This is a genomic window from Nostoc sp. KVJ20 (assembly GCF_001712795.1).
Classification (GTDB): Bacteria; Cyanobacteriota; Cyanobacteriia; order Cyanobacteriales; family Nostocaceae; genus Nostoc.
Window position 1 is genome coordinate 1 of record NZ_KV757675.1, and the last position, 57671, is coordinate 57671.

Sequence of the window (57671 nt, forward strand, 5' to 3'; positions counted from 1 at the left end):
GCAGAAGATGAAATTGGTTGATTTTTGCAGAATTTGGAGAACCAGACCAATAAAAACTCTTAAAAGTTTCTAGAAAGAAGTATAAATTAGTTCCCAGTCCCCAATCCCCAATCCCCAATCCCCAATCCCCAATCCCCAGTCCCCAGTCCCCAATCCCCAATCCCCAATTCAACTTTGTATTTTCAGAATTTCCTGTAACTTATTCTCATAAAAAAATTCCTTTTCTCCCATAGCTGGAACTAAATCAGTTAACCAGGTTGCTTTCTCGTCATAACGTGCAAAGAAAGGACGTTTACACCAATTGGGATCGCGTCCTTGCAAAAAAGAAAGTACAAATACTTTCTCGCCATAAATCTCAGTTACGCCATCCACTGCAACTTTACCCGGTAGTGCTGACATGACTGGGCCACGAGCGGTACGAGCTAACCCAGACACTTTTTGTATTGCTGTTTGATAAATTTCCCAAGCTCGAATAATTGGTACTTCAAAGCAATGTTTTGCTCCAGTATCTCGTTCCATAAACATATAGTAAGGAATGCAACCAAGACGAACTTGTTCTTTCCACATCTTTATCCATACTTGCGGAGAATCATTAATTCCCCGCATGAGTGGCCCTTGGGTGCGAATCTGTGCGCCTGTACTACGAATGCGTTGGAGCGCTGCTTGAGCAATTTCAGTTTTGATTTCTGTCGGATGATCGTAGTGCGCCATAATAGAAAGATGTTTGCCTGAGCTAGTTACTTTCTCAAACAAACGTAAGATATCATCAGCATCTTCATCTGTAACAAAGCGATAAGGCCAGTAAGCGATCGATTTAGTACCAATCCGAATTGTTTGAATATGTTCAAAACCAGAATTTAGCAGTGGTTCAATATATAAAGCCAGATGTCTAGCTTTCATTGTCATTGGATCTCCGCCAGTAATTAAAACATCTGTGACTTCTTGATGTTGGCGGAGATACTCTTGGAAAAGTCCTGATTCACGGGTAGCAAATTTCATTCCGTCCATTTTCACAAACTGCGGCCAACGGAAGCAAAATGTGCAATATGCATGACAAGTTTGGCCTGCTGTCGGAAAAATTAAGACTGTTTCGGGATATTTATGTTGAATTCCTGGTACTTGTTTTCCGTCTAAAGTGGGAATATTATGTACCTGTCCGGCTGGATGGGGGTTAAGTTGCGATCGCATCGTATTTACTACTTGACGCAGGTCTTCTGGTGTAGAATTTTGCAGATGCCAAATAACCTTGTCTAGAGATTCAGGAGTCAACATTTCTTTTTGAGGAAAGGTAAGGCGAAAGATGGGATCATTGGGAATATTCTCCCAGTCAATCAGTTCCTCTACTACGTAATTATTGACACGGAACGGCAATACTTGGGCAACTGCTTTCATTGCCAAGCGGTCTGCTGTTGAAATTTTTTGCAGTTGAGGCAGCCGATCTATATCTTTAATTTCATATAACTCAATCTTTTTAGGTTTAAGTTGTGACATTTAATTATTATTTTTAATTTATATAAAATACAAAAATTATCTGGAAACTATAATAAAAACAAGTTTGTTTTGGTAAATCATCCAACCGATATAATTTGGCACAATGGCAATCCTCACAAAAAAATAATGAGATTTAACAAAAAGAAACTAATACGCATTTAAAATATAGGAATCCGCTTTGATTTCTGAACTAATTTGCGTAGACAGGCAACAGGAAAGAAGGCTTCTTAGTTGTACTGAGTTTTTTCAGAAATCAAATATGAGTCCTATAGTGCAATTAAATAACATTATGATTAGTTAACCAATTAATCTTCAATAGCACCCAATTCTTTAAGTGTATTTTTTTGTTCTTCCCCTAGACCGGAAATACCCTTGATATTCATTCCTTCATAAGGTCTTTTTGACATGAGTGTTTTGATACACTCTCCAGTTTTGACATTCCATTGCTTAATAGCTCCATCCTGGGAACCACTATACAAAGTTCCATCAGAACTAAAGGCAACAGAACGAACCCAATTACTATGTCCTTGCAAAATAATCAGACGTTTACCTGTGTCAACATCCCAAATTTCTATAGTGTGATTAACACAAGCACAGCCAATAATCTTACCATCAGGACTAAAAGCAACAGAACGTATCCAATCATTATTGACTAAAATTTTGGAACATTCGCCAGTCTGAACATCCCATAGCCGTACTGTTTTGTCATCACCGCCACTAGCTAATAGCCCTCCAAATTGTCCTTGAAAAGCAACAGACCATATTCGCATAGTATGTCCTTCCAAAACCCGAATACATTCCCCTGTATGAACATTCCATAGCCGCAGTGTTTGATCATCACTTCCACTTGCGAGAATTTCACCATCAGGGCTAAAACTGATAGACTGCACCCAATTTGTATGTCCGTGTAATGTTTCAAAGCATTGGCCAGTCCTAATATTCCATAGCTTAATGTTGCAGTCAATACTGCTACTAGCTAGAATTTGACCATCATAACTAAAAGCAATAGAGCGGATGCGATCGCTATTTTGCAAAACTTTCACGCACTGTCCACTCAGAGTATCCCAAAAGCGGATAGTTTGATCATCACCACCGCTAGCTAATAGTCCCCCAGGAAGCGGGCTAAAAGCAACAGACCAAAGTCGGCCAGCGTGTCCTTCCAAAGTGCTGATACATTGGTTAGTCTGAACATCCCACAGCCTGACGGTTTTATCATCATTACTACTAGCAATTATCTTCCCATCTGGACTGAGGGCTAAATCGTGTACCCAATTAGTGTATCCCTGCAAGATTTGGATGCATTGATAAGTCTCGATGTCCCAGAACCGAACGGTTTTGTCATAGCCACCACTAGCGAGTGTTTTTCCATCGGGACTAAATGCAACAGAGAGAATAGAATTACTGTGCGCTTCTAAAGTTTTTAATAATTTCCCTGTTTGAATATCCCAGAGTTTCACAGTTTTGTCGTCGCTACAACTGGCAATAATCCCTCCTCCTTCTGAAGAAGAGATGGGACTCAAGGCTATAGAATGGATTAAATTGGTGTGTCCTGACAAAGTGTTTAATAACTTCCCCGTTTTAACATCCCAGAGTTTCACAGTTTTGTCGTCGCTACAACTGGCAAGTATTTCCCCATCAGAACTAAAAACTACAGACTGGACTAATTTGGTATGTCCCTTAAGAGTTTTCAAACATTTACCTGTTTTTACATCCCAAAGCCTAATAGTTTGGTCAGCACTACCACTAGCGAGTATTTTTCCATCAGGACTAAAGGCAACAGAACGAACAAAATCATTATGATCTTCTAAAATTTCCCAGCATTTTTGGCTATCTAGATCCCAAAGTCTAATGGTTTTATCACTACTAGCGCTGGCGACAATTTTGCCATCATGACTGAAGGCAACAGACCTGACCCAGCTATTATGTCCATCAAGTTTCATCAGTTGTTTTTGGCTATCAACATCCCAAATTTTCACAGTATGATCATCACTACAACTGACTAAAGTTTTACCATCGGGACTAAAAGCAACAGTTCTTACCCAGTTATCATGTGCCTTCCAATGAAATAGTTGCTCACCATAAGTAGCTTGCCAAAAGCTAATTCGACCATCAGCGTCACCTGTAGCAACAATTTCTCCATTTACAGGGTTAAATGCCACTGATAAAATACTATCGAATATTCCTGTAAATACAGATTTAGATAAGTCAGAGTTAGCAAAGTTGACATTATGCAAGTTTACACTTACTAGGTATGCTTGCCATATCTTAAAATTGGAAAAATCACACCCATTTAAATCAATTCCTTGATGACAAAGAAGGTTAATAATATTCCCCCCAGCATAGCCTGATGTCAAAGGAGTATTTACTTGCAAGAATTTTATTATTTTTAAGAGATGTTCTTTAATTCGGTCTTTATTACCAAATCTATTAATTAACTTTTCAACAACTGGTACTAAAATCAAACGAATTTGGGCATTTCTGACCTTTCCTTCTGTCTGCGCTTTGAGTAAGGCGTGGCTTTTTAACAAGGAAATATTTTCTAAATTAATCTCAGAAACAATTTCTTCACAAACCTGGTTAACAAATTGGCTAATGATATATTCCATCACTACAGCTTGAAGCATGAATTTCGCCAAACCCTTCTCGTTAAAAATTAGTGATCGCCGCCGCAGAGATTCTAAAGCTTCTATTAATTGTGGTTGTGATGTAGTTGAAATAATATCTGCTTGTAATTCGCCAAAAGACGTAGGCTTGCAATTAATTCCTAGCCAGTATAAAATTTCCTTTTCTAAATTCGATAGCCGATTAAACTGCTGTTCTAGAAGGTTGCGAATATCTCCAAATAATACGGAAATATCACAACTAATGAACTCTGATATATTGCTACCAAAAACTTCTTGAATTGTATTGCAAACGATTTTTAAAGCTAAAGGATTACCTGCATATTGATTAATTAACTTGTTCCAGTCTTTCTCTGAACCCAGAAAATCACCTTTGCCTACAAATATGCTTTTTGCAGCGATCTTTTCTAGCCCACTTAGCTGCAATGATCGAACTTTAAGATTATTCCCTTCTAAGGTGACGATTTCTTTCGGACTTTCACGACTAGTTAAAATCAAACAGCTTTGATGAGGCATTTCCCCAACTTGCCGGAAAAATTCTCCATATTCTTCATATCCTTCTCGATATTGTCCGACATAATCACCTCCAAGTAGGACTGACTCAACATTATCCAGTACCAATAAACAGCGATGTTTCCGCAAAAAGGCAATCAATTGCGAAATTCCTACTTCTTTAGGCTCATTCTTTTTAGAGAAAAACTCAATCAGGTCTGCAAAAATCTCCTTAACAGAGGGTGCATGACGTAGCGATCGCCAGATAACATACTCAAACTGTCCCTGAATTTTCTGTGCCAGCTTAATAGATAAGGCTGTTTTACCAATTCCCCCCATCCCGAATATTCCCACCAGTCGGGAACGATCTTTATTTACCCATTCCTCTAAAACCTCTAACTCCGACTCACGCCCAAAGAAAACCGGGACATCAGGCGCTTCGCCAAAATCATAACAGGATGAGGCATTAACTACTGTTGATAACTGATATCTTTCCTGGAAGATACTCCTGATTACCTCTAATTTCCCAGGAGTACTCCCAGCAATGTCAAACTTTTGGTAAACCGAACCAAGTCGCTTTCGCACTGCGGCTGCACTAATTTCGAGAGTGGTTGCAATAGATTCTGCCGTTTGGCCAGCTAAAGCTAGAAGTAAGGCACTTACCTCAGCCTCAGATACGTTGTGTTCGGCTGTAACCGCTCTCAAGAAACTTTCAGGAATTTCCGTCATGAAGTAAATTTCTCCAGCCAAAACTATTTATATATATATGTGAGGTAGATGTGAGATATATCTCTACTTATTTATCAAGAAAGGCTGTTTTCCTCCTGCCTCCTGCCTTCTGCCTCCTTCAACGGGTTTCCCATTCCCTAGTCCCGTGCCTTGGCGTAGCCCGTCGTAGACATCGCCTAGCATTTATACACAAAAGCGTATTGACAAGCCACTACTAACTATACTCTAAATTATCAATTGTTATCAACTTGTTAATTCTACTTATCAACCTGATTGACAAGATTAATCAAGTAAATGTAGAATCTATAACAATAAATGTAAAATCGATAACAAATTAGGTGTGAATCGCGAGGATAGCTGAAGTAACTAGCACTGAGGTACCCCACATTATGCCAACACCTGAAACTTCAAATTCTGCTCAGGAATTATTTGAGTTGCTTGAGAAAGATATTCTTGCCTGTCACACTTGCAAGGATGGAATAATTGAAGTGACTATCCGCAAGATCGGAACCGAAGAGTTTGAAGTGCGTGTCATCTCCTTCCGAGGTTCTTTTCGTTGCGTTCATGCGGATCTAAATAGGTATTTAGAGGAGTTACCGACAGATACCCAAAGTCAGATATCTATCTATCGCGATCGCTTTCGAGTGGGATTGAGGGGATTGTTAAAGAAGGGGTTTGGATTACTCAGCCTAGACTTTTCTAAATGCAAGAAGGGAAATACCGCGCCGATATTTGGCTTGATGGTATCTGAATTGTTGGATATTGACTGATTTTAGTTGTTTTTGTTGATTGCTCTAAGTAAGTAGGTGAGAATAAACCAAATTATGTTACGAAATGTAAATAGGCTTAAAACCCTTATCAATGACTAATGACAAAAGACAAATGACAGCCCCCACCAGTTAGTTTTAATTGCACCGACTTACTTAGCTAATTACCAGCTAGTTATTTCATCTCAAGTTTTAGAGAAACAGTAGAAAATTGTTTTCGTTCTTGAGGTGAACAAGTGAATAATTTTCCAGCCCAAGAGAGTCTAGGAAAAGACTACAACAGGGTTGATATGGTACTAAAAAGTGCCACGTCAACCCTGTTATTTTGTATTTATTTATCAGGAGGAAAACATGGATACGAATCGTCACAGCTTTTTATTTCGTTTGACTTCCCAGTTCATTAAATATTTTGCATTGGGATTATTTGGTCTAGCGATCGCTTACGTTTTGTCAGCTATTTTCGGAAGCTCACATATTGCGATGAATTTACTACCCTTTGTTTTCTATTGGGTTATTTTCCGGTGCGGACTTATTCTTCTTTGCTTAATATTGACGACAGTAATTTTAGAATCTGTTCGTTAAAATATCACAAAGAATATTCGACTTTCACATCTTCAATCACTCTCAACGAATATCCTCATCCACTCAACATGAACAATATTGCTGCTAGTGTGAAAGGGTGAAAGTCTGAATTCCTTTGCAAAGCTTTTTATAGCTGTGAAAAATTTCGTTTAAGGTTGTTTTCTGGCTACTTTTAGTTTATGTTCTACTAACTAATTTTTGTAGCAATGGTGGGAGTGGATGATTCTCAAACTGGGAATACTGGGAATCAATTCGGTGAGCTTTTTGAACCATCCGTTTAAAAAACAGATTGACTAATTTTAATTCCCGAAAAATCTTTTGCGGATCTTCAAGATGGGTTGTGGGTAGTTGCTGTCCCATTTTTTTGAGGACTAGACCCATAGGAATTTTAATTTCATCCTGGAGTTCAAGAAAACGGGTAAATATGGGTGCAAAAGCGGAAAATAAAGAACCAGCACCCCCTCTAGCTTGTCCCCAACCGATGTAGTAAATTCCTTTGTAATCTTCAAGAAATGACCCTCCATAACATTTCACTGTTGCTCCTTCCACCCGTTGCAGTTCTGGAGGTAAAAATGGATAGGCTACATGAAAACCAGTTGCACAAACAATTAAATCAAAGGTTTCTCGACTACCATCCGCAAATTCAACTTCCCCACCATCTAAATGTCTTACCTCTGGCTTATAGGAAATGCGACCGTGTTTAATATAGTAAGGCACCTCATTATTTAAGGTCGGGTGCTTATCAAAAATTCGATATTTGGGTTCGGGTAGACCATAATCTTTGTGCTTACCGAAGGTTAATAGAATAATTACATAAGACATAAACCTCTGAAACCATTCTGGCATCCACCATTTAGTTAAATCGGAAACTGGAACACCTACAAAGGTTTTGGGAATAAACCACACAGATTCACGCATACTCAACACAGATTTAGCTCCCACCCTAGCTGCTTCTGCGGCTATATCACAAGCTGAATTCCCTCCACCAATCACCAGAACTCTCTTACCATATAGTTGCTGGGGATTTTTATAATCTTTGGAGTGAATTATTTCCCCATCAAATTCTCCTGAGAATTTAGGAAAACGTTTGCACCAATGATGACCATTACAAATGATAATCCCTTTGTAAATTTGCTGTTCCCCATTATCAAAGGTAACTTCCCAGAGACTATTTTCAACAGGTCGCACGTAGCTAACTTGACGATTCAGTTCAATATTTTTACGTAACTCAAAATGGTCAGCAAAGGAGTTTAAGTAATCCCGTATATTTTTAGCGCTGGGAAAGTCCGGATAACTATCCGGCATGGGGAAATGGGTAAATTGGGTAATCTTCCGTGATGAAATAATGTGTGCAGTTTCATAGACACCATGATACCAATTTCCACCAATGTCATCGCTGGCATCAACTTGGTCGTAAGGAATATTCGCACTCTTGAGCGCTTCAGCCATACCCAATCCCACAAAACCAGCCCCAAGAATTAAATGCTTGTGAGTAGTGTCCAACATCATTCTTAATTTTACTTGACTATTTTCTAAACTCTTGAAACATACCGAGCTAACTCACTCAAAAAGAGAGAATATCTCGTGAGGATATGAAAATCTTGGGCTATAACATCAGAGAATATGTGCAATTTCTTGGCAACAATACCTCTACTTGTTGCTCTCATTACCTGTGTTCGGTCTGTTGTCATATCTTCCGTAAAACCCTGGCTTCTCTTGGCTAGAGTTCCATATCGTTCTGATTGCAGAATTGGAGTGCGACTAAAAAATTGAGAAACATCGGGAAGCTTGACGTTATATTCCTTAACTTCATTATTGTGTTTATTTCTGCCGACTTATTATTAGCTTCAAATGTTAGGTTAACTGACGATGCCTAACTGTAGCAGTGAATACGGTATTTTAGTTAAAAAAATGCTTAAAATATCTCTAGAAAATATCAATTAATCCAATGCAAAACTAATTCATGTCATTCGTGGCACCAATTATATATGAGGCTGCGCTTGATTTATGTAGAGGTAATACCCTGCGTTAATCTGCTTTGCATCTACATGAATTTACCCTACAGCGGAGTTTTTGCTAAGTCCTCTATGCACATATTCAAAAAGAAATAGCATGAGAAATAAAATCGTTTAAAAGTTTAGAAAACTGTACTTTTAATTTCGGGTTTTTTCACATTTAAATTGAATTATTATAGAACTCCTATTTGATTTTTTAAAAAACTAAATACACATCTATTCCCTTCTTTCTGTACCCTGTTCCCTCCCTACACAAGTAAGTTCATAAATCCAATCTAATTCCTATATATTCCTCTTTCGTAAAAAAAATGGGTAAAATCTTAATTCTTCTTTGTCCATAAGAAATAACGTCGAATTCTGTATTGGAAATATAAACAAATATTCGACTGTTAATGAACATAACTCTACAGAAGTAATACTTTTGAAATTATCTATCCAAAGTAGTAAAGTAGATAAATATTTTGTTAAAAAGTTTCTAAGCAAAGTAGTAAAATATTGATTTATTAACGGCAGTTATGATGCAAGCACTCTGGACTGGTCAAAGTTGCGTTATCAGCATACTGCTGCGGTTAGGTCAGTGCTGATGGAAAAATACAGCCCTGCGATCGCTAATCAAATCGGCGTTGCATAATAGAGTGATAAATTGAGGTTATCTACTGTGCAATGTCCATACTGTGGATATACGGAAATCCAGAAGAATGGAAAGCGAAGAGGTAAGCAAAATCACATAAAATCAAAAACCCGGTCATTAAGACCGGGTTTTGAGTGGAAACAATGGGGCTATATTCCCCGAAGGTTAGTTATAGAAGTTCAGTATAATATCGATGCTCTTGATATGTACTACCACCCCATTGGTATCGATTCCGGAAAATTAACTAAGAATTTTTGAGTAGCCTTCCTTCGTCTCCCAAGATACAGCAACTAACTGGTAGCGTCAGCGTGTAGGATAGAGAAATATTAATTTTCCTACTTTTGCTGATGAACAATGGATTTGGTAGCTGGCAAGAATGGCTAACAGTATTCGCCTATCTAGGTTTCACTGTCTTTATTATCTGGCGGGTGTTTACCGCCGAGAAGAATTAAAAAAGCTGCATACCATCTCACCAGGGGCTTTTTGCTCAAAGGGCAAAACAGTCCCGCTCTCTTGAACCTTTACTCGTTCACGACAATTGTAAACCTCGGTGGGTCTTTTTACTCCATCTACGCTAACGGTTGCCCTGTATTCTCAATAATTTTTGGCACTTCGGCTAATACTGAGAATGCAAATCTGGTGGCGTAAACCGTCGTAGACATCGTAATTGCGGCATACAGATGCAAAAGCCGGATTTACCACGGAGAAAGGCAGTATTAATAGGAACATACATATTATGTATTTAATTCTGTTCATAAAAAATTATTTGGAATTATTTGGCAATATTATTAAATTTTTAAACCCTTTTAGTTGAGTCAATTACTTTTCCCAGTTTGATAGACCAGAGATTTTAACTCCCTAGCATACAAAGCATCAGAACCGCAGCAAAAAAAGCTCACATGTTTTATGTACTATTTTCGGCTAAAGTTTACTAAGCTAAATTGAACCATCCCCAAACACCTCCTCTACTTTGAGGATAAACATCTAGTGCGTCTGTTCATGTACCATACCCTAATACCAATTCCTAATATCCTGCGGGAAGCAACACTTTTTACGTCTACGTAATTGAGAAAGTCAGATTACATCTGGCTGAGTTTCCGCCATTTGTATCTGTATGTAGTCTTATTTTGGAGAGTTTAAATAACCTAATGTGCAAAAAAAGTCAGTCGTAAGGACGATAAAATTGCAACCAAAAACAAATTTTGAGCAACCTTGGATTACACGCTGTTTTGCAGCAGTATTGCTTTTCGGTCAGGTGTGGCTACATTTACTCCAAGGAAAAACTTACTATCGCAAGATTCTGCAACATCTGGTGACTGCTGGCCCAGGTTCTATCTCTCCAGTTCTACTTGTCAGCGGTTTTGCCGGTATGATTTTTACTATTCAGACAGCGAGAGAATTAGTCCGATTTGGGGCTGTCAATGCTGTGGGAGGTGCTTTCGCCTTAGCTTTTTGCAGAGAATTGGCTCCAATTTTGACCGCTAGTATTATGGCTGGACAAGTTGGTTCTGCTTTTGCAGCAGAAATAGGTGCAATGCGAGTCACCGAGCAAATTGATGCACTTTATATGCTCAAAACTGATCCTATTGATTATCTAGTACTTCCTAGAGTAATTGCTTGTTGTTTGATGGTGCCTTTGATGACGGTTTTGGCTTTAGTTACGGGCATCATCGGCGGAGTTTTTGCTGCATCACAGTTTTACAAAATTATTCCCGAAACATTTTTAGAATCAGTTAGAAATTTTTTACAACCGTCAGATTTGTTTATTATTTTGCTAAAAGGGTTTATTTTTGGAGTGCTGGTTGCTGTCATTGGCTGTAGTTGGGGTTTAACTACTAGAGGGGGAGCAAAGGAAGTAGGAGAATCGGCAACAAAAGCAGTTGTTACTAGTTGGGTGTCAATTTTTATTATGGATTTTTTCCTCTCTCTAATGCTATTTGAACAGCCTGCATTTTGAACTTAAGTATTGAAAAACAAGAGAAGAAAAATATTCCCGACTTGTTTAAGGAGTTGGGAATCTGAGCTAAACAGTAAGTTATGGGTAATGTAATAGTGATTCTGAAGCGTTGGCGCAGCCCAACCCAGGCATTGCTAGCTTTTTCGGTTATATTTGATCACGTTAGCGGAATTTGGGAATATATTAACTTGTAGATTAGCGCACCCAAAGCTAAACCTCCCAATGAAAAAATAGATGCAGTGTAAAAGGCTAGTCCTTCCCTAAGACCCGCTCTTTGAAAATCTATCCTGACTAATATAGTCGCTGAAATGATGAGTAAGGTATCAAGAAATACTCGAAACCAGGCAATCATGATAAAAAATAAGAAAGCTGCTAAGACGGCAACGCCGAAAGACCTGGTATTTGATTGAAGCAAAATACTGTAGTAATATGTCATCTTCGGCCAAGGAGCAGTCAACGTTACTAGTAAAAGCAAGATAGCAACTACAGTTGCCACCCACACAAACAGAGGGGCACGTGTTTCAGATATTACCCAGCCCAAAGTACTGTAACTCAGCAGTACTAGCGCCAGCGACACCCAAGGAACTCTTTTCAAAATTGACATGGGTTTATATTTCTAGTACAGGGTCAAGATCCCATAACTAAGTCTAGTAACTCAAGACTTTATTTTGCTTGAGGGCTTGCTCAGTTGATGATGGTTGTTCTCCCTCAAAGATATCCCAGTATAAAAGGAGTTTTTCACGATGTGGCTATCAATGAGACGAGAAACTAGAAGTTATTGGAGATGAAATTATGTAGATTTTGACTATATGGCTTAGACTAGTAAGTTTAACATCATATTTCTTATAGCTTCAATCAATAGGCTGTTATGCTGTTCCCAAGAAAGCCAAACAAGTTTGTCGAGAATTGCGGTACAAAGTAGTTAAATATGTTGTTAAACATTTGTAAACTGTTAGCAGCCGAGTAGCCGCGTGTCACATCTTGTTAAGGAATTATCATGAGACAACTTGTTATTGCTGAACGCGTATGCCTCATTGGTCATATCGTGTCAAAAGCCTTTGGACTGGTAGGGATGCTACTGGTAGTACCTAATGCCGAAATAATTTTCAACTTATCGCAGGTTGGAGAAACTGCCATACAGTTAAGTATGGCTGGTGGCGGTGTTGTTGATATTATCTTGGGGACGGTAGCTGTTTCTATTTATGCCTACCGAACCTTGGGATTAGGAAATTGGCTAGCATTTATGCTGCCTGCTGTGTTTATATCTTTGGGGAGTGAACTTCTGGGAACTAGCACAGGGTTTCCATTTGGTGATTATAGCTACTTAAGTGGCTTGGGTTATAAGATTGGCGGGCTAGTTCCTTTCACTATTCCTTTATCTTGGTTTTATGTTGGGCTGTCGTCTTACTTAATTGCTAGAACTGGCTTGAAAGTAGCTCAAAAACCCAGTTGGGGACGCCATATTGCTGCTATTGCCGTTGGTGCTTTGCTCTTTACTTGCTGGGACTTTGCTCTTGAGCCAGCTATGAGTCAATCTTCTTTGCCTTTCTGGTATTGGGAACAACCAGGAGCTTTCTTTGGGACACCATACCAGAATTATGCAGGTTGGTTTGGTACTAGTACACTGTTCATGAGTGTGGCAGGATTATTGTGGAGAAACGCTTCGATTAAATTAGAGCGATCGCAACTCAATCTGCCCTTAGTCGTTTATTTAACTAACTTTGCCTTCGCCGCCGGACTCAGCTTGGCAGCTGGATTCTCTATACCTGTATTGCTCGGTTTATTGCTAGGTGTAACTCCGGCTGTGGCGCTGTGGTTAAGGAGTTCAACCACACCCGCTCAAGTTACTGTTGAACCAGTAAGCAAAGAAGTATCAGTAGCAAAAGTTGAAGTTGCCTTGAAATAAGACGATAAATTAAGGAGTGGGGAGTGGGGGAGATGAGGGAGATGGGGAAGACAAGGGTAATAGTCAATGCCCCATGCCCCATGCCCTATGCCCCATTTCTAATGACCAATGACCAATGACCAATGACCAATGACCAATGACAACGCTTTGATAGTAGAAAGCGCTATCTCCCTTTTATTGCTACTTATCCAGTTACCAGCAACGGCAATTCTATTTTCGCGCCTGTTAAAGGGGCCAAGACGCCATCCTCCAATAGAACCCCAACAGCCGACACCGGAGCTTTTGGGTAAAGTTAGCGTCGTCGTTCCCACACTAAATGAGGCGCTTCGCATTAGCCCTCTGTTGGCTGGTTTAAGTCAGCAAAGCTATGAAGTTCGAGAAATTATGGTTGTAGATAGCAAGTCTAGTGATGGTACTCCCGACTTGGTAAAAGCCTCACAGCAGAAAGATCCGCGCTTTCGCATCATGACAGATGATCCCTTACCCGATGGTTGGGTAGGGCGTCCTTGGGCGTTGCATAACGGTTTTCTATATAGCTCAGAGGCTAGTCAGTGGTTTCTGGGGCTAGATGCTGATATCCAACCACATCCTGGTTTAGTGGCTGGTTTGGTGAAGACGGCTGAAGCACAAGGCTATGACTTGGTTTCCCTTTCACCCCAGTTCATTCTCAAATATCCAGGAGAATGCTGGCTACAACCCGCTTTGTTGATGACTCTGCTTTACCGATTTGACCCAGCGGGGATTAATGCAGAGCAGCCAGAACGGGTTATGGCTAATGGGCAGTGCTTTTTGTGTCGTCGCTCCGTTCTTGCTGCTGTGGGTGGTTATAGCAGTGCGAGGAGTTCTTTTTGTGATGATGTCACGTTAGCACGGAATATTGCTATCCAAGGGTATAAAGTGGGCTTTTTAGATGGCGCAAAGGTGTTGAAAGTACGGATGTATGAAGGGGCGATGGAGACGTGGAAGGAATGGGGGCGCAGTCTCGATCTCAAAGATGCAACTTCTCGTTCTCAGTTGTGGGGAGATTTATGGCTACTTACATCTGTTCAAGGTCTACCTCTTTTAATTGTCCTCACTTACCTGTTGATTTCTTCCCTACTCTCACACTTGCTACAGACGGGATTAATCGCGTCTCTACCCATCCCTACACTTCTCCTGCTGGGACTGAATTTATTCCTGCTGGTGATTCGCTTTGCTATGCTGATAGCGATCGCACCTTCTTATGATCGCACAAACGCTAAAGGCGGCTGGTTATTCTGGCTTTCCCCTTTAGCCGATCCCTTAGCTGTGCTACGAATCTTCTTATCTGCGTTCCGCACCCCCCGCGAGTGGCGAGGACGCAAGTATAGTGGTTAGTGATGAGTGCTGAGTGAGGACTTAGAAATAAAATTCCCCATTCCCCACTCCCCACTCCCCATTCCCTTAATCCTCTTCACCTCCTACTTGATCCCCACGTTCCAATTCCCAAAGAATTTGATTTCCTTCACGACGTACCCGTGACACTATCCAGTTTCGCCAACGCCATTGATCTCCACGACTAGTGACAGCGCTAGCGTGGACATCCATCAAGTCTGCTAACTCAGAACTGGTGATTAAGTAGCCTTTTTCAGAAATTTCATCAGCAATACGCAGAGTTTCGACCAAGCTGCGGAGTTGCGAAACCCTCATTTCTGGCGGTTTTTCATCTGTTGCGGCCGTAGTTGGGCCAGTTGATGGTTCCATAACGGTTATTTCTGGTGCAGAAGTACTGATTTCTTGCGGACTTTGGTTAGTTATTCTAGAGTTTTTTTCATAATCAGCTACTTTTGCTACATTTAGTTCATTTTGGGAAGGTAAAGATTTGTAAATATTTTTGGAAGATAATTGTTGCAGAGAAGGGGTTTTGCCGCTGGCGTATGTGCGAGCGATCACATCACAACGTTCGTTACCTATGTTACCAGAATGTCCTCGGACGTGTTGCCATTTTACCTGTTGGGTATTGAGTTCATCCAAAATTTCTAAAAGGTCTTGGTTTTGGACTGGTTTACCATCTGATTTTTTCCAGCCTTTCATTTTCCAGCCTTTCACCCACTTGGTAACGCAGTTAATCAGGTATTCGCTATCGGTATGCAGGGTGATGGGTTGGGCTTGTTCAGATGTTTGCAAAAATTGGAGGGCTGCGATCGCAGCTTGCATCTCCATTTTATTATTAGTGGTATGAGGGGATGCATCGCCCATTTCGTGGATTGAACCATCGCTGAAGTAGACAACAACACCCCAGCCGCCAGGGCCAGGATTGCCGGTGCAAGCACCATCGGTGTATATGCTTTGAATTGTGGGTTGGGTGGACATGGTTAGGGTATCAAACCGCGAAGGACGCTAAGGCAAGAGTTATTAGCGGCGAATTTTTTTAACAGTATATTTTACTTGATGGCAAAGTTAGACGGGTCTTGATCTCGTCGATGCTTAGTGGGAATGGGGGCTGGCTGCCCATCACCCGCAAGGGCTGCGGTTTTCTCCAAAGATTCCCTCAATCGCTTGGCTGCGTAGATAGACATGTCTCGTGGTACATTAATGCGATCGCGCAAATATCGGAGAGCGACATCAGATCCCGATGGAGGTACACAGTCTTCACCTGTCATCATGTGTGTTAAAGCACAACGTAGCGCTTGATCAAACAATTTATCATCTAAGGGGTTGACTCGGATAATATTGATGCGGTGTTCGATAGTTCGTTGAAGAGCTTCCATACGAGAATTTTCGGGTTCTGGATAAGCAACATCTGGTAGCCCAAACCAGGGGCCGTTATCCACCCGCGCTTTATTGATAAGCATCTGGGGTTCGCTGTTTTCCCAACAGCCCCCCATCTGAGGCGGCAAATCATGTACGTGGGTGTGAAAGTCGCTTTGGGTACCGCAGTAGGTAGGTCGGCTTTCCATTGCGGCAAACCATGCGCTCAAGCGAGGGTTTTCCTCTCGTAGGGAGTAGCCCTTGTAGTAGTAAAGGCTCGCATTCATCCGTTCGACATAAGGTGTAAAAATGACATCGACGATGCCGAAGCTATCTAGAAAGTAAGGGCTTGGGGTGCGACCCAGAGCCTCCTCGACCTGAGCCACCACTCCGATAAATTGTTCTCGGTTGCGTTGTTCTTGTTGAGAGGAACCGACTCTAGAACACAGCCAAGTGCACCAGGCTCTAAATAAAAGTCGTTCTAATTGACGTAGAGGAAGCACCATGCGGTCTTCCATCCCTTGGTTCAATGGATCAAATACCTTTTCCAAAGCGATCAAAATGTCATCGCTTTCCTTAATAATCCGTCCATCTAGCTCGATCGCGGGGAGCATTCCTGATGGTACTTTACGTTTGTACCAACTTTCTTTCTCCCCATAGCAAAACATTGTCACTTTTTCGATCCGATAGGGGATTTGTTTTTCCTCTAGCCATAACCAAACTTTTTGACAGTAAGGACACCAAGCGTGGTTATCGCGATACAGCGTTACCCGCACATCAGATTCGGACTGACCAAACAAGCGCAACCTGGCTTTAGCGTTGGTGAGACCATTAACCGTATCTATTTGATAGTCCGTGAGGGTTTCTAGTTCTTCCCAGCTTAAGGGTGCGGTAGTCATAGGGTGAGTTGCGTAGGGCAATACTTAGGACAATTCTGTACTCTACAATATTTTCAATTACAACAAGGCTTAATTTAACCGATAGGTTCGCCCATCACTGAAAATATTTTCACCATCCATAATTACCTTTATTCCCAATACTTGTCGGTTAAGGGGAAAAGGGGAAGGGGAAAGGGGAAAGAAAAAACCTTTAACCTTTACCCTTTAACCTTTTCCCTAAACCAAATTCCGAGTTAAAAATCCTTAACCGAGCAGTATTGCCTTTATTCCTTCTTCCCAGTCCCCAATCCCCAGTCCCTTACCTCTACGAGTGATTCAGAAATCAAAGACGCTCGTTCGCGTAGCGTGTCGTAGACAAGACTCGCTACCGCTTCGCTATCGGATTGCTGTAGAACGTTGAAACACTACTGAAAGATTATTTGCTGGCATTTGGTAAATCTGTTTCAAGGTGAGATTTTGTGCGCTAGCTACTGCTACAACATCATCCAAGTTACGTACACCCCACTCTGGGTTTTCGGCACGTAAATATTCGTCAAAAGCTGTATTACTTGCTGCTTCTAGTTTTCCACTTTGTTTGAAGGGGCCATACAAATAGAGGATACCTCCTGTTTTTAAGATACGACCGGCTCCTGCCATTAACCCCAAACAGGCTGACCAAGGTGAAATGTGAATCATATTGATGTTGACGATCGCAACAATTGGCTTCTTAGAGAGCCAATCAAATGAACTATTCTCCACTACCCAAACTGGTTCTCTGACATCAAGATGTTGCGGTGGATAAACGTTATCACATACATTGTGTTCAGTCCATGCAATAATGCTAGCTCTTGATTGTGGATTTGCATCTGTTGGCAGCCACAAACAATCCCTGAGCCTGGAAGCAAAAAAGACTGCGTGTTCACCAGTTCCACTTGCTATCTCTAAAATAGTGCCACTCTCCGGCAACACTTGTAAAAGTACTTCTAAAATTGGTTCGCGGTTACGCTCGGTTGCTGGTGCGTATTGTCGTGCGTCTTGCGGTATCATCTTTAGATTAATTTGTGAATTATCTGATCGAATTAAGCTTCTACTTGAGCCAGGAAAGTGCTATGGGGAACCTGTAGCGATCGCGATCCAAAAAAACTCGGAACAATAAAGTTCATCAGTAGTAACAACAAGGTTAGTGAACTACCCACACTGACCTGACGGTACAGTGTGGGCTTCCTGTCCAGCAGAAAGCGCAGTAGTAGATTTCTTGCGTCCTCTATTACTCCGACTTACATCTGGGCGACAGGCTTTATCCCCCATTCCAGAGCTAAAATTAAGAAATTCCCACTTTTGATGATGCCTCTTACTCATTACTCCGAACGATAGGCAACGCGGAGACTTTGGACTAAAATCACCAGAGATGCGATCGCCATCAACCCGCCCCAAAACCAGTAAGGTAAAAGCAAATACCTCTGCATTTGCGCTGTATCAGAGAGTCCAAGGGAACCAGCAGAACTACTAAATAGATAATTAAGTTGATGGAAGGTACTCACACAAGCTTGTACACCCAAAAATTGAATAGCAAATCCTTGTGCCCAACGAGGTGCTTTCAGGGCGATACCCAAGATTATTAAACCCAACAAAGGAATTGCTACCAATCCAAACCAGGAACGTACCCAAATTAAGGTGGAAAATAGCAAAAAACCGCCTAAAATTTTCAAACTCAAAGAAGCTGCTCTAAAACTGCGGGAAGCCAGAATCAAAGCTGCACCGGCAAGAGGCGGCCCCATTGGCCCTGCGGCTGCGATCAATGCCAGACCAATTGGCCCCAATGACGATCGGATGCTATAAGTTGCAACACCGGAACCATTGCTAAAAATCTCTAATTGCCGGAACTGTCCCCCTAATAGGAGTGCCATTAAGCCGTGACCCATTTCATGAAACCAAGTTGCCAGAATTGTAAACGGGTATAAGATATAATCTCCTCCTGGTACTTGCCACAGTAAAGCAGTTGCGATCGCTGCTGCAATTAGCCAGGTTAGCCCCATACGTTCAACAACTGGCGGGGCTTCTTTGGTGAGCAAGGTTTCAAAATTTTTACTTGGTTCCCTCATAGGTCACTCAATTTTGGATTTTGGATTTTGGATTTTAGATTTTCTGAAAAATTCACAATCTAAAATTGGCAGTGTATTTTCATCCATCCTAGTGTAATTATTAAGGTAATGGAGTTGCTGGGCAATGCAACAATTCGCACCTCGAAGCGACGGCTGTGAACTATGGCGCTATCAAAAACAACATAGTTATCCGTCGCTTGTCCGATGCGGTTTATTTGTAGATCCTCCCAAAGGGATACCGGAGGGTGGGCAGAAAATGCTTAGACTGATGTCACAATTGATCAAGAATCAGTTAAGCAAGTTGAAAGAGGAATGTCATTAAGTCTCCTTTACCCAAGCTGATGCGATCGCCTGGTCGCAAGCGATGACGGTTTCCTGGTAAAAGTGGCAAATTATTAATGTAAGTACCATTAGAACTTCCCACATCCTCTACATAATGAGCATCTCCCTCAACGCGAATATCTGCATGAATCCGCGAGACAATTTCTGAATTGGGAAATCCTGAAACATCTATATCTGGGGGAATCCGGTCATTGGACTTGCCAATATGAATTACAGAGAGATTTTGCGGCAATTCAATTAGCAAATCGCTTTGAACGTGGATTAACTTCGCTGTAACCTGCTGCAATTGCGTTCTGGCAGCAGTTACAGTTGGTGCTGGTGCTGCTGGCGCGGGTACTTCGGCTTCAGGGGCAGGCGCTGGTTCTAAGGGTGGTGGAGTAGGAATACTTTGTATAGAGACTACAGGTTGAGCTGCAACGGTTTGTGCCAGTTCTGGAGGGCTACTGTTTGAAACAGATACCTGTGGCGCTGGTTCTGGGGGAACTGCCACCTCTGTTGGTGGTAAAGATGAGCTAGGAGGATGGGAGTTAGTAGAACCGCTTATTCCCAAGGAATCTGGTTGCAAAAGTTCTAACAGTGGATCTGGTGGAACTAACGCTGGCACTTCCACAGGAACATCGGGAGTAACTGTTGTAGCTACTGTTGCGGGATGAACGTGTGGAACTCCTGCTGAATGAAGGTTATAGCCACACTGACCACAGAATGCGGCATCTGCTTGCACAGTTGCCCCACAACTGGGACAGTTAGTAGTTGCGGGTAACGGTGTATAGCAAGCTTCACACTGGACAGCGCCATCAGGGTTGGGATGATTGCAATTAGGGCAGACGATCATCGATATTTAGCCTTTGTTCAAGATCATCATAGATATAAGTAGTAATCTGTCAAGTTTAAATTGATGGGTAAGCAAGTTCGTAGTAAGGACTTTAGTCCTTATTTTCTAAGCACAAAGTGTGCTTACTACAAACCCTCAAAATTAGCTTGACAAAGTAGTAGGACTGGCAAGCAGAAGGCGGCCCTAGTTTTAGATTCTAGCAATTACTGCTGATAGAACGATGAATTGGATACGGGAAGCAGGGAAGCAAAGGAGTAGGGGAGCAGGGGAGTAGGGGAGTAGGGGGAAGTTGCAGTAAGTTTTTCCCCTCTGCCCCTCTGCCCCTCTGCCTCTTTCCCATGCCCCATGCCCCATGCCCAATTCCCCATTATTCAATGTTGGAGTTCCAAACCTGCTGCCGCATCTAGCAGCCACCAAAGTTCACCTTGGGGCTGAATTAAGCGGGATGGGTAAGTGAAGTCATCGGCTACAGGTGCAAAGACTTGCGCTAAAGCTGGTCGTTTATTAGCACCAGCAACCAGAAAAATCACGCTACGAGCAGAGTTGATGAAGGGGTATGTGAAACTTATTCTGGGGTTTCCGTCTTTGTTACCCACAGTCACGAGGCGATCGCGTACTTTAAGAGCCTCTGTATGGGGAAACAAAGATGCAGTATGTGCATCATCACCCATTCCTAGTAATACTACATCCAACGCGGGGAACTCAACCCCAGAAGAATTGAAAAATTCTTTGAGATGTTTTTCATACTTACCAGCAGCCAGTTCTGGATTGGCTTCTAAAGTTGGTACGGGGTGAATGTTAGCCGCTGGGATATCAACACGATCTAGCCACGCACGACGCGTCATTAGCTCATTGCTATCGGGATGATCTGGTGGTACATAACGCTCATCCCCCCAGAATATATGAATTTTATCCCAAGGTAGTTTTTGAGTAGCGATCGCTTCGTATAACGGTTTAGGTGTACTACCACCAGACAAGGCAATGGTAAATCGCCCACGCTCCTCAATGGCAGTTTCTAATTTGGAAAGAATTAATTTTAGCGCTCGTGCAACCAGCGCTGGCTGATCCGGTAGAACTTCAACGGTTTTGTTCATGGCTTCATCATCATATTGCTGGCTTCTGGCAATACAATACCGAACTTATTACAATCCTCCTTTTTAACTTTTGAAACATTTAACATCACAGATTAGGTAGGCTGGAAAAATCTAGACACTCCTTATCACCTTCAATGACAAGTTGTCAGTAGTCAGTCGCACTAACTACTAACTATTCTCATGATTATTTTTATTTACATCCAGTTACTTGATACTTTGTTGATTAACACGATCAAGGATGCATTTATTAATTTTTATTAAAAATTAATAAAACTAATTAATCACAAACAATGCTTCCGAGTTAGCGATCGCTTCACGTTGGGCAATTAACAATTCCTGAATTCCTTTTTGGGCGACATCTAGCAATTGATCCAACTGAGTGCGGCTAAAGCTTCCTTCTTCGGCTGTTCCTTGGACTTCAATTATTCCCAAATGTTGATTCATCACCACATTAAAATCTACGGTTGCAGCCACATCTTCGATATAATTCATATCCAAAAATGGCTCTCCCTCCAGTAATCCTACGGAAACTGCTGCTACCTGTCCACATAAAGGCGATCGCTCCAACACGCCCTCTTGCAATAATTTAGAAACTGCATGAGCCAATGCCACAAATGAGCCTGTAATGGCTGTTGTCCGGGTTCCAGCGTCGGCTTGCAACACATCGGCATCCACAGTCAACGTGTGTTCTCCCAGTGCATCAAAATCCACTGCTGCACGTAAGCTGCGTCCAATTAGACGTTGAATTTCTTGTGTCCGTCCAGATAACTTCAATAGTTCCCTTTCTTGGCGTTTTTGGGTAGCAGATGGTAGCATTCGGTACTCAGCAGTTAACCAGCCTTTACCAGTTCCTTCGAGAAACTTCGGAACTCCCTTATTAACGCTAACGGTACAAAGTACCTGAGTATCACCACATCTTGCGAGGACAGAACCGGGGGCAAAGCGGGTGAAATTAGGGTAAAAGCTGATCGGACGTAGTTCGTAGGGAAGACGGCCATCAGGACGCTGCCAAGCCATTGGATTTGCCTCAAGTTTTACAATACTGCCTTAAGATTACCTTAGTGTTGTAAGTGGGCATTGGGCATTGGGCATGGGGCATTGGGCATTGGGAAGAATTTTTCCTAACTCCTAACTCCTAACTCTCAACTCCCCCACTCAGCACTCTTCAAGGAATTGAAAGTAGAGTCAAAATATTTTGCTGCACCATCTCTGGTGATTGGTCGCCGTTGATGGTCAACAAGCAGCGACGACGATCGTAATATTCTAGGATGGGAATGGTGCGATCGTAGAATAATTCTACACGGCGCTGCACGATTTCTGGTTGGTCATCTGGTAGCGATCGCCCCAAAGATCGACTAACCATTACTGCTTCTGGAACTTGGAGATAAATTGCCCAGTCTAGCTTTTGCCCTAAATCATCTAATAAAAAATCTAATTCTTCAGCTTGGAAGGCAGTACGGGGATAGCCTTCTAACACCCAATCGCAGTGAATATCTGGTTGTCTGAGGCGAATTCTGATCAATTCAATGATCATTTCGTCTGGAACTAACTCCCCTTTTTGCATATAGGGGCGTGCGTGATATCCTAGTTCACTCAGGCTAGCGTAAACCGAAAGAGAAGTCCGGGGATCGGCTTCCAACCATCGAAATTCTGGCAGGGGTTGATCGCCAGATATTGCTTCCCGTAAAATCTCACCTGTAGAAATCAGAGGAATCTCAAAGTATCTGCAAAGCCTTTGTGCTTGAGTGCTTTTCCCCGATCCTGAACCTCCCAGAATCACCAATCTCACAACAATTTACTCCTCATCCTGTCAAATTCACTACTTGCTAAGTCTGTTTTGCCCAAACAACCAGGAAATCTAACATTTAGCGCTTTTCAGACTTATGCCCAGCTTTTTGAAATAATTGGAACTGTAACTCTTATGTTTTCATTTTTACAAGTACTTTCAGAGGAAAGACAAAAATTTACATCAAAACAACTCTTGACTTCAACACAAACGTAGTGATTGACTAAGAATGCAATTTGCCAAATCCACCATGCCTCTGAAAAACAAATTGATTATACAGATAGATTTGCAATAATTCGCGTCAGCAATAACTCTTAACATATTGTATTTTTTTAAACTTAACCTTATGGTTGCCCAACTAGAAACTCAAAGTATCAATTCAACCTTGACCCTACCATATCCAGTTGAAGGGCTAGTGCAAGTTTTTACTAGCTCCCATCGCAATTTTTTTACGAGCGTCATGGCTCAATCACTGAGAATAGCTGGACAAGGAACGCCAGTGTTAATAGTGCAGTTCCTCAAAGGAGGTATTCGCCAAGGACAGGAAAGACCCATACAATTAGGACAAAATTTAGATTGGATTCGGTGTGATTTGCCTCGTTGTATCGATACACCACATCTTGATGATACGGAAAACAAAGCCTTACAAAAGCTGTGGCAGTATACACAACAAGTAGTGTGTGAGAGTAAGTATTCTCTCGTAGTGTTAGATGAGTTAAGTTTAGCGATTAACTTTGGTTTAATTCCTGAAACGGAGGTTTTAGCGTTTCTGGCAAAACGCCCTCCCCACGTCGATATCATTCTCACAGGGCCAGAGATGCCAAAATCTCTCTTAGATGTGGCAGATCAAATTACAGAAATCCGCCGGAGTTATCGACCTTGAAACATAAATACTCAGTTCGTGCTAACATATCAAGTCTGTTTAAATTAATGTTAGTAGCGAACTTGTGATTAAGAACGATATCTGGATTACTGAAATGGCTCAACAGGGTTTGATTTCACCCTTTGAGCCAAGTTTAATACGTCACCTTGAGAATTTACCTGTGATTTCATTTGGTCTTAGCAGCTTTGGCTATGACATCAGGCTATCACCAGATGATTTTCGCATTTTTAGGCATATTCCAGGCACTGTAGTAGATCCTAAGAATTTTAATCCTGAAAACTTAGAGCGAACAGAACTCCATACAGATATTAATGGCAAATACTTCATTCTGCCTGCCCACTCTTATGGACTTGGGGTTGCCCTTGAAAGGCTGGAAATACCAGATAATATTACAGTAATTTGTATAGGTAAAAGTACTTATGCTCGTTGTGGAATAATTGCAAATGTAACTCCAGCGGAAGCTGCTTGGCGTGGTTACTTGACACTAGAGTTATCCAACGCTTCTAGTGCTGACTGCCGCATTTACGCCAGTGAAGGAATAGTACAGTTGATGTTTTTGGAAGGAGAACCATGTGCTGTAAATTATGAAGCACGCCAGGGTAAGTATCAAGACCAGCTAAAGGGTGTAACTCTAGCTAAGGTTTAAACGTCAAAAGAATTATTTAATTTTCTCTCTGCTTTCTTTAGGAAGTGTCTGTATTTCCTGTTTACCTAAAGGCTGTACAATTTGAACTATTGTTAAAACTATAGTTGCAACAGTTAAGATAATGGTAAAGTAGGTCTGATTTGTCTCAATAAAATCTCTAACTCTACTTAATAAATCCTTTCTAGAGTTTCCGGCAATTTTTTTAGCGTCTTTTGTATAAGGAATAACTCCTTCCCTGACATCAAGTACATAGAGCGTACAAAAATCTTGTCCTTTCTTAAGCTGAACTGTTCTTTTGCCTAAATTGAAAACTGTGATAGAAAGTTTTCCTTCATATCCAGGGTCTATCTTTGATGAGGTGTTAGATAACCCATCTTGCAGAAGAGATACTTTTGGAACTACATGGCCAAATCTAGATTTGGGAAATTGAACTGATTCAACTGTCTCAATAATGACGGCAGAACCTGGTTGAAGAGATATTGTGCCATTCTCCAACAGATCAGTTTTACCGGAGTCTCTATGATCTCTGTATTCATCACCAACTCTTAAATCATAGCTGGCATTGCTAGACTTCGTATTATGAATTTGTTTGATATTGAGATTCTGTATAAAAATTACATCTCCTTCAAGACCACCAGCTCTCTCGTACTCTTCCCTGGTCTCTACTACTGTTCTATTACTACCATCCAATATAAATGGGATAACACTCATTGTTTTGCTACTTGTGAAATAGTGTAATTTATTATACTCTATTCCATTTCATAGATACTCAATTATTTAAGGTGCTAATTTTACCTTACCTAGATGCTGCTTTTCATACCATTGCGCGATCGCTCTAAATCATACCCAAAAATCGGAGTGCGATCGCTTACTTTATCCCACTGCAAATTCTGTCAGCTTTCGCATATAAGGAGGTTGATAAGCCAGCACGATATCCTGCTTTGGAATACCATACTCCACTAATTCATTAGCCACGCCAATCTCAGTCCCATCATACTGAATCCAAATCTTATGATCTCGAATATCTAGATGAATTAAACAGCCATAAACCCGATGCCGATTTTCCCAACCCGTATTCACAACTTGATAATGATCCTGTTGTAAATCAAAAATAGTTTGTCGTTCGATTTCACCATAGGCAGGTTTAATCTGAGCATGACTTGTCAAAACTTGCTGGATGATTTGTCTATACTCCGCTAGTTTATCCATTGTACAATTACCTCATTTTCCGGGTCAAATACTAGCAGTTTCAATTGATATTCGTGGATACTCATCTGTGGCAATTGCCGTGAGAAAAAATCTTCATAAGTTGCTAGCGGAATTGCTAAATAGAGAACTCGCTCTGGCTCTTTTAGTTTTAGCGCTACTCGATAATTTAAACATTGTCCTAAAGCTGTATGAAACTCAGAAATCGCAGAGGGAGCAACAAAACTCTTGATTTCTACAGCAATTCGTTCGTCTTGCTTTTGGGCAGCAATTAACCGTTCTGCACCCAGATCAATTTGTAATTGTCCATCTGCTAAATCAATAGATAGTGGATCGTGTGTAATTGTCCAGCCATCTTTTTGCAAAGCCAGTCTAACTAAATTATGGAAAATATCTCTTGCAGACATTCCTTAAAATTTAAAGTGTAATAACTCGAAAATTTTGCTGATATAGTAAGCCCTTGTCTGACGTAACGAACACAGGAGTGCTACTCATAATATCTGGGTCAGAGGAAATAATTCGGCGATCGCATAGAACTTTTTGAATATCCATCGTCTTGCAAATGTCTATATGAGATAGTCTAAACTTTCATCGCGTTTCTAGCCAAACCTGTAAATCGGCCAAGCTAGTAAAATCTAACAGTGCTTCACTCAAATCTTCTAGAACAGCTAAAGGTAAACCAGAAATTGAGGAGCGTATTTCTTGAGAAAGTTCCCCAAATCGCTTTGTCAATTGCCGGAGAATAAGATTAGCTGTTGCTTCTTCCCGTCCTTCCTCCCGTCCTTCTTCCTTGATTTCTCGGTAAACTCGCGTTTCCTTAAGTGTGATTCCTAACATAGACTCTACCTCCGCTTGAGTTAATTGTTCAAATCGGTACACCATGATCGTCGTTATTAATTCAATTATGGCGCGACTCGATGGTGATACCACTTCTTGAGTAGTTCTTGTTAATAAATACCTTGCTTCTTCTGGTGCTTGTTCTTCATCCACTGTAGTTAATACCATCAGCGCCACCCATATAGGTAACTGACGAATATCCCCTAATTCATCTAAATACACCCGATGTATTTGTTCGCCGTTCAGCAATGAGCGATGAGGATGAATATTGCTTTGCTCAATACTGCGTGACGGGTAAATTATCACTGCTTGCCAGTCGCTAAATCTGGCATAGTTGCGGTAGAAATATAACGAAGATTCAGCCCATACTCTTTCATAAAGTTGTTCATCTTTCTGGAACTGCACCTCACAAAAATATACAACTCCAGCACCATCGGTTTCCGGTGGTAGAAATACTCCATCAATTTCAAATTTCGGCTCTTTGACGGCGACTGAATCAAAACGATAACTATCTGCATTATTTGGAGGATTGCTCAATAGCTCAAATAGCAGAGTTGGAGACTGTTGAAACAGTTTGTAAAATATTGAGTCTCGACGCATGAAAGCATTTTACAAATTTTTTATAAGAAGAATTCAGAACTCAAAAGTCAGAATTGAGAATTCAGTATGAATTGCCCCAAAATATGATTATGGTGCTAATCTCGCTTTACCTAGACGCTGCTTTTCATACCATTGTGCGATCGCAGGTGCCCAATCTTCAAAATGAGGCCACATCATTTCACACAACTTTTGAATTTCCAGTTGAGCATCTTTCTTATTTCTCAGATCACAAAAATGCAAGAAAGACCTTAAATTAAAACTAACTACAAAATGCTGGCGATAATCAAAAGGCACTTTACCTCTTGCGTGTTCTTCAGACATTCCAGCCTCAAAATCAGCTTTATATCGTTTAGCTGCTTCTAGACACCACTCCAAGTCTGCTGCTCGTTGCTCTGGCGAATAATAGTATTTTTTACCTTGTCTATCAGTGTAATAACCAACGGGACGTAGGTAAAAAACATCTTCTATGTCTTTCTTGCCTTCTACTACATCAATAAATTGGTTGCCTGTATATCTAAAAGATTGGACATCGAATGATACGCCTACACGATGAGTACGAGCTTGCTGCATCACATTATGGGGAAAGTAACCACAGTTGAAAACAATCTGGGGATGCTCTAAAGGCCCGTAGTGTCCCCTCTCACCCGCTAAAAGTCGCTTAACAATAACTTCGCCGCTTTGTGACTCCGAGGGCCAGGAGTCGCGCTCATCAAACACGAACCCATCAGTATAGTCCTGGTGCATCGCGGCATAAATCACCTGCTGCGGGTTTGGTGTTTTGGCAATAACCTCTACTCGAAATCGATGCATTAGCTTATCGGGAACGGATTTGTGAATGAAAGTGCTTACGCAGAAGGAGCGGAGCCTGTTCGTTAGACATGGCTTTGAACTCGATCCACTATCATATCTCTGGCTTGGATTTCTACTTGAGCAGATTCAGATACTTTACAAATATTAATAAGTTTGTTACAGTTATTTACATAAGAGAAAAACAAAGGAAAATAAAATGCGTACAAACACTGCTATAATTGACGACCAAGGCAAACTGAACAACTTTGCGATCGAGCCAAGAGTTTATGTAGATGAGCAAGGCGATCGCACTGGCTTCACTCCTTATGCAGAAATGCTCAACGGTCGTTTAGCAATGATTGGTTTTGTTTCTCTAATAGCATTAGAAGTATTTACCGGACACGGTATCATCGGTGTTTTGGCAAGCCTGTAAAAACTAATTTTTATAATTTAATTCTCAACAAATGTAAGAGACGGTAAATTTACCGTCTCTTAATTTTATGTAAAACTTAGTGGTAGAGTGAAAATATACTGATAGCCAAAGCAGTTATCAGCGTAAAAATATTGGGTGAAATATGGCTTTAACTGCTTCAACGATGTTGCCATTAGGCACGAAAGCGCCAGATTTTAATCTACCGGAAGTAGTATCTGGAAAGGCAACTTCACTTTCTACCTTTGCAGATAAAAAAGCACTGTTGGTAATGTTTATTTGTCGGCATTGCCCATTTGTAAAGCACATTCAAAAAGAATTAGTGCAGTTAGGAAAAGATTATTTTACAGGTGATTTAGCGATCGTTGCCATTAGTGCTAACGATGCACACAATTATCCAGATGATGCGCCAGAGTCGTTGCAAGCATTTTCCACAGAACAAGGGTTTAATTTTACCTTATGCTACGACGAGAGCCAGGAAACGGCAAAAGCTTACACAGCAGCTTGCACACCAGATTTTTTTGTATTTGATAGCGATCGCCAACTAGTTTATCGGGGACAATTGGATGATAGCCGTCCCAGTAATGATAAACCCGTAACTGGCGCAGATTTACGCGCAGCCATTGAAGCAGTGCTGGCAGATAAACCTGTTACAAACGAGCAAAAGCCGAGTGTTGGTTGCAATATTAAATGGAAACCTGGAAACCAACCCAGTTATTTTGGTTAAAAGGGATTGGGTATTGAGATTAGGGGAGAGGTGACAGGTGACAGGAAATAATCTATAGCCTGTAACCTGTAACCTTTACCCTGTTCTCTTCTTCACTCCCCACTCCCATCAATGTTTAATTTCCAAATTAAGTATGTAGCATCCTAATTGGACTTTTTCTGCCCACAATTCATATTCCAGACGCAAATGTTCTGGTAAGGGATGTCCATTGAGAGTTAGGCTACTAGTAAAATTTCGCAAACGAATAGGATCGTTAGGTTGCAATGACTCAGTTGGCAACCAATAGCGACTAATGCCATAAACGCCTTGTTCCCAAAAGTGACGGTAACTCACTTGGCCGTTACCTTGCATAGTCATAATGACGCGATAAGGGGAAATCTCCAGCCACAAAATTCTGGGACTGTTAGGGGCGTAAGCTTTGCTCTTAGTTTGGGGAAGTCTGTCCTGTGGACTTACTACACTCTCTACTTCGCAGCTAATTAGGGGCGGCGCGGTCAGTAACAAATGGAATCTATCAGTATCTTTTTGATACAATGTTGCGGCAGCTTCGACAACAGACCAGATTGGTAGGTCAGTGGAAATCAGTGATAAGCACACGGGCTTGCGGTGATGGGTCAGCATGGGAGCGATAAGGGCTAAAAGCTATTGAACAAAATGAAATGAACACTCTAGCTGTCTAATAGGTCAACGGTAAGAAACTAAATACTAAAGCAGCCTTAATATTGATGAATCCGCTGATTTGTTAATAAGCTACACAAATCTGGATAGAAATAGGATGAATATCAGCTTAGACAGCAAAAACAGTACTTTCTCTAAAGAGAGCTAATTCGTAAGTAAAGCTTGTAAATATTCTAAGCCTATAGCCTCAAAACAGTGGGGTCGTTTTAAATGCTAAGAAACCTTTTTGAGGGAGACTTACCGTAGATTAGAGCAAGTTTCATACAGTCAAAAGCAATAAAATACCAGCAAGGAAGTCACCAGCAGCGACAAACTAAGTCTCTGATGAATTTCAGGTGTATTCAAAAGCCAGTCTATCCTAATGTCGGCTTCTGTTATATCCGTAGAAACTCACGAAAACCTTTCTTATCAAAACAGTGCTGTACATGGATAGCGGAGCGTTGAGCTAGTACTGAGTAACAAGTGCTGAGTGAAAAAGCATCAAATTTGTCTCTTCCTTGTGCGTCTCGTAGAGAAGAAAAAGCAAAGATTTCCATTTAAGCTAAAAGCCTCTTCAAATCTCGTTTTTAGCCTCTGGCTGGAAATGCTGCGAGCCGCCAGGAAGGTAAGCGACAGCCCCAACGACGGGATTCCCAGTCGGAGACTGGAAATAAGGCAATCTAAAAGCTAGTTATAGACTTGCTTTGACGTTAAGTTGACACCAATGTGTTGGGTTACGCTCCGCTCCACCCAACCTACGTCTTAAGTTTGTCAAGCTTTTAATACCCAATCAAGTCGATTTCAATAAGCAAAATGCCTGATTGCTTTCTCATTTCAGTGGATTTAGCAAGCAAAAAGGCATATTGCTTTCTCAAAATACTTAATTGCTTTCTCATTTCGGTATATCGCGCATTCATTTCGGTAGATTCAGCAAGCAAAAAGGCATATTGCTTTCTCAAAATGCTTGATTGCTTTCTCATTTCGGTAAATTTAGCAAGCAAAAAGACATATTGCTTTCTCAAAAGCTTGATTGCTTTCTCATTTCGGTATATCGCGCATTCATCACAACGATCGCTATGTAACAAAACCATTGTAGAATTGCCGGAGTTTTCTCAAGCTGATCGATACGGAAGTTTTTTAAAGTAAAGAATATTAACCGTATTAGATTAAAAGCTTCATATCATGGCTCGGAGAAAAAGAACCTCTCAGGTGTTAGAAAAAGCAGCGCGTCGTGCTGCTAGCATGAACTCAATTGATCCGAATTTAAGTGTAGGCAATGGACTCACCCTACCGGTCTTCTCAACCTTAATTGAGACGATGCGAACTAGAGAGAATTTATACAACACTGCTCTTTCCAACTTGGATAAGTTGTACCATGAAATGCTCCAAACAGAGCGCGAGTTGGCAGATATGGCAGAACACATGCTCTTAGGAGTTGCTACTCAATATGGTAAAAGTAGTGTGGAGTACGGTATGGCGGGGGGTGTTCCTAAAAACCAGCGCCGAAAGGGACTGCGAGGCGAGTCAACAGTTTCTAGTTTACAGGAACCGTCATTTATTGCCAGTGTGAATGGTAACGGCAGCAAAAATGGCAACCAGAATGGAAACAAAGCAGCAACGACAAGTTAGCTTGCATTAAAAAGCTCACGAATTCATCCGTGGGCTTTAATAATTAGCTTGAGCATTTTTCTTTCGAGAATCGCTATAGATTAAGGCTTCATAAAAATCATTCTGATTTATTTTTATTCACTAACGATGCCATTGCACTTGTAAACAGGTCATGAGTGTTACAGGTTGGTACTGATTTGGGAATGATAACAAAGGGATTATAAGCGTCATATGCCATCCAAGATAGGTGCATAAGCATGAAAAATTTACCGGATATATTGCTGCGCTTATTTTTTGGTGCTGCTTTGGCTGGAATTGGTATAGGTATTTTTCGGTATGGCTCAGGGGGTTTAATTATTAGCTGCAAAGCTACTCAGTCGAAAACAGCATCTTGCACAATAACTGAACGTTTAGCATTTAGTCAACAAATAATTGAAGAGAAAACTATTGATAATATTACACAGGTAAAGGTTGCGATAATTAATGCTACACGATTTACAGAGGATTCTACTGAAGATATACAGTTTTTTCGGGTGTTAGGAGTAACAAGAAAGGGTATTAGTTACCAAATTGGTCAAGATGGAAAAGATCCCACGGAAGCGCAAGCGATCGCAGGACAGATTAATTTTTTAATCCAGAATCCCAATGCTTCACCAATTCAATTAAATTATTCTTCCAATATGATTAATTGGTTAGGTTGGGGAGCAATTGGTTTGGGAATAACTGTGTCTCTTTTTATGCGTACTGAAAAATAATTAGATTTCGGGTGAAATGAGCAGTAATTCCGAAATTTACCCTAAGAACTGCATACTCAAAAGATGAAATTAATTAAACTAATTTTTCATTAAATCCGATTTTTGCCTGCTAGCAAATTAGCGATCGCAGTACTAATCGGCTGACCTGTAAACTGTTGGTAGTAAGTAAACCCAGGTGAAGGATTAACCTCGAAGCAATACCAATCACCTCCAGGTGTGCGGCGCAAATCGATGCCGCAAAGAGGTAGATTTATTGCTTTTGCCAAGACTCTACACTGCTGTTCTACTTCTTTAGGAAGATGACAAGCACGGATTTCTGTGGATTCATCATTCTCTGCGGCATAGCGGTAATCATCAGCTTGAGAAATTACCTCGCTGGCAAAAATCTCTGTCCCGACAACATGAACACGATAATCTCTACCGGGTATATATTGCTGAAACTGAGTCGGACAAAAAGATACATTATCAAGGCGTTCTAGATGCTCAACTCCCACACGCGAGACTTTGCTCCGAATACCACTGATTGATTTATAAATAATATCGCCGTGGAGTTCCCAAAAAGATCGCACAGCTTCGGGGTCTGTTGTAACAAGGGTTTCGGGAACTTTAAAGCCGAGTGAGCGAATTTGCTCTAACTGATAAGGTTTAGAGCCATTAGCAGCCATTGCAGACGGACGGTTAACGACAAAGGCGGGTGTAATTTCCGACCAAGACATTAAGGTATCATCAACTGCGATCGCATGTTGCCAAGCTGGACTGTTTACACCCGCTTGGGCAATTTGAGGAAGACGGCGGGAGTCATAGGGGCGTAAGTAAGCAGCAGTGATTTCAGTTAAATCAATTTTTTGATACCAAGTACGAATTTGTCCTTGGACTGGTAAATCTAAAACATCGCCTACAGAAAGTTCAATTTCAGTATCTAAAATATCTCGTTGGTCTAGGAATACTGACGGTATGCCTAGACTAGTTAGTTCTGAGTGAACTGCTGCTAAAGGAGCTTCTTCGGTAATACCCCACAACAAAATCAGCATTTGGCATTACCTCCATTCAAATACTCAAGGATGGCATCGCCTACATCTGGTGCAGAAATATCAGTCCACAAGTCAGCGCCCAAAAACTCTGCTGGAGATTCACTGCTGCTAAAATGAACTGTCAACAAGTCAACTTCAGCAGCATCAGCGATACGTCTGGCGTATGAAGCTAGGGTTTTTTCAACTTCACCCAAACAGCGATCGCCCACCACCGTCACCTTGACCGAAGATTTTTCGAGAACCTGGGAACATACATTTGCCGACATCGAACTTTGCCGTCGCACTGGACGTACTGGAATACCAAGTTGAGCCGCTGCATAAACCCATTGTTCAGGTCGCCAAGCAGGCCCTAATAAATATGTTGGCGTTGGTCTGTTCAAGACTGGACATTTTAAGCTAGATAACCAAGCAATTAAAAAGGCATTCATTTCCGTAGCGACGTATGCTCGGTCTTCAGGGACAATGTGTAGAAGTTCCTGTTCAAAAATAGAAGGTAGGCGACTTAGAACGCCAGTGATTTGATCGAGAGCGATCGCGCAACCCGTCGGAGACATCGCAACCCCACCTACCACTGCTGAGGAGGATAAGGGGGAATTGATTTCCCCATCAATAGAACTCAAGTAATGTCGCCATCCAACCACTGACAAATCTTCAAGCGTCAGTAGGCTGACACCATGACCATGAGCCGCCCAATTAGCAACCAGCGCCTTAGCGGCTTTGTCATGACGACTGGCGACAATAACCAACACGCTTGCTTAATTCCTTGGTTGATTAACTACTTGTTGACCGACATTTGGGCGTTCTTGGGGCTGGATGAAAGCTTGCCCATTTGCCTGTTCTATTTGATCAAGACGTTGAGCCATCAGACCGATTAGCCGCTGTAGGTCATTTGAACCATCTGCTGAAGTCAGATTTTCAACTTGACTTGTCTCAGGGAGTTTTTCAGCCTGAATTTTCTCGAAGTCTTTATCTTTCTGAACTTTCTCAAATTCTTTAACTTCTATCTTCAGTTCCTTGCTCTGTTTAGACACTGGGGCTGTAAGGGTAAACAGGCTTCCACCAACAGATGTAGGTAAAGAATAAGCTAATTGATCGAAGTCTAAAGCAGAACGAGATACTAATAAGTTCTGAGGCAGGAATGTACCTCTATGTTCAGGCGTCAATAACAGGTTAACTGGAGTTGTTCCTGAAGAAGAGATTAAAGAGATTTCCACATATCCACGAATCTCTAATTTCGCTGCTTTGATGATATCTAGCTTGGTGACATCAGGCAGTAAAGTAACCAAAGCCGTATCGTGGGCAGGAATTTTCAGAGAGTAAGTGAATTTTCTGGGATCGCCTGTAGGAGTTAGGTCTTGAAATTGATTGTCTACACTGACATCCTGAATAACCACTGTATCAGCTAATATATCGGGCTTGGAATCACCTAGTTTTAGCGGTGTAGTTAGAGCAAATTGCAGCCTTACTGCAATATTTGAACTGCTAGTATTTGCAATCGTCAAAAAGTAACCTTGGACAACAGTACGGGCAACAGCCTCAGTACCAGGAGCCGCAACAGGTGTAATTGGCTTTACTAAAAGTTCCAAGGTTGAGACTAGAGTTGATTTTGGTCTAATAATTCCAATTCCGTTTGATATGTCTGTCATCTGTTTGTTTACATCGAAACTACATATCAAACTTAACTGCCTAGACTTATTGACGGATAGTACCCCATAGGGTAGTATTCGGGACAAAAAAAAGTGGTTCTGTAATCAACAGAACCACCAAAGCTTTCGCAAACCTGTTATAACTTAACGAACTGACCCTTGAGCAGAAACAGTATCAATTGGTTTCATCAGGTACAGCCGCAATAACTGCCAGCCATTGGAAATGTAAAGTGGCAGTTTTTGGAAGATTTGCAGGAATTTGGGAGTGCTGGAATTAGCGATCGCACCCAACTTCTCATTATTGCTTATACAAATATCCAGCCGCTCATAAAACTCTGGATTCTCTACATCCAGCATCAGTGGGAACACCCGACCTGCGTTTTCGTTAGTCTTCTGAATTACATGGATGTCGTATTCTCGCGCATCCAACCCAAGGGTGGCATAAAAGTCCTTGCGTTGGATGTCATTGAGATACATGGTCGCAAACACCGACAACAGGAAGAACCGACTCCACAGCCGTGCTTTCCAATCATTCAACATTTGCGGCTGAGATTTCATGATGGCATCGAAGAAATCACCATGACGGTTTTCATCTTGACACCAGTTTTCAAAGAACCGGAAGATTGGATAAACCCGGTCTTCGGGATGTGCTTCTAAATGGCGATAAATAGTGATATAGCGCCAATAACCGATCTTCTCAGAAAGATAAGTAGCGTAGAAGATGAATTTCGGTTTAAAGAAGGTATAACTGCGGCTCTTAGTCAAAAACCCTAAATCTAGGGACAGATTAAAGTCCGACAAAGCTTTGTTCAAAAAGCCAGCGTGACGTGCTTCATCCCGTGACATCAGGTTAAAGCACTCTGCCAAGACGGGGCTTTTTCCTTTCAAGCGACGACCAAGTTCTTTATACAGCAAAAAGCCGGAAAACTCTGCTGTACAAGAACGTTCTAGAAATTCAACAAACAATTTGCGAGTTTCCCCGTCAATATGATCCCAGGATTGGTCAAACTCGGCATCCCGAACAAAGTGATGGCGGTTGTAGTCGGTGCGGAACTCTTCGAGAATGGCTTGCAACTCGTCTTCATTGACGGAGATATCCATCCGCGCCATTTCATCAAAATCGGTAGTATAAAACCGAGGTGTTAACAGGGTTTCTTTTGCCGGGACTTTAATCCCTGGCCGGATTTCTTCAAAGCCTGGTTTTTTGAGGGAATCTACCATGTCTTGATTGCTCTTTCGTCTTTATTATCTTAAGTAGACCCTTCGGGTTTGGCACTTCCTCATCGGGAAAACACCCTCTGAGCGACTGCTTCACCAGAAAGCCAAGGGTAATGTTCTGTTAAAACGTAACAGCCCACAATAATCCAATTGTATAAAGTTCAGTCTACCAAGGTGCGGGTGAGAAATTTGTAAGCAAAAGATTAAGAGTTGCAACAATCATTCAATGTTTGCGGAACCAAGAATCGCGGATTAGTAGTCAAATAAACTTAGTTCAGTGATAATCACTATTTCGATCAAGGGTAGTATTACGCGCTTTTTGTATCTCAAAGCACAAATACCTCAGTAATTTTCTTTAGTTGTTACTACAACATGGAAAACCCATCTTAGACAACAAGAGCAAATCCAAAGGGTTGAAAACAAGATGAATCTTGAAAACAATCAGCAGAAAGACCGACTTCTTGTCTCTTACATTTTGTGTGCAGTCGGATTTATCGGGGTGGGAGGATTGCACCGTTTCTACAATGGCAAGATCGGGACTGGTTTGTTGTGGCTGTTGACTGGTGGCGTGTTTGGTATAGGGCAGGTCGTGGATTTGTTATTTATCCCCGGCATGGTTGATGAATACGAACGCAATTTGAGATTAAAAGCAGGTGTATCTCCCTTGGGTGTGCCGTTGAATCAAGCAGTGGTTGCTTCTCAAGTCCACCGCCCAACAGGCAACCAGCTCATGATTAAACTAATTGAAGCGGCGGAAAGTAAGGGTGGTTTTTTAACTGTCACTCAAGGGGTAAAGTTCACGGGAGCTAGTTTTGCTGAAGTGGAAGCTACTCTCAATGAAATGTACAAATCAGGTTATGTAAAAATTGATAACGACCCCAATACTGGAGCCGTTACCTACCATTTCCATGAACTTTAATTTGTCATTTGTCATTTGTCATTTGTAAAAAAACAATGACCAATGACTAATAACTAATGACTCATGACTAATTTCTACCTAACCACTTTTGACCATCTAGGCGCTGAACTAAGCCAAATACCAACAAATCGAGGGTAATTTTGCGCTCATCGATTAAGAATGACTCAAGAGTGCTAGGTTTTTTGCCTTCATTACAGGAAAATCCCTTTTTCCCTTGAATATCTTCTTCGGGGAAATACAGATTAAACTGACGCAGACCTATTTCTTTCCAACTACCGATAATTTGCCAGCATTCTTGGGCAGATTCAAAGCCAGTGATTGGCACTTTCTGCTTGGCAAAAGACACCTGTAAATCTTGCACACCTTGTTGAGCGATCGCTTTTTGTAAAGCTGGCAAATAGTCTTGCTCGATGAACTCTACAAAAGGCTTGTCTTCAACAGATGGAGCTTTTTCCTTTTTGGCGGCTTTAGCTGCGGCGGCGGGTTTTTCTCCTGTTGCTGCGGCGGCTGGTTTTTCGTCTACTGCGGCTGCGGGTTTTTCTCGCTTAGGTGGTACAGCAACCGGTTTAGCAGCATTGGGATTATCTTCAGGGTTTGCGGCTTTAGGATCTGGCGTGTTGGCAGTAGGAATATCTGTGGCTTCGGGTGAGTCTGTACTAGGAACCTGCTTATCAGTAGTGGTGGGAGCTACTTCTCCCGCTTGATTTTGATTGGTTTGGTCTGCCATTGCTCAGGTCAATCCTTTAATCTTGCTTTGGGAGCGATCGCTCACCTTGATGTATCGGGTATTTTTATTTTGACATACTAGTACCGCTGCGCGAAATTCATAATTTGTAATTCAGATAGCGCAAGGATTTCATTGCTTTACCCTTAATCAACCCCTCCGGAAATTAAAATCTAAAATTTATACAGAGCAATTTGGTAGCTCAAAAAATATTTTTAATAGGTGTGGGCATGACTAATGAATATAGTGAAATTGATGAACTTGAAATGGCAGCAGCTAATTCTGAGCTTAGGCTGTTTCCTACTGATCATTGCCTGTAATAAGTATTATCCAACTCCAAATCCAGATGCTCAACCTCTCAAAGTGGCGACAGATCCCACCTTTATCCCCTTTGAAATCCAAAAGGCTAGCAGTCACAGTCACTTAGAAGGTTTTGATATTGATTTGATGAATGCGATCGCTAAAGTAGCAGGTTTTGCAGTCCAGTTTGAAACTCTGCCTTTTGATGGCATGATCTCGACCTTGCAAGCCAAAAGAGTCGATGCAGCCATTAGTGGGATTACAATTACCGCTGAACGCCTGAAAACAATTGCTTTTTCCAGACCCTATTTTAAAGCTGGACTAGCGATCGCTGTACGCGAAGACAACCAAAATATTAAAGACTTCAACAGTCTCAAAGGTAAAAAAATTGCTGTACAAATTGGTTCCACTGGGGCAGATTTTGCCAAAACCATCCCCAATGCCAAAATTAGTACGTTTAATTCTGGGCCAGAATTTTTCCAGGACTTACTCAATGGCAATGTTGATGCTGTAGTTAGCGATGCTTTCGCTACTTTATATGCAATTAAAAATGACAAACTCAAAGGCATCAGAGTTGTTGCCGATCTACTCACTGAAGAATACTACGGAATTGCCACGCCCAAAGATTCCCCTCATCTGGATGCAATTAACAAAGGTATAGCGATTTTGTTATCGAATGGCACTTACAAGCAAATTTATCAAAAATGGTTTAACGCTGAACCTCCAGAATTGCCAGACTCTTGGCAATAGGGCATTGGGCACTGGGCATTGGGCATTGGGAATTGGGAATTGGACATTGAAAAAAGGCAGAGGAGAAAACTCTTCCCTATTCCCTATTCCCCATTCCCCAATCCCCATTTATAAGCAATTGACTGCCAATATATGAAATATTTATCTAATATGCGTCACAATTAATACTGCCACCAAAATTCATTGATGAACTACAATCTCTTGTAGGTCTACTGTAGTCAGGGACAGCCAATTGTGGCACCTTGGATCTTAGTGGCTAGAAGCACCTTGGAACGGGAATAAAGGAACTTCCACTATGCTGATTTGCCCTCAGTGTAAATTTGAAAACCCCAATAGCAACAAATTCTGTCAAAACTGTGGCGCGTCCCTGACTCACAAGGTCTGTCCTAAATGCAGTACCGATGATGTACCTGTGAATGCACTACGTTGTCATAACTGTGACACGGAATGTGGAACAGTGTTTTGGGCAATTATTGCTAAAGAAACGACTGGGGAAGCTTTGAGAATAGACGAGGATGAGGGAGAGAAGGGAGATGTGGGAGTAGACGGAGATGAGGAAGCAATACCCTCCTCATCTCCTGTATCCCCTAGTTTTCAGATTGCATTAGGCTCCTATTTAGACTCCCAAGAGCGCTATCAATTGTTAGATACGCTACCTATCCAAACGGAAACTACCTCCATTACTGATGTAGGTGTGAGAGTTCTAGACTGCCAACCGTATCAAATATCACCGATTGGGGCAATGCTAGCAAGTCAGCAATCAGATTTGCTAACGCCATCGGTAGAAACAAGTGAAATTCCTCACCTTGCTAGACTTTATATTGCCTTACAATCCCAAGGTGAGCGGGGAATACCGCCAATTCACGATGCATGGCAGCAGGGTGATATACAGGTAGTAATAATCGAAGACCGCTCAAATTGGCAGCATTTACTTGATCGCTGGCAAGAAGAAACAACGAGTTCGTTAAAAATTTTACACTGGTGTTATCAAATGGCCCAACTTTGGGCAGTATTGGAACCAGTAAATTGTCGTCAAAGCCTTTTAGATTTGTCGAATTTGCGATTGGATGAAGACCAAACGCTGGCGCTACAAAGATTGTATGTAGAATCATCGAATTCTCTTCTTGTCGGCGAGTCGCCAGAAGATGTCCAAGCCCAAACATCCGATATTCCAGAGAAGCCATTAACTATCCAAGCTTTGGGGCGGGTTTGGCAATCGTTATTTAGGCAATCTCAACGTACTCAATTTGGCTCTGTAGTCCAGATGTTGGGAGATTTAGATGCAGGCAAGATTCAGACGATCGCACAATTGCGATCGCGTTTGGAGGAAATCTCTATTGAAATAGAAGCACTAGGAACCCCAACTTTGCCCCCAATAAAGGAGAAAAACACGGCTGTGCCCACTATCCCGCAATCAGATGAGCCAGAAGATATCATTAGCAAAACTGATGATATGCCAACTGTTGTGTTGGCAATGCAGTTAAGTAGCTTAGAAGATGCAGGACGCACAGATGTGGGACGTCAACGTCATCATAACGAAGACTACTTTGGTATTGAAACCAAAATCCATAAACTGGAGTTGCCCAAAAGTCGAGTCCTGGAAGGGCATGGTTTGTATATTCTCTGTGATGGTATGGGTGGACACGCTGGCGGCGAGATAGCCAGTGAGTTAGCAGTCAACACCCTACGGCAATACTTTCAAGAACACTGGATTGCCAACCAACTGCCAACAGAAGAGAGCATTCGTGAGGCAGTGTATTTAGCTAATGAGGCGATTTTCAAGCTCAATCAACAAGATGCCCGTTCTGGAGTTGGGCGTATGGGTACAACTTTGGTAATGCTCTTAATTCAAGATACTGAAGCAGCAGTTGCTCATGTGGGAGATAGCCGTCTCTATCGTCTGACGCGCAAGCGGGGACTAGAACAAGTCACAGTAGATCATGAAGTTGGGCAACGGGAAATTACTCGCGGAGTGGAAGCAAGCATCGCTTATGCCCGCCCGGATGCGTACCAACTCACTCAAGCCTTGGGGCCTCGTGACGAAAGCTCCATTGATCCTGATGTTGGCTTTTTCGATCTTAATGAAGATACTCTTCTGCTGTTGGCATCGGATGGTCTATCAGATAATGATTTACTAGAAACCCATTGGCAGACTCACTTAGAACCCTTACTTAGTTCTGGCGCTAACTTAGAACGGGGTGTTACAGACTTAATTGATTTGGCAAACCAACACAATGGTCATGACAACATTACTGGTATACTAATTCGGGCAAAAGTACGCCCAAATTTGGAAAGTTGAAATAAATGGGCATAGGGCATGGGGCATGGGTAATAAGCAGAGGAGCAGGGAGCAAGAGAGAAGAGTTTTCCCCCTGCCCCCCGCACCCCGCCCCTCTACCTCTTTTCAATGCCCAATGCCCAATGCCCCATGCCCAATTCCTAATCCATTTACCTTGTAGGTTGTATTGTGGTTAGTCTGACCCTGTTAGAACCGCAACAGAAAACGCCCCTCCAGCAGTGGTGCTTTGAGAACTCCTCCATAATTCGGATTGGTCGAGCGGCAGATAATCACGTTGTTTTAACTGATAGTTTAGTTTCGCGGCATCATCTAGAACTTAGACAAGTCGATTCTCCCGGCAATGACGGTGGTTGGCGGCTGATTAGTCAAGGTACAAATGGGACTTTCCTCAACGGTATCCTTGTAATTCAGAGTCCGTTACCAGATAATTCCCTTTTGCAACTTGCACAGGGAGGCCCAATACTGCAATTCCAACTTCAGGATGTAACAGTACTGGAAACTGGTTTGCGATCGCCACAACAGATGCAAGGCACAGAAGAAAACGCCGCTGCAACGCTCTACTCAGCCCAAGGTATAGCAAATTCATCCTACATTTGCACCCACGAAGGCAACTCCCCAAACAATCTGTTTTGCATCCACTGCGGTCAACCTCTCTTGGTGCAACAGAGGATTCGCCATTATCAGGTGTTGCAAACTCTTGGGCAAGGAGGTATGGGTACTACTTATCTCGCTTGGGATGCGGCTGGTCTGATTGCGGGTATGCCACAACTTCTGGTGTTGAAGCAAATGAATGCTGATATGCTAAGAATTGCCAAAGCTCAAGAATTATTTGAGCGAGAGGCCTACACTCTCAAATCCCTTAACCATCCTGGAATTCCCAAGTATTACGATTTCTTTGTAGAAGGCGGAAAAAAATACTTGGCAATGGAACTAATCCACGGACAAGATTTAGAGAAACGTGTCTATACTACTGGCCCAGTGACACCAAACCAAGCGATCGCTTGGATGATCCAAACCTGCGATATCTTAGACTATCTTCATAGCCAAGAGCCTCCACTGATTCACCGCGATATTAAACCCGCCAACTTAATGGTGCGAAGTGCAGTAAATCGCATAGTGGTGCTGGATTTTGGCGCAGTTAAGGAAATTGGCACAGCGCCCGGAACTCGAATTGGTGCAGAAGGTTACTGCGCTCCTGAGCAGGAACGAGGACAACCTTTGACTCAATCTGATTTATATGCAATTGGGCCAACGCTGATTTTTCTGCTCACAGGGGAAAACCCTTTCAAGTATTATCGCCAAAGAGGGCGAAACTTCAGGTTTGATGTGGCAAAAGTTCCCACAATTAGTTCCCAATTAAGAGATGTGATTGATCGCGCTACAGAACCATTGCCACGCGATCGCTATCAAACTGCAAAAGAATTAGCTGCGGCTTTAGCTGCCTGCAAAGTTTAGAGAGTGGGGAACAAGGGAGTGGTGAATATTAAAAATTCCTATTCCCTATTCCCTATTCCCTATTCCCTACTCCTCATCCCAAGTTTCTACAGCTAGCAATTCACTAACTGGGTCTTGCATACTAAAGCCAAAGTCAAGCAGTTCCTGTTTCCAGTGCTGCCATTCATTACCATAGAGCAAAGCGATTTTCCAGATGCTATCGCTTGGCTTAATAATGTTCGATTCTATGAGTGATTGCACGTTGCGCTGCAATTTCACCATTGGGTGAATCACTTGCTGAGTCATAACCTCGATTGAATTCAGATTTTGTTGGTAAATGCTTAATTAAAACTGCTTTCCATTCTGCAATTGTTGCCGGCCCGTAGAGTGGTGTAATTTGGTAAAGCTAGTCTTAACTTTCTAACTATACCATAACAAACTCTACTAAGTTACTGGTAAATTCGGTTTTGTACGGTAATTACCACCACAAAAGTCCAATTCCACCAAGTAGTCCTTAAACTTTTTGCAGAAACTAGGCATAGGTTGAGAGGAAAGGGTTAAGGGATGAAGGGTTAAGGGATGTTTCTGTTTCCCCTTTTCCCTTTAATCTTTCCCTATCTTCTTTTTCCTCTTTACCTTTAGCCTTTTTCCACAAGATTACAACACTACCTTTTGTAAGAGATATATTCTGGACACTGAGCAGAATCATTATTCGTCTGTGAAGTTTCACTAAGTAGTGTGACTAAGGACGACTAGGAAAATTCTATTTGTTTTAATCACAAAAAATGTGTGTGCTTGTTGAACAACCTATATGACAAGGGCTGGTTTGAAAGTTTTTGACTTACGGGCAAGTTTGCAATTGAGTAGAAATGTCTACTGTTTTTGTTTATTTAAACGTTATTCAGAATATCGCAAACATCTGTCATTAGGTAGAATCATCGTAAATCTTTATATAATTTTAATGTTTTGCTCAGAGAAGAAGACTTGTAGGGTTGGTTCTGTCTAGGTGCGGGAGAGGATTTTGCTTTGAAGTATGGGAGCGATGCCTACGGCGGTAAACTACGCATGGCAAAATTGTCAGTGCAGCATGGGTTTAGCATAAAGTCCCCTTGTCTTCAGAGTCAGCATTTGAAGTTTGTGTAAAAAATTTCTAGCGAGGATGTTAGTTTCTGTTGAGCAGATGGGTATCCTCAGTACAGGAGGCTTGCTAATACCTAAGTATTTACTACAGCAAGTATGTCAGGCATGGCTGGTTCTGATGAAGAATACGTAATTATCCGTAAAAAGCAAATACAGCAGCGACAAAAAATTGTCACGATAGTTTCGTTGGTGTCGTTTATCGGCTCTACGGTATTTGCAGTGATTCCGGCAATCCAACAGGCTAGTCAATCTAAGTCAGCAATTGCGTCTCCTTCTGCTGAGTCAGTATTACAGCAACAGGCGCAGGGCTACGAGTTGGTTTTACAACGGGAACCAGAAAACCAAACAGCGCTGGAGGGATTGGTAAATGTGCGGCTAAAGTTGAAAGATACTCAGAGTGCTATTGCACCTTTAGAAAAGTTAGTGAAGTTACGCCCTGACAGGTCAAATTACAAAGTTCTTTTAGAGCAGATTAAGAAACAACAAACTAAGAGCAATTAGTAGACCGAATTTGTTGACAATAATTTGAATTATATATTATGGCATTATTTCTACCCAGCTTAAAAAAAAGTGGTCATTTAGAGCAAATTCATATAACAGTAGCTGTGGTCGGCTCTCGAAAGATAGCAACACAGGATGACTATGGGAGTCAAGGTTGGCAAATATTTGCACCTAATCTTACTATCTATGGCTTTGATGCCGATGCAGAGGCTTGTGAAAAGGCGAATACTGAACTTAAAAATAGACAAATCAATTGGAATGAAAGGCATATCCCCCTGGCTCTTTGGAAGTGTGAGGGTAAATCTACACTTTATGTAACCCAAGAGCCTGCCTGTAGTTCATTATATCCCCCCAGTGAATATTATATAGAACACTTTGTTGGCAACTCAAAACTAATAGAATTAGCTGATACTCAGGAAATTAAAACAACAACTTTAGATATTTTCTGCCAGTCAGAAAATATTACTGAAATAGATTTTATTCAACTTGATATTCAAGGTGCAGAGCTTCAAGCATTAGAAGGAGCTGATTGGATTTTAAAGAGCGGAACTTTAGGAATTGTTAGCGAAGTTGAATTTACAGAACTGTACACAGGACAGCCTTTATTTAGTGATCTAGACCTTCATCTTAGAATGCGAGGGTTTACTTTATTTGATATTCATAATATGAATCGTGATATTCGCAAAATGCCAATAATATCATCCAAACACCCAGGAGCATTAATTTGGGCAGATGCTTTTTACTTTCGTGATTTGATTCGAGAAGATTTAAGTATAAACCTTAAGACACCTGAGAAAGTTTTAAAACTAGCTTGTATTGCTGATATTTTGGATTTTCCTGACTATGCTTTGGAACTTTTAACCCATCTGACTTTGCAATATGGTGAAGACGAAAAATACAATTTTGCTGATAACATTATCGAGAGTCTTGCTTACGTTCCAGGATTGCTAAAGCAAGGAGAATCACTAGCTTCTTTACCTGTAATTGAAAAAATTCGGGTATACAGCAGTAGTTATAAATATAAAAACTTTTCCATGCAAGAAGATTTACAAAAGCAAGCATACCAATATTTACTACTGGGAGAATATGATCAAGCAGGAAGCATTTATGAAAACGCAATAGAGTTTGAACCTAACTTCAAGGCTAATTATTGGTACTTAGGATTATTGCTATTGCTTCAAGATCAGGAAGTAGAAGCACATACAGCTTGGTTTCTTGGAATTGCAGAGGGTAAACCTGAAGAAATTGATATATGGATAGCAGAACTTGTGGAAGTTCTACAAGCAGAAGCAGAGAGGAGGGAAATTATAGGGGATAAGGCATTAGCATTGACAATTCATGAAAATATCAACACTATCGTTTCCCAATATAATGAATAGATTAAGAGCGATCAATTAGACAAATAGTCCAAAAAAAACTTCATTGGTATGTCTAATTAGATGAGCTAGCCAAAAATACCCTCACTAGATTAAATTGTTAACACTCATAGGAGCTCAGTTAGTAAAAATGACATTTATTTCATATGCCCAGAATCTTGAAGATGTTTTACTCAATAGAGTATTTAAAGATAAAATAAAAGGGTTTTATATTGATGCAGGAGCATTACATCCAACTGTTGATTCAGTAACTAAAGCTTTTTATGATATTGGATGGTCAGGAATAAATATAGAACCAATAAAAGAATTCTATAACTTATTTGAGCAAGAGCGTTCGAGAGATATTAATTTGAATATTGCTCTAAGTAATTCAGAAGGAAACCTAGAGTTTTTTCAAGTAGTAGGACAACCCGGAAACTCTACCTTAAATAAAGAAATAGCTTATAAAATTGCCCAAGAGAAAGGTTTAGAACTTTCTCGCAACACGGTTTCTGTCAAGACTTTAGCAGAAGTCTGCAAAGAATATGTCGATCAGAAAATTGATTTTCTTAAAATTGATGTTGAAGGAGCAGAAGAGGAAGTTATTTTAGGTGGAAATTGGGATATATTTAGACCAACAATATTAGTCATAGAAACTACTTTACCAGGTACGAACATTCGCTATGAAAATAATATTCCTATTTTTTTAATGGGAAAAGGTTATCAACAAGTTTTCTTTGATGGAATTAATGATTATTATATATCTGAAGAGTCAGGCGATTTAGCCAAATTTTTCTCTTTTCCTGTTAATGTTTTAGATAATTATATAAATTACAGGTTGCTCGAAAAACAAAGAGCAGATCGCATAATACAAGTAAGTAGTCAAGATAATATAAATACGCAAATTGCAAGATTAATTATACCTAATACTGAAAAACTAGCAACAATATATGAATCTTCAAAAAAAGAAGATTATTTATCAGTTGTAAAGAAAGAAGGGCAAATAAAAATAGCCTTAGATATTGCTGTACTAGGTTTAGGTACTATCCTTGAAACTGCTAAAACAGGAGTTTTTAGAGTAACAGAGTATCTTTTAAAAGGACTAATAAAATCTCATCAGTGTGATATTTATCTATGTACGAGTATTCCTGATTTATTTAATGCTTGTCAAACTTATATCAATCAAAATTTTGAAGATTTTTATCTTCATTTATTTCAGTTTTCAGAACTAAAATACCAAAATATAGATATTTATCACTCTACTTATTATCCTTTGCCCAATAATATTTACTTTGCTACAAGAATTGTCACAGTTTATGATTTAATTCCTATTCTTTTTCCAGAGTATTTTAATCATAATTCAGAGCATATAGTTAAAAATATTATAGATCAAATAGACAATAATGATTTTGTATGCTGTATTTCCGAATCAACGAAACAAGATATTGTTAAATATCAACCAAATCTTAATGCTAAACAAGTATTTGTTGCACATTTAGCCGCTGATAAAGAAAAATTTTATCCTTGCGACAATCAAGAATTGATTATCAAAACTAAACAAAAATATAAAATACCGGAGCAGCCTTATTTATTAACTTTATCAACCTTAGAGCCAAGAAAAAATATAGCTCATGTTATCCGTTCTTTTTTGAGATTAATTAAAAACCAGCGTATTGATGATCTTAATTTAGTATTGATAGGTACAAAAGGATGGCAATATGAAGAAATTTTTGCAGAAATAGATAGAGCTAAAGAGTTAGAAAACCGAATTATTATTACTGGTTATGTTCCTGATGAAGATTTAGCCCCTCTCTATTCAGGTGCATTAACATTCATATATGTATCTTTATATGAAGGTTTTGGCTTACCACCATTAGAAGCCATGCAATGTGGAACTCCAGTCATAACGTCTAACACTTCTTCCTTGCCTGAAGTGGTTGAAGATGCCGGAATTATGCTTGATCCTAATGATACAATAGGGCTTTGTGATGCCATATTTAAGCTATATTGCGAACCCGAATATCGAGAAAGTTTAGCAAAAAAATCTGTTCAGCAGGCTCAATATTTTAGTTGGGATAAATATGTTCAAGAAACTATTAAAATTTACGAGTTAGCTAAAGAAAAAGCAAAAACTTTACCTAATCGTAATATTTTAATTGATGGTGTCTTTTTCCAACTCTATAAAACAGGAATTGCTAGAGTTTGGCGAAGTCTGCTAGAACAATGGTCAAATAGTGATTTTGCTCAATATATCCTAGTCTTAGATAGAGCCAATACTGCACCCAAAATAAATGGTATTCGTTATCGCACAATTCCTGCTTACGACTATAACAATACCGAAGCTGATAAACAGATGCTTCAAGAAATCTGTGATGATGAAGAAGCAGAATTATTTATATCTTCTTACTACACCACCCCCATTGACACCCCTTCTGTATTTATGGCTTATGACATGATTCCTGAAATACTAGGGGGAAACTTAAATGAACCTATGTGGCAAGAAAAACACAAGGGCATTAAACACGCCTGCACTTTTATTGCCATTTCTGAAAATACGGCTAAAGACTTAAGTAAATGTTTTACTGAGATACCTTTAGAATCAATTACGGTTGCTCACTGTGGAGTTGATTCGATTTTTTCTCCTGCTTCTGAAGCCGAAATTAATGCTTTTAAATATAAATATGGCATTAATAAACCATATTTCCTATTAGTTGGTATGGGTAATGGTTACAAGAACGGTACTTTATTTTTCCAAGCTTTCTCACAACTAGCCAATAGTTACGGATTTGATATTATTTGTACTGGTATTGGCGGAATGTTAGCGCTAGAGTTAAGAACCTATACATTAGGTAGTGTTGTACATCTGCTACAACTAAGTGATAAAGAACTAGCACTAGCTTATTCTGGTGCTGTGGCATTAGTTTATCCTTCTAAATATGAAGGTTTTGGAATGCCTGTATTAGAAGCAATGGCTTGTGGCTGTCCTGTTATTACCTGTCCTAATTCTTCAATTTCAGAAGTAGCAGGAGACGCAGTAATATATGTGAATGATGATGATCCAGATGAACTAGCAAATGCGCTCTGTGAAGTGCAAAAGCCTAGTATTCGTCATTCTTTAATTACTGCGGGTTTGGCACAGGCGAAAAAGTTCTCATGGACAAAAATGGCACAAACTGTAAGTTCTGCCTTGATTGATGCTACTCTTCTATCTTTAAACCTCAAGGAGCTTAATTTAATTGTTTTCCCAGATTGGTCGCAACCAGAAGAGTTAATAGGTTTAGAATTGCAAGGAGTAATGAAGGCGGTAGCAACTCATATTGATAGTCAAAAAACTACCCTACTTATTAACACTGGTAATATCGCTGTTCAGGATGCTGAACTGTTTTTATCTAGTGTGGTTATGAATCTTTTGGTAGAACACGATTTAGATATTACTGAAGAGTTAGAGATTTCTCTAGTGGCAAACTTGGCTGATATCCAGTGGGAAGCTTTGCTACCTCGTATACATGCAAGAATTGTTTTGGAATATGAAGATACAAATGCGCTAAGTCAAGTAAAAGCAGAAACTATCACATCTTACAATATAGAAGTTTTTAGCGAAGCACAAGCTGAACAGTTTTTTTTTGCTTGAGCAATAAATTATTCACTGAGGGAAGATGGCAAGAAGCGATCGCACAATATCAAAAACTCCTAGAAATCCAATCAGGTGATGTAGATATTTATTGGAACTTAAGCCATTGCTATAGACAGTTAAACCTGCTAGATGAATATTTTAATACTCTTCAACAAGGAATTAAGCTTTACCCTACAGATGAAAGACTACATTTTTCATTAATCATCGATTTGCGGCAGAATGGACGTATTCAAGAAGCAATTTTCAGTGCAGATAATGCTGCTATATGTTTCCCTGATGATTATACTTTTCAACTCCTCAAATATTTAACAGTTCCATCAATATATGAGAATCGAGAGGAAATTAACTTTTATCGCCAACGCTATACTCAAGGACTGCAAGATTTAATTCAGCAAACATCGCTTCAAACTACAAAAGAGCAGCATAGCGCTTTGGCAGGTATAGGTCGTCTCACTAATTTTTACCTGTCATATCAAGCACAAAATGATATAGATTTGCAACGCCAATATGGAAACTTAGTGCATGAAATTATGGCTATTAACTATCCACAATGGGTCGTTCCTATATCTATGCCTAAGCTTCAGCCTAATAACAAAATTCGTATTGGTTACGTTTCTTATTACCTCCATTCTTATAGTGGAACGCTTTGGTTAACTGGGTGGTTACGTTTCTGCGATCGCTCCAGCTTTGAAATCTATTGTTACTACATAGGAAATCAGCCAGATCCAATTACTCAACAGTTTCAACAGTACAGTGATTTTTTCCACCATATTCCTGATAATTTATCAGCGGTCAGTGAACAGATAATTGCTGATAAATTGCATATTTTAGTCTTTCCCGAAATTGGGATGAACCCGCAAACTATGCAGATGGCAGGTCTGCGGCTTGCGCCTGTACAATGTACAGCTTGGGGACATCCGGTAACAACTGGCTTACCCACAATTGATTACTTTTTGTCTAGCGAGTTGATGGAACCAGAAAATGCCCAAGAGCATTATTCAGAAAAATTAATTCGCTTGCCTAATATTGGGGTTTCTTATCCTAAACCGTATATTCCACCAGTTATAAAAACTCGCTCAGATTTTCAGCTACCAGATGATGCAGTCATCTATTTATGCTGCCAAGCTCCTTTCAAGTATCTACCGCAATATGATTTTATTTTTGCAGAAATTGCTCATCGCGTTCCGCAAGCTAAATTTGTGTTTTTGCGTGGTACTTTACTTCAGCCACGACTGAAGCTGGCTTTTGCTGCTATCGGTTTGAACAGCGAGGATTATTGTGTATTTCTCAGTATTCCTGAGCGACTGGACTATCTAATGATTAACTTACTTTCAGACGTTTATCTAGATACCTTCACCTGGTCTGGTGGTAATACTACTTTAGAAGCGATCGCTTGTAATCTCCCCATTGTTACCTGTCCTGGAGAATTTATGCGGGGTCGTCACTCTGACAGCTTCCTGAAAATGCTAGGAGTGACAGATACTATATCTAAAAACGAAACTGAATATATTGAAATTGCTGTCAAGTTAGGACTAGACCCAACTTGGCGAGGTACTATTGCCGAAAGAATGAGCCAAAATCACGAGCGTCTATTTGATGATAAAGCTTGTGTCGCAGGTTTAGAAGCCTTTTATAAACAAGTTTGTAGTAAGCACTTCAGTGCTTAAATTTGTATTTACAGAGGAGTACTAAAGTCTTCACTACGAACTTTTGAATTGTTTGTAGTAAGCACTTCAGTGCTTAAATTTGTATTTACAAAGGAGGAGGACTAAAGTCCTCACTACGAACTTTTGAATTGTTTGTAGTAAGCACTTCAGTGCTAAAAAAATCTATGTATGAATATCGGAAGCTCACAGCAGAACAAAAAGCTGAACTAGTGAAATATCGCTTAAGCCAGGGTTATCCACCTCACTCTCCACCACATCCTGTACAAGATAAGCAATTTTATTTATTAACGGTAGCTTGTTACGAGCATCAGTGTCATATACACACTGAATCGCGTCGTCAGCAATTGCTAGATATGATTTTTGATAGGTTTGGTGGCAGTGGAAATGAAGATAGGAGCGCTTCATCGCTCACTACGAACTTAACAATTGGTGCTTGGGTTGTTTTGCCTAATCACTATCATCTACTGGTTTATGTTGAAAATTTTGATGTATTAGGTGAATTATTTCGCAGAATACATGGTGCGCTTTCTCGACAGTGGAATATAGAGGACAATATTACTAAAAGAAAAATTTGGTATCGTTGGAGCGATCGCGCTATTCGCTCGGAAAGACATTATTATACAACTATTAATTATATTCATTACAACGCAGTTAAACATGGTTTAGTCAAATCTCCTTACGATTGGGTTGAAAGTAGTGTTCACTGGTATTTACAGGCTTGTGGACGGCAATGTCTGCGTGATTGTTGGACTCAATATCCAGTCCAAGATTATGGTAAAGATTGGGATAATTTTTAATGTTTGTAGTGAGGACTTTAGTCCTCAAAATCAGGGCTGAAGCCCTTACTACAAACTAAAAGTGTTAATTTTTTGTTACACTTGTATAAGTCCTACCTATATTACGAGCCTATTTTTTATCAATATAGTTCTGCCACATCTGCTCATAAGCCTTTTCCATTTCACGGGTAAACTGTTTGCCATTCCACAACGGTGCTGTTTGCCGCGATGCTTTCAACTTCAGAGCGACTTGCTGACGTAAAGCCTCATCCTTCCCTAAGCGCACACCCCATTCTATATACTCTTCATCAGTCCAGGCAATACCTTCTGTGATACCCGCATTCACCATCATGGTGTAGCTATTACGTGCCGCAAACTGTTCACCGACTCGCGTCACCAAGGGAATACCCATCCACAATGTTTCTAAGGTTGTTGTCGCTCCGTTGTAGGGAAATGTATCTAATACAATATCAGCAATGCCTAAATTAGCACGATGAACTGACTCTGAATAGACTATTGGTAAAAACCTTAGCCGCGAACAATCTACACCTTCTTCTTCGGCAATTTGGTAAAAGAAGCGTTTAATTGTTTCCTGCTCACCAAGTCCCTTAATCAAAAAGTAGCTGTTAGGTACTTGTTTGATAATTTGCATTTGCCACTTTGTCGTTTCTGGATGGCGTTTATATCCTCTTTGGGCGCTGAGATATACAACGGCATCCATAGGAATATCTAAGTCATCGCGGCGGAGAGTTGGGACACCAACTTCAAAACCATCTACTGCTATGTAAGTTTGAGGTAATCGCCAGATTTTCTCTGTATAGTAATTTTGTGCATCATTTGGTAAAACATAAGGATCTGCAATAAAGTAATCAATTGCAGGTATGCCTGATGCATCCCACCCCAGCCAAGTAACTTGAATCGGGGCTGGCTTGAGTGCCATCACTTCACAAGTAATATCTAGAGTGACGCTATCAAGGTCAATTAAAATATCAATTTCATCTTGATATATCTGGTCAGCAATATCTAGACCATTCATACCTAATTGACGAGCTTTTCCTGCCTGACTTAGATACCATTCTTGGAGATAGTCATTTACTAATTTGTAGTTAACGAAATAAGTATGAATATCAAATTTATCTCGATCGTGATGTTGAAACAACCAGCGAGCTAGCCAACCAACAGAATGACTCCTTAAAGCGTAAGAGATATAACCAATTTTTAACTTTTTCGGGTGGTGTGTTAAATATTGATTATTAATAATTTGACGATTATAGTTTTTTCCTTCTGATTCAGCAAGCTTTTTAATATAATTATTAAAAATCTCAGCTACCTGATTATGAATAGTTCGAAATTCAGCAGGAGCATCTTTAATGTGAGGTATCGCAAAAGATGGCGAAAGCAACCGTAATATTCTTCCTTCTTCTAAAGGAATTCGTTCAGCTTTAATAAACTGTTGAAATACAGTTTCTAACTCTTCAAAAGTTGTACATATCTCTTGCCAATATCCCCCTGCTGACATTAGGCCCCTTAACAGCAAATGGAGTGCAAAAATTTTATCAGCCAAGCCTTCTGATAAGGAATAACACAATCTAGCTGTCTCTATGCCTTGAGAATAATTATGATCATCTTGATAAAAAGTTGCTAAATGCCGCAAAACTTCTACATTATTTGGCTCTAATCGTAAATGTAATTCTAGTAGAGATGCTGCTAGTAAAGGTCGCCGAAAAGTATGGCCTATTTCCAAAGCAGCAGGAAGCAGTATAGAGAAGCATTGATGAGGATCAGAGAAATAAGGCAGACTAGCTTCTATTAAATTTAGATTAATTGGATGTAAGGGAATAGTATTTAAAACTTCTTTTAAAACTTGGATTAATAATTCGATATCGATTTCTATATTTTCTTTTGCTTTTAAGCTTTCAATTAATCCCCACTCATTCAAATCATCAATCTCTTCAAATTTTTGCAACTTGATACAAAGCATAAGAATTTGAAGCAAATTATTTATATAACTAGGATTAATTTCGCGCATGTGCTGGCGAATTAACCAAGCTAGAGAATATTCTGCCAGAGTTTCACGTCTTTTAGCTTCTATTTGTAAAATTTGAAATAGTTCATTTGTCCAAATTTGTAACTCTTCTTCGTCTGCCTCGGTCATTGGCAGCATCCAAGTCATTTGAGCTTCTGCTTCTTGCCCTTGTAATAGTAATATCAATCCTAAATGCCAATAATATGAAATAGTGTTTGGATCTATTTCTATTGCTTGCTCATATAATTTTGATGCTTGCAAATAGTTTTCTTTAAGGAAATATTCTTCAGCCTGATTTTGCCAATTATATGTATTAGTAATCATCATAATTTTTGTGGAAAAGTGTAGGGGCAAGATATTGTGAATGACTCACGTAATGGAAATAAAGTGGATAGAATAATCTACCCACTTTGAAAAATACCTAATTTAGTTCAATACAAACTACGTGAAGAATTAATTTTGCTATGCAGCGGTTTAGACAAACTATATTCTCATGTAGTAAGTCCCTTCTCTACTTATTTCAAAGCGGTGTAGTTAGTGGGGCAACTAGTGGGATCAGTTATCGCATCTGAACCATCTGCACCACCGTTAACTCTTGCTTTGTCGGCTTCACATAAAATAGCTACAGTAGTAGCTTCACTAGTACCAGATTGAACTGCCACACCCACACCGCCGACATAAGTCTTGAGAGGTGCAAGGTTAACGACTGTACTTGCTTGGTTGGTTACTATGCTAGCACCAGCACCACCACCAGCAATTTTATATATGTAATTTGTGGTTTGTGTTGCAATACCAAGACCTAAACTACCAAAATCAGCTTGAGACGCAAATGCATTTTTTTCTAAGTAAAATGCTTGTTGGGCGCGGTTCATTGAACCTATGTAGGTTTTAGATTCTGACTGCTTGGCTTTGTTAGCTTGGTTCAAGAAAGAAGGTAGAGCGATCGCAGACAAAATACCGATGATGATAATTACTACTAGTAATTCAATAAGTGTAAAACCCTCATTTTCATTCTTTTTGTTGAGGATGTGTTGGAGAAACTTGGCTTTTAATTCGGTTTTCATAAGTGTTTTCCTGGGGTAGGAAGTGGTTGGGTGTTCTAGATGTAACTTACCCAAGTGCGATCGCTTTCCTATCACCTTCAGAAAATAAAGTTTGGGGAGATACAGTCACACAATTCAGAATCCTTGTATTCCAAATTGCACAAACATACTGAGCCAATGGTATTGACCAAGGGCGAGATTCTCAACTTCGTTTGTAAGAGTGCCTTATTCAAACTCAGGTGGCCACAGTTCTGGTATTGCCAGTTCCCAAGAAAACTTTTAGCGGTTAAGAGTATCTTTGACAAGTATTGAGCGCATAGTACCGTAGGCATTTGGCGTAGGCTGCCCTTAGACATCGCTTACCATCTGCCATAGCCAATCGTAAATTGTTATGCTATATTAAGCGTAGTCGTTATGAGTTTATATATTGTCATGACTAACCCAACTGTAGAAAACTTGGTAATTATCGGTTCTGGGCCAGCAGGCTACACAGCCGCCATATATGCCGGACGCGCTAACCTTAAACCCGTTGTATTTGAAGGTTTCCAAGCCGGGGGATTACCTGGTGGGCAATTAATGACAACGACGGAAGTTGAAAATTTTCCGGGATTTCCTAAAGGAATTACTGGGCCCGAACTGATGGATCAGATGAAGGCGCAGGCGGAGCGCTGGGGGGCTGAACTATATACTGAAGATGTTATATCAGTTGACTTGAGTCAGCGTCCATTTACAGTGCGATCACAAGAAAGGGAAATAAAAACCAACAGCATCGTCATTGCTACTGGTGCAACAGCAAAGCGTTTAGGTTTACCCAGCGAACACGAATTTTGGAGTCGGGGTATCTCTGCTTGTGCAATTTGCGATGGTGCGACACCAATTTTCCACGGTGCAGAATTGGCTGTGATTGGTGCTGGCGACTCGGCGGCGGAAGAGTCAATTTACCTCACCAAATATGGTTCCAAGGTAAATATGTTGGTACGCACCGATAAGATGCGTGCTTCTAAAGCCATGCAAGACAGGGTTTTGAGCAACCCGAAAATCCAGGTGCATTGGAACACAGAAGCCGTGGATATCTTCGGTAGCGATCGCATGGAAGGGGTGAAAGTCCGCAATACTAAAACTGGTGAAGAGAGCAAACTGGACGCTAAGGGTTTATTCTACGCCGTTGGTCATACTCCCAATACCTCTCTATTTAAAGGGCAATTAGAACTGGATGAGGTGGGTTACGTTGTCACCAAGCACGGTACTGTAGAAACCAGTGTAGAAGGCGTTTTTGCCGCTGGCGACGTCCAAGATCATGAGTTTCGGCAAGCAATTACGGCTGCTGGTACTGGCTGTATGGCAGCGATGTTGGCAGAACGTTGGTTGTCATCCAGTGGCTTGATTCAAGAATTCCATCAACAGCTAGAAACAGCAGACAATGAATTAGAAAATCAGCCAGCCAAAAAGACTGAAGCCGAGGAAGAAGCTGGATTTAACTTGGATGGGACGCGCCATGAGGGAGGTTATGCTTTACGGAAATTGTTCCATGAAAGCGATCGCTTACTCCTTGTTAAATACGTTTCTCCTGGTTGTGGCCCTTGTCATACTCTGAAGCCAATTTTAAATAAAGTGGTGGATGAATTTGATAGCAAAATTCACTTTGTGGAAATTGACATCGACAAAGACCGAGATATAGCTGAAAATGCTGGTGTGACAGGAACGCCAACGGTTCAATTGTTCAAAAATAAGGAACTGGTGAAGGAAGTCAAAGGTGTGAAGCAAAAGAGCGAATACCGCCAGCTGATTGAAAGTAGTCTGTAAGAGAATGGGGAGTGGGGAATGGGGAATAGTAAAAAATCATTGACAGTTACTAATTCTCAATACTCACCCCCCAACATCGCAAACTAACCTGTTAAATAAAGATACAGAAATAATCGTTGTATTGACCAAAGTTTGCGCCTGATTAAAATCAGAATCACCCGTAATCAAGAAATCTGCTTCTGCTGCTATAGCACAAGCTAAAAACTTTGCATCTTTTCTATCTCTGGAAAATCAACTTCAAAATTGACATCAATTAGCGTTAGAAATGTATCGATAATTTCAAACCATTCACCTCTCACCTCATCTGTCAACTTAAATTTGCTTCGGCTTAAGACTTCTTTATATTCCACAATAATTTCTTCAGAAGCTATCCATTGCCAATCTGGATTATCAAAAATAAACTGAATAACATCTCTTGGTACTCTACCCTTAAGTACAGCAGAAACTAAAAAATTCGTGTCAAGAACAACTTTCATTCCCCGCGTTGGTAAGCTTCAATTTCTGCTGATATTTCTGCTTCTGTAATATCTTGTAATCCTGGTAGCGACTGTGTTTTACCAAATAAATCTCTCAGTTTTTTACTAATTTCTGCTCTTGGATTATTCTCAGCTAAGATAATTATTTCTACTCTTTGTCCTACCTGAAAAGGTAAATCAGATAATATTACTTGACTTGGATCTTTAATGGTGATGTATTTTTTGTAAGCGTTCATAATTCCTCCATTAACTTGGTCTTTCTCTACTTAAGATAATTAAATTTTGTGGTGACAACGGCTGGTAATTTATTTCTAGCAAAAATAAGGCATAATCTCACCTCTTCCTCAGTCTAGCTCTGTATCCACCGCCAAGCAGTCGGAGTTTTATTCAAGATGTTTACGCAAATCCCCTATCTAATATGTAAAATAGTCAGCGTATCAAGCTTTGCTCCAGGCGATCGCACATGGCCATTACAAAACGGCGACTACCGACATTTTTACAGTTTGGCAAAAGTCTCAATCTTTCCCAAAAACTCATGCTCATCGGGTTAGCCATTACCCTATTTTTCATCTTCCTGGCATTCTTAGCTCCCGTATTCCAGGCTTGGGGATGGCTGCAAAACCCTAAAGATTTTCTCTCTAATCCAATTCACGAGCCACCCTCAGCTAAATATTGGTTTGGTACTAGTCGCCTGGGTTATGATGTGTTCTCCCGGACATTGTTCGGCGCTCAAGCTGCTTTGCAGGTGGTAATTTTGGCAACGGCGCTGAGTATGATTATCGGTGTACCTTTGGGGATGCTGAGTGGTTATCTCGGCGGGAAATTGGATAAAGTGTTGCTGTTTATCATGGATAGCA

52 protein-coding genes and 3 pseudogenes (1 of these 55 running past the window's edge) are annotated in these 57671 nt (G+C 40.6%); 24 read left to right on the forward strand and 31 right to left on the reverse strand.

Annotation, left to right across the window (positions count from 1 at the left end; all coding sequences use genetic code 11):
- Positions 1–168: 168 nt before the first annotated feature.
- Positions 169–1491, reverse strand: a complete 1323-nt coding sequence (locus A4S05_RS27275; RefSeq protein WP_069072921.1) for a KamA family radical SAM protein — start codon at positions 1489–1491, stop codon at positions 169–171.
- 305 nt (positions 1492–1796) lie between these two features.
- Positions 1797–5333: a WD40 domain-containing protein gene (locus A4S05_RS27280; RefSeq protein ID WP_069072922.1), complete on the reverse strand. Its 3537-nt coding sequence runs from the start codon at positions 5331–5333 to the stop codon at positions 1797–1799.
- Between the two features lie 389 nt (positions 5334–5722).
- On the opposite strand from A4S05_RS27280, the gene A4S05_RS27285 reads away from it, so the two are divergent.
- Together A4S05_RS27285 and A4S05_RS39450 are read left to right on the forward strand one after the other, a co-directional pair.
- Positions 5723–6103, forward strand: coding sequence for a hypothetical protein (locus tag A4S05_RS27285; RefSeq protein ID WP_069072923.1), 381 nt, complete (start codon positions 5723–5725; stop codon positions 6101–6103).
- A gap of 348 nt (positions 6104–6451) precedes the next feature.
- Positions 6452–6682: a hypothetical protein gene (locus A4S05_RS39450; RefSeq protein WP_084227290.1), complete on the forward strand. Its 231-nt coding sequence runs from the start codon at positions 6452–6454 to the stop codon at positions 6680–6682.
- A 177-nt stretch (positions 6683–6859) separates the two neighbouring features.
- On the opposite strand, the gene A4S05_RS27290 is transcribed toward A4S05_RS39450, so the two are convergent.
- A complete protein-coding gene (locus A4S05_RS27290) occupies positions 6860–8191 on the reverse strand; it encodes a flavin-containing monooxygenase (protein WP_256091193.1) in 1332 nt (443 codons plus the stop codon).
- Positions 8192–9202: 1011 nt separating this feature from the next.
- Here A4S05_RS27290 and A4S05_RS43670 point away from each other — a divergent pair.
- From A4S05_RS43670 to A4S05_RS27295, 3 genes and pseudogenes are all read left to right on the forward strand, one after another.
- A pseudogene (locus A4S05_RS43670) lies at positions 9203–9316 on the forward strand (integrase); the annotation flags it as partial.
- Between the two features lie 39 nt (positions 9317–9355).
- A pseudogene (locus tag A4S05_RS40655) lies at positions 9356–9436 on the forward strand (IS1 family transposase); the annotation flags it as partial.
- Between the two features lie 1075 nt (positions 9437–10511).
- On the forward strand, positions 10512–11285 hold the full coding sequence (locus tag A4S05_RS27295) for an MlaE family lipid ABC transporter permease subunit (RefSeq protein WP_069072925.1): 774 nt from the start codon (positions 10512–10514) through the stop codon (positions 11283–11285).
- A gap of 157 nt (positions 11286–11442) precedes the next feature.
- Here the strand turns inward: A4S05_RS27295 and A4S05_RS27300 are convergent, their stop codons facing one another.
- Entirely contained in the window at positions 11443–11889 is a 447-nt protein-coding gene (locus A4S05_RS27300) for a hypothetical protein (RefSeq protein WP_069072926.1), read from the reverse strand.
- A gap of 393 nt (positions 11890–12282) precedes the next feature.
- Here A4S05_RS27300 and cruF point away from each other — a divergent pair, with 393 nt between their 5' ends.
- A complete protein-coding gene (gene cruF, locus A4S05_RS27305) occupies positions 12283–13191 on the forward strand; it encodes a gamma-carotene 1'-hydroxylase CruF (RefSeq protein ID WP_069072927.1) in 909 nt (302 codons plus the stop codon).
- Positions 13192–13320: 129 nt separating this feature from the next.
- On the forward strand, positions 13321–14547 hold the full coding sequence (cruG, locus tag A4S05_RS27310; protein ID WP_069072928.1) for a 2'-O-glycosyltransferase CruG: 1227 nt from the start codon (positions 13321–13323) through the stop codon (positions 14545–14547).
- Positions 14548–14613: 66 nt separating this feature from the next.
- Here the strand turns inward: cruG and rnhA are convergent, their stop codons facing one another.
- The 9 genes from rnhA to A4S05_RS27350 form a co-directional block, all read right to left on the reverse strand.
- Positions 14614–15522, reverse strand: a complete 909-nt coding sequence (gene rnhA, locus A4S05_RS27315) for a ribonuclease HI (protein ID WP_069072929.1) — start codon at positions 15520–15522, stop codon at positions 14614–14616.
- Between the two features lie 71 nt (positions 15523–15593).
- Positions 15594–16799 carry a glutathione S-transferase family protein gene (locus tag A4S05_RS27320; RefSeq protein ID WP_069072930.1) on the reverse strand — a complete coding sequence of 402 codons (1206 nt, stop codon included), beginning with the start codon at positions 16797–16799 and terminating at the stop codon, positions 15594–15596.
- Positions 16800–17174: 375 nt separating this feature from the next.
- Positions 17175–17825, reverse strand: a complete 651-nt coding sequence (locus A4S05_RS27325) for a DUF938 domain-containing protein (RefSeq protein ID WP_069072931.1) — start codon at positions 17823–17825, stop codon at positions 17175–17177.
- A 141-nt stretch (positions 17826–17966) separates the two neighbouring features.
- Entirely contained in the window at positions 17967–18137 is a 171-nt protein-coding gene (locus A4S05_RS40660) for a hypothetical protein (RefSeq protein WP_256091194.1), read from the reverse strand.
- Complete coding sequence (locus tag A4S05_RS27330) at positions 18137–18880, reverse strand: M50 family metallopeptidase (protein ID WP_069072932.1); 744 nt, start codon at positions 18878–18880, stop codon at positions 18137–18139. Before A4S05_RS27330 ends, A4S05_RS40660 begins: the two co-directional genes overlap by 1 nt.
- 292 nt (positions 18881–19172) lie before the next feature.
- Positions 19173–20054, reverse strand: coding sequence for an FHA domain-containing protein (locus A4S05_RS27335; RefSeq protein WP_069072933.1), 882 nt, complete (start codon positions 20052–20054; stop codon positions 19173–19175).
- A 371-nt stretch (positions 20055–20425) separates the two neighbouring features.
- Entirely contained in the window at positions 20426–21148 is a 723-nt protein-coding gene (pgl, locus tag A4S05_RS27340; RefSeq protein ID WP_069072934.1) for a 6-phosphogluconolactonase, read from the reverse strand.
- A gap of 273 nt (positions 21149–21421) precedes the next feature.
- The gene (gene rph / locus A4S05_RS27345; RefSeq protein ID WP_069072935.1) at positions 21422–22165 is read right to left on the reverse strand and encodes a ribonuclease PH; all 744 of its coding nucleotides are present in this window, start codon (positions 22163–22165) and stop codon (positions 21422–21424) included.
- Between the two features lie 148 nt (positions 22166–22313).
- A complete protein-coding gene (locus tag A4S05_RS27350) occupies positions 22314–22937 on the reverse strand; it encodes an adenylate kinase family protein (protein WP_069072936.1) in 624 nt (207 codons plus the stop codon).
- Positions 22938–23280: 343 nt separating this feature from the next.
- Here A4S05_RS27350 and A4S05_RS27355 point away from each other — a divergent pair, with 343 nt between their 5' ends.
- The gene (locus A4S05_RS27355) at positions 23281–23817 is read left to right on the forward strand and encodes a P-loop NTPase family protein (RefSeq protein WP_069072937.1); all 537 of its coding nucleotides are present in this window, start codon (positions 23281–23283) and stop codon (positions 23815–23817) included.
- 94 nt (positions 23818–23911) lie between these two features.
- Positions 23912–24463 carry a dCTP deaminase gene (dcd, locus tag A4S05_RS27360; RefSeq protein ID WP_069072938.1) on the forward strand — a complete coding sequence of 184 codons (552 nt, stop codon included), beginning with the start codon at positions 23912–23914 and terminating at the stop codon, positions 24461–24463.
- A gap of 12 nt (positions 24464–24475) precedes the next feature.
- On the opposite strand, the gene A4S05_RS27365 is transcribed toward dcd, so the two are convergent.
- The 5 genes from A4S05_RS27365 to thyX all read right to left on the reverse strand — a co-directional run bounded on the left by A4S05_RS27365 (position 24476) and on the right by thyX (position 27916).
- Positions 24476–25174 carry a dCTP deaminase domain-containing protein gene (locus A4S05_RS27365; protein WP_069072939.1) on the reverse strand — a complete coding sequence of 233 codons (699 nt, stop codon included), beginning with the start codon at positions 25172–25174 and terminating at the stop codon, positions 24476–24478.
- Positions 25175–25336: 162 nt separating this feature from the next.
- Positions 25337–25672: a XisI protein gene (locus A4S05_RS27370; RefSeq protein ID WP_069072940.1), complete on the reverse strand. Its 336-nt coding sequence runs from the start codon at positions 25670–25672 to the stop codon at positions 25337–25339.
- On the reverse strand, positions 25660–26076 hold the full coding sequence (locus A4S05_RS27375) for a XisH family protein (RefSeq protein ID WP_069072941.1): 417 nt from the start codon (positions 26074–26076) through the stop codon (positions 25660–25662). Before A4S05_RS27375 ends, A4S05_RS27370 begins: the two co-directional genes overlap by 13 nt.
- Positions 26077–26257: 181 nt before the next feature.
- A complete protein-coding gene (locus tag A4S05_RS27380) occupies positions 26258–27106 on the reverse strand; it encodes an Rpn family recombination-promoting nuclease/putative transposase (protein ID WP_069072942.1) in 849 nt (282 codons plus the stop codon).
- Between the two features lie 87 nt (positions 27107–27193).
- Positions 27194–27916: an FAD-dependent thymidylate synthase gene (thyX, locus tag A4S05_RS27385; protein WP_069072943.1), complete on the reverse strand. Its 723-nt coding sequence runs from the start codon at positions 27914–27916 to the stop codon at positions 27194–27196.
- 196 nt (positions 27917–28112) lie between these two features.
- Between thyX and A4S05_RS27390 the strand changes: the two genes are divergently transcribed.
- Positions 28113–28328: a chlorophyll a/b-binding protein gene (locus tag A4S05_RS27390; protein ID WP_069072944.1), complete on the forward strand. Its 216-nt coding sequence runs from the start codon at positions 28113–28115 to the stop codon at positions 28326–28328.
- 142 nt (positions 28329–28470) lie between these two features.
- Positions 28471–29052 carry a thioredoxin family protein gene (locus A4S05_RS27395; RefSeq protein ID WP_069072945.1) on the forward strand — a complete coding sequence of 194 codons (582 nt, stop codon included), beginning with the start codon at positions 28471–28473 and terminating at the stop codon, positions 29050–29052.
- Positions 29053–29160: 108 nt separating this feature from the next.
- Here the strand turns inward: A4S05_RS27395 and A4S05_RS27400 are convergent, their stop codons facing one another.
- Positions 29161–29673, reverse strand: coding sequence for a hypothetical protein (locus tag A4S05_RS27400; protein ID WP_069072946.1), 513 nt, complete (start codon positions 29671–29673; stop codon positions 29161–29163).
- 815 nt (positions 29674–30488) lie between these two features.
- Positions 30489–30800 (reverse strand): hypothetical protein, encoded by a 312-nt coding sequence (locus tag A4S05_RS42095; protein ID WP_176727125.1) that lies wholly within the window; start codon positions 30798–30800, stop codon positions 30489–30491.
- A gap of 91 nt (positions 30801–30891) precedes the next feature.
- Between A4S05_RS42095 and A4S05_RS27410 the strand changes: the two genes are divergently transcribed.
- Both A4S05_RS27410 and A4S05_RS27415 read left to right on the forward strand, forming a co-directional pair.
- Positions 30892–31338: a hypothetical protein gene (locus tag A4S05_RS27410; RefSeq protein WP_069072947.1), complete on the forward strand. Its 447-nt coding sequence runs from the start codon at positions 30892–30894 to the stop codon at positions 31336–31338.
- A gap of 236 nt (positions 31339–31574) precedes the next feature.
- Positions 31575–32072 (forward strand): hypothetical protein, encoded by a 498-nt coding sequence (locus A4S05_RS27415; protein WP_069072948.1) that lies wholly within the window; start codon positions 31575–31577, stop codon positions 32070–32072.
- 89 nt (positions 32073–32161) lie between these two features.
- Here the strand turns inward: A4S05_RS27415 and A4S05_RS27420 are convergent, their stop codons facing one another.
- The 4 genes from A4S05_RS27420 to acsF form a co-directional block, all read right to left on the reverse strand.
- A complete protein-coding gene (locus tag A4S05_RS27420; RefSeq protein WP_069072949.1) occupies positions 32162–33103 on the reverse strand; it encodes an ATP-grasp domain-containing protein in 942 nt (313 codons plus the stop codon).
- Positions 33097–33852, reverse strand: coding sequence for a hypothetical protein (locus A4S05_RS27425; protein ID WP_069072950.1), 756 nt, complete (start codon positions 33850–33852; stop codon positions 33097–33099). Before A4S05_RS27425 ends, A4S05_RS27420 begins: the two co-directional genes overlap by 7 nt.
- Before the next feature lie 6 nt (positions 33853–33858).
- Entirely contained in the window at positions 33859–34749 is an 891-nt protein-coding gene (locus A4S05_RS27430; protein WP_069072951.1) for a hypothetical protein, read from the reverse strand.
- A gap of 144 nt (positions 34750–34893) precedes the next feature.
- Entirely contained in the window at positions 34894–35970 is a 1077-nt protein-coding gene (gene acsF, locus A4S05_RS27435) for a magnesium-protoporphyrin IX monomethyl ester (oxidative) cyclase (RefSeq protein WP_069072952.1), read from the reverse strand.
- Positions 35971–36391: 421 nt separating this feature from the next.
- Between acsF and A4S05_RS27440 the strand changes: the two genes are divergently transcribed.
- The gene (locus A4S05_RS27440) at positions 36392–36886 is read left to right on the forward strand and encodes a TM2 domain-containing protein (protein ID WP_069072953.1); all 495 of its coding nucleotides are present in this window, start codon (positions 36392–36394) and stop codon (positions 36884–36886) included.
- A gap of 67 nt (positions 36887–36953) precedes the next feature.
- Here the strand turns inward: A4S05_RS27440 and A4S05_RS27445 are convergent, their stop codons facing one another.
- Positions 36954–37613, reverse strand: coding sequence for a DUF2996 domain-containing protein (locus tag A4S05_RS27445; protein ID WP_069072954.1), 660 nt, complete (start codon positions 37611–37613; stop codon positions 36954–36956).
- Between the two features lie 234 nt (positions 37614–37847).
- Between A4S05_RS27445 and A4S05_RS27450 the strand changes: the two genes are divergently transcribed.
- The 3 genes from A4S05_RS27450 (at position 37848) to A4S05_RS27460 (ending at position 42414) form a co-directional block, all read left to right on the forward strand.
- Positions 37848–38660, forward strand: a complete 813-nt coding sequence (locus A4S05_RS27450) for a basic amino acid ABC transporter substrate-binding protein (protein ID WP_256091196.1) — start codon at positions 37848–37850, stop codon at positions 38658–38660.
- Between the two features lie 295 nt (positions 38661–38955).
- A complete protein-coding gene (locus A4S05_RS27455; protein ID WP_069072955.1) occupies positions 38956–40959 on the forward strand; it encodes a serine/threonine phosphatase in 2004 nt (667 codons plus the stop codon).
- Positions 40960–41127: 168 nt separating this feature from the next.
- Positions 41128–42414, forward strand: a complete 1287-nt coding sequence (locus A4S05_RS27460) for a protein kinase domain-containing protein (RefSeq protein ID WP_069072956.1) — start codon at positions 41128–41130, stop codon at positions 42412–42414.
- A gap of 66 nt (positions 42415–42480) precedes the next feature.
- Here A4S05_RS27460 and A4S05_RS27465 read toward each other — a convergent pair whose 3' ends face one another.
- Entirely contained in the window at positions 42481–42699 is a 219-nt protein-coding gene (locus A4S05_RS27465; protein WP_012407469.1) for a DUF4327 family protein, read from the reverse strand.
- Between the two features lie 939 nt (positions 42700–43638).
- On the opposite strand from A4S05_RS27465, the gene A4S05_RS27470 reads away from it, so the two are divergent.
- From A4S05_RS27470 to A4S05_RS27490, 5 genes are all read left to right on the forward strand, one after another.
- Positions 43639–44034 (forward strand): tetratricopeptide repeat protein, encoded by a 396-nt coding sequence (locus tag A4S05_RS27470; protein ID WP_069072957.1) that lies wholly within the window; start codon positions 43639–43641, stop codon positions 44032–44034.
- Positions 44035–44072: 38 nt separating this feature from the next.
- Positions 44073–45413 carry an FkbM family methyltransferase gene (locus tag A4S05_RS27475; protein ID WP_069072958.1) on the forward strand — a complete coding sequence of 447 codons (1341 nt, stop codon included), beginning with the start codon at positions 44073–44075 and terminating at the stop codon, positions 45411–45413.
- Positions 45414–45540: 127 nt separating this feature from the next.
- Positions 45541–49020 (forward strand): FkbM family methyltransferase, encoded by a 3480-nt coding sequence (locus A4S05_RS43680; RefSeq protein WP_084227293.1) that lies wholly within the window; start codon positions 45541–45543, stop codon positions 49018–49020.
- Positions 49017–50690 (forward strand): O-linked N-acetylglucosamine transferase, SPINDLY family protein, encoded by a 1674-nt coding sequence (locus A4S05_RS27485; protein WP_069072959.1) that lies wholly within the window; start codon positions 49017–49019, stop codon positions 50688–50690. The genes A4S05_RS43680 and A4S05_RS27485 overlap by 4 nt, the downstream gene beginning before the upstream one ends.
- A gap of 164 nt (positions 50691–50854) precedes the next feature.
- Complete coding sequence (locus A4S05_RS27490) at positions 50855–51487, forward strand: transposase (RefSeq protein ID WP_069072960.1); 633 nt, start codon at positions 50855–50857, stop codon at positions 51485–51487.
- A gap of 109 nt (positions 51488–51596) precedes the next feature.
- Here A4S05_RS27490 and A4S05_RS27495 read toward each other — a convergent pair whose 3' ends face one another.
- Together A4S05_RS27495 and A4S05_RS27500 are read right to left on the reverse strand one after the other, a co-directional pair.
- Positions 51597–53816, reverse strand: coding sequence for an O-linked N-acetylglucosamine transferase, SPINDLY family protein (locus A4S05_RS27495; RefSeq protein WP_069072961.1), 2220 nt, complete (start codon positions 53814–53816; stop codon positions 51597–51599).
- Between the two features lie 191 nt (positions 53817–54007).
- A complete protein-coding gene (locus A4S05_RS27500) occupies positions 54008–54556 on the reverse strand; it encodes a type IV pilin-like G/H family protein (protein ID WP_069072962.1) in 549 nt (182 codons plus the stop codon).
- A gap of 411 nt (positions 54557–54967) precedes the next feature.
- Here A4S05_RS27500 and trxB point away from each other — a divergent pair, with 411 nt between their 5' ends.
- Positions 54968–56338, forward strand: a complete 1371-nt coding sequence (gene trxB, locus A4S05_RS27505; protein ID WP_069072963.1) for a thioredoxin-disulfide reductase — start codon at positions 54968–54970, stop codon at positions 56336–56338.
- A 63-nt stretch (positions 56339–56401) separates the two neighbouring features.
- Here trxB and A4S05_RS44095 read toward each other — a convergent pair.
- From A4S05_RS44095 to A4S05_RS27515, 3 genes and pseudogenes are all read right to left on the reverse strand, one after another.
- A pseudogene (locus tag A4S05_RS44095) lies at positions 56402–56530 on the reverse strand (putative toxin-antitoxin system toxin component, PIN family); the annotation flags it as partial.
- A 5-nt stretch (positions 56531–56535) separates the two neighbouring features.
- Positions 56536–56814, reverse strand: coding sequence for a putative toxin-antitoxin system toxin component, PIN family (locus A4S05_RS27510; protein WP_256091200.1), 279 nt, complete (start codon positions 56812–56814; stop codon positions 56536–56538).
- The gene (locus A4S05_RS27515) at positions 56811–57050 is read right to left on the reverse strand and encodes a hypothetical protein (RefSeq protein ID WP_069072964.1); all 240 of its coding nucleotides are present in this window, start codon (positions 57048–57050) and stop codon (positions 56811–56813) included. Before A4S05_RS27515 ends, A4S05_RS27510 begins: the two co-directional genes overlap by 4 nt.
- A gap of 227 nt (positions 57051–57277) precedes the next feature.
- Here A4S05_RS27515 and A4S05_RS27520 point away from each other — a divergent pair, with 227 nt between their 5' ends.
- Positions 57278–57671: the 5' end (the start) of an ABC transporter permease gene (locus A4S05_RS27520; protein WP_069072965.1), read on the forward strand. It continues 503 nt past the right edge of the window; 394 of the gene's 897 nt are visible here — the first part of the coding sequence; its start codon is at positions 57278–57280; the stop codon falls past the right edge of the window.

What these genes read in the sequence shown, in the direction of transcription:
- A4S05_RS27275 (WP_069072921.1), bottom strand. Translation starts at nt 1,491, where the DNA reads ATGTCACAACTTAAACCTAAAAAGATTGAGTTATATGAAATTAAAGAT.
- A4S05_RS27280 (WP_069072922.1), bottom strand. Translation starts at nt 5,333, where the DNA reads ATGACGGAAATTCCTGAAAGTTTCTTGAGAGCGGTTACAGCCGAACAC.
- A4S05_RS27285 (WP_069072923.1), top strand. Translation starts at nt 5,723, where the DNA reads ATGCCAACACCTGAAACTTCAAATTCTGCTCAGGAATTATTTGAGTTG.
- A4S05_RS39450 (WP_084227290.1), top strand. Translation starts at nt 6,452, where the DNA reads ATGGATACGAATCGTCACAGCTTTTTATTTCGTTTGACTTCCCAGTTC.
- A4S05_RS27290 (WP_256091193.1), bottom strand. Translation starts at nt 8,191, where the DNA reads ATGATGTTGGACACTACTCACAAGCATTTAATTCTTGGGGCTGGTTTT.
- A4S05_RS27300 (WP_069072926.1), bottom strand. Translation starts at nt 11,889, where the DNA reads ATGTCAATTTTGAAAAGAGTTCCTTGGGTGTCGCTGGCGCTAGTACTG.
- cruF (WP_069072927.1), top strand. Translation starts at nt 12,283, where the DNA reads ATGAGACAACTTGTTATTGCTGAACGCGTATGCCTCATTGGTCATATC.
- cruG (WP_069072928.1), top strand. Translation starts at nt 13,321, where the DNA reads ATGACCAATGACAACGCTTTGATAGTAGAAAGCGCTATCTCCCTTTTA.
- rnhA (WP_069072929.1), bottom strand. Translation starts at nt 15,522, where the DNA reads ATGTCCACCCAACCCACAATTCAAAGCATATACACCGATGGTGCTTGC.
- A4S05_RS27320 (WP_069072930.1), bottom strand. Translation starts at nt 16,799, where the DNA reads ATGACTACCGCACCCTTAAGCTGGGAAGAACTAGAAACCCTCACGGAC.
- A4S05_RS27325 (WP_069072931.1), bottom strand. Translation starts at nt 17,825, where the DNA reads ATGATACCGCAAGACGCACGACAATACGCACCAGCAACCGAGCGTAAC.
- A4S05_RS40660 (WP_256091194.1), bottom strand. Translation starts at nt 18,137, where the DNA reads ATGAGTAAGAGGCATCATCAAAAGTGGGAATTTCTTAATTTTAGCTCT.
- A4S05_RS27330 (WP_069072932.1), bottom strand. Translation starts at nt 18,880, where the DNA reads ATGAGGGAACCAAGTAAAAATTTTGAAACCTTGCTCACCAAAGAAGCC.
- A4S05_RS27335 (WP_069072933.1), bottom strand. Translation starts at nt 20,054, where the DNA reads ATGATCGTCTGCCCTAATTGCAATCATCCCAACCCTGATGGCGCTGTC.
- pgl (WP_069072934.1), bottom strand. Translation starts at nt 21,148, where the DNA reads ATGAACAAAACCGTTGAAGTTCTACCGGATCAGCCAGCGCTGGTTGCA.
- rph (WP_069072935.1), bottom strand. Translation starts at nt 22,165, where the DNA reads ATGGCTTGGCAGCGTCCTGATGGCCGTCTTCCCTACGAACTACGTCCG.
- A4S05_RS27355 (WP_069072937.1), top strand. Translation starts at nt 23,281, where the DNA reads ATGGTTGCCCAACTAGAAACTCAAAGTATCAATTCAACCTTGACCCTA.
- dcd (WP_069072938.1), top strand. Translation starts at nt 23,912, where the DNA reads ATGGCTCAACAGGGTTTGATTTCACCCTTTGAGCCAAGTTTAATACGT.
- A4S05_RS27365 (WP_069072939.1), bottom strand. Translation starts at nt 25,174, where the DNA reads ATGAGTGTTATCCCATTTATATTGGATGGTAGTAATAGAACAGTAGTA.
- A4S05_RS27370 (WP_069072940.1), bottom strand. Translation starts at nt 25,672, where the DNA reads ATGGATAAACTAGCGGAGTATAGACAAATCATCCAGCAAGTTTTGACA.
- A4S05_RS27375 (WP_069072941.1), bottom strand. Translation starts at nt 26,076, where the DNA reads ATGTCTGCAAGAGATATTTTCCATAATTTAGTTAGACTGGCTTTGCAA.
- A4S05_RS27380 (WP_069072942.1), bottom strand. Translation starts at nt 27,106, where the DNA reads ATGCGTCGAGACTCAATATTTTACAAACTGTTTCAACAGTCTCCAACT.
- thyX (WP_069072943.1), bottom strand. Translation starts at nt 27,916, where the DNA reads ATGCATCGATTTCGAGTAGAGGTTATTGCCAAAACACCAAACCCGCAG.
- A4S05_RS27390 (WP_069072944.1), top strand. Translation starts at nt 28,113, where the DNA reads ATGCGTACAAACACTGCTATAATTGACGACCAAGGCAAACTGAACAAC.
- A4S05_RS27395 (WP_069072945.1), top strand. Translation starts at nt 28,471, where the DNA reads ATGGCTTTAACTGCTTCAACGATGTTGCCATTAGGCACGAAAGCGCCA.
- A4S05_RS27400 (WP_069072946.1), bottom strand. Translation starts at nt 29,673, where the DNA reads ATGCTGACCCATCACCGCAAGCCCGTGTGCTTATCACTGATTTCCACT.
- A4S05_RS42095 (WP_176727125.1), bottom strand. Translation starts at nt 30,800, where the DNA reads ATGGTTTTGTTACATAGCGATCGTTGTGATGAATGCGCGATATACCGA.
- A4S05_RS27410 (WP_069072947.1), top strand. Translation starts at nt 30,892, where the DNA reads ATGGCTCGGAGAAAAAGAACCTCTCAGGTGTTAGAAAAAGCAGCGCGT.
- A4S05_RS27415 (WP_069072948.1), top strand. Translation starts at nt 31,575, where the DNA reads ATGAAAAATTTACCGGATATATTGCTGCGCTTATTTTTTGGTGCTGCT.
- A4S05_RS27420 (WP_069072949.1), bottom strand. Translation starts at nt 33,103, where the DNA reads ATGCTGATTTTGTTGTGGGGTATTACCGAAGAAGCTCCTTTAGCAGCA.
- A4S05_RS27430 (WP_069072951.1), bottom strand. Translation starts at nt 34,749, where the DNA reads ATGACAGACATATCAAACGGAATTGGAATTATTAGACCAAAATCAACT.
- acsF (WP_069072952.1), bottom strand. Translation starts at nt 35,970, where the DNA reads ATGGTAGATTCCCTCAAAAAACCAGGCTTTGAAGAAATCCGGCCAGGG.
- A4S05_RS27440 (WP_069072953.1), top strand. Translation starts at nt 36,392, where the DNA reads ATGAATCTTGAAAACAATCAGCAGAAAGACCGACTTCTTGTCTCTTAC.
- A4S05_RS27445 (WP_069072954.1), bottom strand. Translation starts at nt 37,613, where the DNA reads ATGGCAGACCAAACCAATCAAAATCAAGCGGGAGAAGTAGCTCCCACC.
- A4S05_RS27450 (WP_256091196.1), top strand. Translation starts at nt 37,848, where the DNA reads ATGAATATAGTGAAATTGATGAACTTGAAATGGCAGCAGCTAATTCTG.
- A4S05_RS27455 (WP_069072955.1), top strand. Translation starts at nt 38,956, where the DNA reads ATGCTGATTTGCCCTCAGTGTAAATTTGAAAACCCCAATAGCAACAAA.
- A4S05_RS27465 (WP_012407469.1), bottom strand. Translation starts at nt 42,699, where the DNA reads ATGACTCAGCAAGTGATTCACCCAATGGTGAAATTGCAGCGCAACGTG.
- A4S05_RS27470 (WP_069072957.1), top strand. Translation starts at nt 43,639, where the DNA reads ATGGCTGGTTCTGATGAAGAATACGTAATTATCCGTAAAAAGCAAATA.
- A4S05_RS27475 (WP_069072958.1), top strand. Translation starts at nt 44,073, where the DNA reads ATGGCATTATTTCTACCCAGCTTAAAAAAAAGTGGTCATTTAGAGCAA.
- A4S05_RS43680 (WP_084227293.1), top strand. Translation starts at nt 45,541, where the DNA reads ATGACATTTATTTCATATGCCCAGAATCTTGAAGATGTTTTACTCAAT.
- A4S05_RS27490 (WP_069072960.1), top strand. Translation starts at nt 50,855, where the DNA reads ATGTATGAATATCGGAAGCTCACAGCAGAACAAAAAGCTGAACTAGTG.
- A4S05_RS27495 (WP_069072961.1), bottom strand. Translation starts at nt 53,816, where the DNA reads ATGATTACTAATACATATAATTGGCAAAATCAGGCTGAAGAATATTTC.
- A4S05_RS27500 (WP_069072962.1), bottom strand. Translation starts at nt 54,556, where the DNA reads ATGAAAACCGAATTAAAAGCCAAGTTTCTCCAACACATCCTCAACAAA.
- trxB (WP_069072963.1), top strand. Translation starts at nt 54,968, where the DNA reads ATGACTAACCCAACTGTAGAAAACTTGGTAATTATCGGTTCTGGGCCA.
- A4S05_RS27510 (WP_256091200.1), bottom strand. Translation starts at nt 56,814, where the DNA reads ATGAAAGTTGTTCTTGACACGAATTTTTTAGTTTCTGCTGTACTTAAG.
- A4S05_RS27515 (WP_069072964.1), bottom strand. Translation starts at nt 57,050, where the DNA reads ATGAACGCTTACAAAAAATACATCACCATTAAAGATCCAAGTCAAGTA.